This is a genomic window from Thalassotalea sp. G2M2-11, assembly GCF_017168195.1.
Classification (GTDB): domain Bacteria; phylum Pseudomonadota; class Gammaproteobacteria; order Enterobacterales; family Alteromonadaceae; genus Thalassotalea_E.
The window spans coordinates 1,095,754-1,140,508 of the sequence record NZ_JADNYL010000002.1 but is presented as its reverse complement, the minus strand read 5'-3'; the positions used below and the strand labels follow the sequence as shown (position 1 = coordinate 1,140,508).

Here is a 44,755-nt window from a genome sequence, read left to right as displayed (position 1 = left end):
AGTCTCTGACTGGGCTTTTTACTATCTGTGTTTTAATCGTCAATATTAACCCTCTTCATTGACGCTTCTTAGTTAAAGATAATTCAATACATTTACTATATCGTTATCGAAAATAACCATTATTAAAGCCGTTCATCTAACCTAGTTGGTCGACTAACGGGGTTAGATTAAACTAGGATTTCAACATATGATTTTGCTGGGCGATGAATTGACAAGTTTAGGTAATGTTGTAAAGAATATCAGCCACTATTAGATGATGTGCGAGGCAGAGATACTAAAGTTTCAAAGTAATCGTCAGAAAGATGTGTAAGTGTTAATTGTGCATTTTCATCATAAAGCTTTTTGAGTCGTTCTTTGGTGTTGGTAATGCCAATACCGAAGCCTTTATGCTTATCTTTATGGGTAAATTTATTAATTAACCTGATCAAAATATGCTGCTCGTCACACTCAATAATCAATTTGACAGCGTTATGATCTGTTTCCAGCTGTGAGCTATGTTGTACTGCATTTTCAACTAAGGGCTGTAATAACATAAATGGGATCAGATCTTCAGTGCATTTATCATTGACGTTTATTTCTAATGATAATTTTTCCTCAAAGCGCATTTTCTGAATACTAAGGTAGCTGTGGATAAACTCTAATTCGTCCCTAATTGGAATAAGCTGGGTTTGTTGGTTTTCTAACACTTTTCTCAGCATAGCGCTTAATTCACTTAATGCTTTTACCGCCGTATTCTTCTCATCTAGGCTGATCAAGCTTGATATTGTATTAAGAGTGTTGAATAGGAAATGCGGGTTGAGCTGTGAGCGTAGTGAGTTTAATTCTACTTCGACTAATTGCTTAGCCAGTTGTTGATTGGCATCCGCTTGCTTTTTGGCATTGTTGTAATATGAAATAGCGTAACCAACACCAAAAACTGATAAATAGACGAGAAAATCAATATGAAGCAAACTGTAAGCAACGTCATTAAATGATGCGAGCCAGCCTTGCCAATCGAATAGATCATGCTTTTTTATATGCACTTCAATAGCGGTTAATAACCAGTAAAAACCAAGAAAGAAGCACGTAGTCGCAATGTTTTTAGTGATAAATGCTTTAAGATTACTGTTTTCAAGCTTGATAGTTGCGGTTGAGGCGATAATAAATGGCGCTACCAGTATCCAGTTCCCCCAAAAAGGTAAAAATTGTAACCATAGTTCCGCAAAATCGGCATTTTTTCCATAAACCTCGGTGCGTACACGATAAGCATTACTTGCTGCTAGAGTATTGAGAATGAGCCAGAATAAAGTATTGGCAAGCCAAAAGAAACGGTTAGGAAGGTTTTGAATGAGTGCTCTAAAATAGCTTACCACGATAGCTTTACCCTACAGATTACTTTATACGTATCACTATTAGTTAATCATATGGGTGTTTTAGCAGGTTTACCAAGTGACTCGTCCTAAATATGTTGGTGTTAATCGATAAAGCAATTGTATATTGTGCTTTAAGGTTAAAAAAGATTTCCGCTATAAAGCTAAAGATTTGTGTCGATCTAAGATAAAATAGTGCTATTGGCATTTTGGCGGATATTGTTGTGAGTTCTACAGGAAAGCGATTAAATAAATTTATTAGTGAGTCAGGTTATTGCTCTAGACGAGAAGCAGATAAGCTGATTGATAATGGCCGTGTCACAATTAATGGTAAACATCCTGAGTTAGGCACTAAAGTGCAGCCTGGTGATAAGGTATTGGTCGATGGTAAAGCAATTGGTGCTATGCCAGATAATAAATCAGATCGCATTTATATCGCTTATAACAAGCCTGTTGGGATCACTTGTACGACAGAGCGTCATGTTAAAGGCAATATTATTGATGCTATCAATCACAAAGAGCGAATATTTCCAATTGGACGGCTTGATAAGCCATCTGAAGGATTGATATTTCTGACAAGTGATGGAGATATTGTTAATAAAATTCTACGTGCGGAAAATGCTCATGATAAAGAATATGTGGTGACCGTAGATAAGCCAATCAGTGAACGTTTTATTGAACGTATGTCACGTGGTGTGCCTATTCTTGGTACGATCACTAAGCCTTGTATTGTTCAAGCACAAAGCAAATTTGTCTTTCGTATTATTTTAACGCAAGGATTGAATCGTCAGATACGTCGTATGTGTGAGTACTTAGGATATGAAGTGAAAAAACTTAAGCGTACGCGTATTATGTCAGTGAGCCTTGAAAAACTGAAACCAGGGCAGTGGCGTGATTTAACAAACACTGAAATGAAAGCAATTAATGATGCTGTAGCAAACTCGTCAAAAACAGCAATAAAGGTAGATAGCGCCTCTACTAGCGAGACAGCAAAGCAATCAAGAGTAGATGTAACAGCCAAACCGCAGTTAAAACGTATTAAAAATGTAAAAAACAGTACGCTTTCATTAAAAAGCAGGCACAAAAAAAGGAGTTAACATACTCCTTTTGATCTTCAGTGTAAGATAAATTAATTTTCTCTTAATGCTCTAAAGCCAACATAGTTTGAACGAAAACCAGGTGATAACTCCAATCGAACGGAAGTTCTAGCAAGTTTTGGCGCAAAGTTCCATGAACCGCCACGAGCTACTACCTTATTGCCATTGGTGAGCTCCCAGACATTCCCTACAATATCGAACAAGCCAAGTTTATTCGCTCTAAAAGATTTTATTGGAGATGTACTGATATTGGACCATTTGCTGCCGCAATAAGCACAGTTTGCTTTACCATTGCCTATATCATTGCCCCACCAATAGTTACTTACACTGCCAGCTCTGGCAACATATTCCCATTCTTTTTCATTGGGTAATCGGTAAATACGCTCGGTTTGTTGTGACAACCAGCTTAAGTAAGCTTTACTGTCTTTATCGCTGACACAAACAACAGGGTGGTCATCTGTTTGTTTAAAACCTGGATTACGCCAGTTTAGTACACTGTTGTATTCCGGTTGACCATTCACAAATGCGGCGCAGCCATTCTCACTTTCAGCTTCAGTAACATAGTTAGTCGCTTTAACAAAACGCTTAAAGTCACCAACAGTGATAGGGTTTTGAGCGATGGCAAAAGATTTAAGAATTTGCTCACCACGAGCAGGCTTTTCATTGCTTAAACCTGCACCTTTCATATCACCCATTTGAAAACGACCAGCGGGTACGCCGATTAACTCTGGCCCTAATTCGTCGCCAGGTAAAATGTCTTGAATTTTCTCACCATTAGCAAAGTTAATCGATGCTTTCACTAATTCAGCTTTGACTAGTTTATTTTTATCTAAGCGAATATTTTCTTGATAATCTAAATAGCCAGGTTTTGTGATCACTACGTCATGAAAGCCAGAAGCAAGCATGACTGATAATTTTGTTGAACCGTAACTCACTCCGTCAATAAAAACCTCATCATCATATTGATCAGATCTAACGGTTAATTCATACATGACCGAATCATCATTAAAAGAGATTTCGTTGCCGGCATCAATATTTACAGCTGCAGTACTGGCATGTTCTTGTTTGTAGGTACAATAGCGAGCCGATAATTGCAATAATTTACAGGCTTCAGCATTTGGCAATGAGCCTTGCAATTCAACACTAATATTAGTGGTGTAATTACCTTGACCACTAAATTCGCCAGAGATCACTTTATGATTTAATAATCTGACTTGTGCAGCAGAATCTGTTTTATTTTCATTAATAATGTCGGATTCGGTGGCATTAGCAAACAAACTGTCAACAAACTGTTTAGAAGCTTTTTGTTTGGCTAAACGATTGCTGCGAGTTATACACTGTTTTAATGTTTCTTGGGCATCACAACTAACAACTTGTTTCGCATCTAACGTAGCTTGTTGTTCAAATTCTTTCTGTAAGCGTTTGACGCGCGCGATACGAATTTCTTCAATCAATGCTTCTCTGGCATTGGCGAGTGTAAAACGTTCAATATTGGCTTGGGCAAGTTGTTGCTTAAGCTCGGCTAGTAGCTTTACGCTAGCTTTAATATCTTCTTTATTTTGTTTTTGGTTTTGGATGGCTTGACGATAGGCGTTTTGTGCTTGGGCAATATCTTGGTCTGGGTTATCAACCATGGCTTCATATTGCTCATTCATATTAAGCAGTGCTTGCGCTCTTGCTTCTTGAAGCTCTGAGCCTTGGCTGCGTAATAAGCCTAACTTATCTGTTTCATTAGCAACTTGTGTATTTAAAGAGCTTAATGAATTGATAAACGATTCATATTCTGTCTCTTTATTGCTTAACTGAATTTGTAAACTTTCAACTGATTTATCTTCTATAGGGGCTAGTTCATAAGCCTGTGAACCAATTGAAAGACAACTAACTGTCATTGCGAGTAAAGCCAAGCGCATTTTTATTATTCCCGAACCATGTAGAGTATGATACTGCAACCTTAAAAGTAACTGTGTCACAGATTAACTTCAACTTACTAATTGATATAATTTTAATAATCTCAATCATATTGGGTCGCTCGCAAAATCGCAAGAGATAATCGGAGAAACCTTTGATTTGTTAGAAGCTTGTCAATAAAATGATCATTTAACGCTATCTCTGACCATAGTGTTTAAGCTTCAAGCATCACTCTGTGGGGAAAATATTTATGGATGTACCCGATAAATGGAAATTTACCGATAAAGAGCAAATAATCACCTTTATAGAAAACAATGCATTTGCAACGCTAGTGTCGGCATCATTAGAAGCAAGTCGGTTACCACTGTATTATGATGCAGAAAAAAATCAGTTGTTAGGTCATTTTGCCCGTAATAATCGTCATTGGCAGGAAGTTGCAAATAATAGATGTTTAGCCATTTTTGATGGTGCACACCATTATATTTCACCGTCTTGGTATCAAAGTGTACCTGCAGTCCCCACATGGAATTACGCCAGTATCCATATTCAGGGGACTATTCACCTACTTGAGGTTGATGCGACCCAACAAGCGTTAAATTTACTATTACAAAAATATGAGCCGCGTTTATTGTGTGATCGCACCATTGTCAGCCAAGATTATCAAGAAAAGCTCGCGAAAGGTATTGTCGGTTTTGCCATGGATGTTGAACATATTGATGCCAAAGCTAAGCTGGGTCAACACCGTTCAATTGCCGATCAACAAGGCGTTGTTGCTGGTTTATCTCAGAACAATACACCAGCAAGCCAAGCGCTTTTAGGCTTAATGAAGCAGTTAAATCTAGGGCTTGGCAGTTGACTGGTTAACCATTAATAATTAAGTAAATTGGCAGGAGAAAACTGATCTGTTAGTACTTTAGTGTCAGCAGGCCAATCTTTGACGTCGTGCGTAGATGTCATATTAGTCGTTATGTCTACAATATTGATATTGAAAGGTTTAAGTTGCTGATTAAGTATTTGTGCCCGAGCAGTTATGTGTTTGCCATCGGGTAAACCTTGATTGGTCGTTAAAATAATCCGGTTACTATTTTGACGATTTCTGACATTAAAAAAATCACCAAATACTTCGTGATAAGTAGCCGACTCATGGGCATACAACTCACTAATTGAGAAAGTATTGGCCGATAAGACTCCTTGAGGAGTAAGTAGCTGTTTTGCTTCTTGTAAAAATTCCTTGGTCATTAAATGTTCGGGGATATAATCACCGTTGAATGCATCAAGAATTATCCAATCATATTGTTGTTTTTTGAGCGTGGCTCGTTTAATAAAAATACGGCCATCCTGCACTTTTGAAATGACATTGTTGTTTTCGAAAAAACCAAAATATTGTCGAGCCACTTTGATGACCGCAGGATCTATCTCGACATTGGTTATTTTAGCCGACGGATAGAGTTGGTTGAGGGTATTCGACATAGTACCGCCGCCAAGACCAATGATCAGAATATTCTCAGGGGCTTTTTCCATTACCAGTAAGCTTGCGAACAGCAATTTTGTGTAATTAAATACTAGCTTTTGAGGCTCATTCTTATACAGGCAACTTTGGTTGGTTTTACTGGTTTTTACGTTGAATCTTAAACAGCGAAGATTGAAAGTATCTTCTACTAATATATTACGGTATAACGAGCGTTCTTGATGTATCACCTTGGCATAACTGCTGAGGGAAAAACAAACTAATATCAGGATGAAAACAATTTTATTCATGATGCGGCTCTGTTAATTGGCTTGCTTGTGCTCTACTAAGCTGATTGACTGTGATAGCAACTGCGCCTAAACAAATTAAGATAAAACAGAAGGTGAAAATGATTGCATTCACTTCAAACCATAATACCAGATAGAAGGAAGTCATAATGGTGCCTAGAGCACTACCTAAAGTAGAAACAAAATACAACTTACCAGCGACATGGCCGCTATCCATACTGTCTCTAACGAGTAATCGCACAGAATAAGGTGAAATCATCCCTAAAATAATGGTTGGAATAAAAAATAATGCAGTGGAGGCAAGCAATGAACCATAACGTGTATCTTCAATCGTCATGAAAATAGTTTCCATTATGTTGGGAGCCCAAAGCGCTACAGGCAATACCATGATGCCTGCTAGTAAAAATATCACGCCATAGCGAGTTAAATTAGCGTGTTTAATTGAGTACTTGCCACCGAGCAAATATCCGAATGATAAACTCAACATAAATACGGTGATAATACTGCCCCAAATGTGGACACTACTACCAAAAAATGGGGCGAGGATGCGACCGCCCAGTAGCTCAATGCCCATAATGCAGAAGCCACTAGAAAATGCCATTAAGTAAATTAGCCAGTGTTGGTAGCAAGAAGTTTGATGATTAATTGTCATAATGCAACTGAATAAAGAATATACATCAGTATCTTAACCTTATCAGGTAGCTTCTCGCTAGTTTCTTTTCAATATGAAAGCGAATATTGATGACATCGGTCTTGTAAACATTAAAACATTATTGAAGAAGAATCACTAAACCGCAAGAGTTGTGATTTTTAACATCAATATCAGTTGTCGAGGGATAAATGAAACAACAATTTGCCCAGACAAAGAAAAATGCAGGATGGACTTTATGAAGCTAATTAATTACCAAAGTATGATCAAAACATGGAGTGTTCTGTGTTGTTTTTTCTTTGCTGTTAGTACTAGTACCCATGTCAGAGCCAATGACGCGGCTATTGATTCAACATATTTAGGTGAAGATTGGACTTTAACTAATTTAAACAACCAAGCCGTGACATTATCTGATTATCAAGGACAGCCCGTTATTTTGGTCTTTTGGGCAACTTGGTGTCCGTATTGTAAAAAGCTCCTGCCAGGTATTACTCTATTGAATGACAAATATCAACAGCAAGGTTTAAAGGTGATTGCGGTCAATATTAAAGAAGATTGGAAACCGCACCTATATTGGCGTAATCATGGTTATACATTCGATGCGGTGCTTGAAGGTGATGCAATTGCACAAATGTATGGCATTAAAGGGACACCCGGTATTGTTTTTATTGCCCCTAGTGGCAAAGTGTTAAAGGTGACTCACTTTTCAGACCCTGAGCATCCTTCGTTGGAGAAATTTGCTCAGCATTTTCTTGCTCAATCACCATCAAAACGGGTTAAAAACCCGCTTTAATGGTGTTAATGACTTTTATCAATCTTACTGTTGAACCAATAAGGGCTTTAAAAAGTGCGCGGTATGTGAACGCTCATTTTGTACAATATGCTCTGGTGTGCCTTCAACTAAAATTTCGCCTCCGCCTGAGCCACCTTCTGGTCCTAGATCAACAATCCAGTCTGCCGTTTTGATCACGTCAAGGTTATGTTCAATAACGACAATAGTATTGCCATGATCACGTAATCGATGGATAACATGTAATAACTGTTTGATATCATGAAAATGTAAACCAGTCGTTGGTTCATCAAGAATGTATAAGGTTTTGCCAGTATCGCGTTTTGATAACTCTTTTGACAGTTTAACGCGTTGTGCTTCACCACCAGACAAGGTTGTGGCCGATTGTCCTAGTTTGATATAACTGAGCCCAACATCCATTAAGGTTTGTAACTTACGTTTAACTGCTGGAATCGCAGAGAAGAAATCAAAAGCGTCTTCGATGGTTAATTCTAATACTTGATGAATATTAAGCCCTTTATATTTCACTTCTAAGGTTTCACGGTTGTATCGTTTACCTTTACAGACATCACAAGGCACATAGACATCTGGTAGAAAGTGCATTTCAACCTTGATCACTCCATCACCTTGGCAGGCTTCACAACGACCGCCTTTAACATTAAAACTAAAGCGCCCTGGTTTATAACCACGTGAACGAGCCTCTTGAGTACCGGCAAAAATATCGCGAACATTAGTAAATATGCCGGTGTAAGTGGCAGGATTCGAACGCGGTGTACGACCAATAGGGCTTTGATCGATGTCGATTACTTTATCAAGTTGTTCTAACCCTTCAATACTCTTGTATGGTGCAGGCTCTGAGGTGGTGGCATTATTTAATTGCGTATGTGCCAGTTTGTATAAGGTGTCATTAATGAGAGTCGATTTTCCTGAACCCGATACGCCCGTGATACAGGTCATCAAGCCATTTGGAATGATCAGATCAACATTTTTTAAATTGTTGCCTGTGGCGCCCTTTAATTGAATAACGTTCTGCTTATCCATCGGGGTACGAGATTTAGGTAGTTCAATCTCTTCTTTACCAGAAAGGTATTTCCCTGTAAGTGAGTGTTCACATGCTAAAATATCGTCAACGACACCTTGCGCAATAATTTCGCCACCATGAACCCCTGCACCGGGGCCTATATCAATGACAAAATCGGCAGCGCGAATGGCATCTTCATCATGTTCTACAACAATGACTGTGTTGCCCAAATCACGTAAATGAATCAGTGTTTTTAACAACCGTTCGTTATCTCTTTGGTGTAAACCGATAGAAGGTTCATCCAGTACATACATGACACCAACCAAGCCTGCACCAATTTGACTAGCTAAACGGATCCGCTGTGCTTCGCCGCCTGATAGTGTATCAGCGCTTCGTGATAGGTTGAGATAATTAAGACCAACATTCACTAAAAAGCCTAATCTATCGTTAATTTCTTTTAATATTTTCTCGGCTATTTGCCCTTTCTGCCCAGTTAACTTGAGGTTTTGAAAAAAGGCTAAGGCATCGGCGATGGCAAGCTCTGCGATATTTTGCAGCGGGGTATTATCGATAAAAACATTTCTTGCTTCTAATCGTAAACGTGAACCATCGCATTCAGGGCAGTGCTGACTATTTAAATATTTAGCTAATTCTTCACGTACCGCGTTTGATTCCGTTTCGCGGTAGCGCCTATCCATATTATTTAAAATACCTTCAAACGGGTGCTTGCGAATGACTATATCGCCACGATCATTCATGTATTTGAATTCAATTTCTTCGCTGCCACTACCGTGGAGTACCACTTTTTGTTGAGCTTGGCTAAGTTCATTAAATGGCTTATCAACGGCAAAATCAAAATGTTCCGCTAGCGCTTGTAGCATCTGAAAATAATAAAAATTGCGTTTATCCCATCCACGAATAGCACCGCCGGAAAGGCTTAACTCTGGATTCGCTATTACACGGGTAGGATCAAAAAATTGCTGTGTGCCTAAGCCATCACAGGTTTTACAAGCGCCGGCAGGGTTGTTAAAAGAAAACAGACGCGGCTCTAGCTCTTGCATGCTGTAACCACAATGTGGGCAGGCAAAGTTGGCTGAAAATAACAATTCTTCTTTGTCTGGTTCATCCATAAACGCGACTTTTGCTGTGCCTGCGGTTAACCCTAACGCTGTTTCAAATGATTCTGATAAACGTAATTGAATATCCTCGCGCACTTTCAAGCGATCGACTACTACTTCAATGGTGTGTTTTTTATGAAGTTCTAAGGTAGGTGGATCGGATAAATCACACACTTCCCCATCAATTCGAGCACGAATATAGCCTTGCGCGGCAAGGTTATCGAGCAACTTGATGTGCTCCCCTTTACGGTTTTGTAACACTGGCGCTAAAACCATTACTTTAGTGCCTTCGTCTAGGGTTAAGACTTTGTCTACCATTTGTGAGACGGTTTGCGCTGCCAAAGGTTGTTGATGAGTTGGACAACGTGGTTCACCAACTCTGGCATACAGTAAACGTAAATAATCGTAAATTTCAGTAATGGTACCGACAGTTGAGCGAGGATTATGAGAAGTAGATTTTTGCTCGATAGAAATCGCCGGCGATAGCCCCTCAATGTGGTCAACGTCAGGTTTTTCCATTAACGACAAAAATTGTCTGGCGTAAGCCGACAAAGATTCTACGTAACGACGTTGCCCTTCAGCATACAAGGTATCAAATGCTAATGAAGATTTTCCTGAACCGGATAAGCCTGTGATCACGACCAGTTTATCGCGAGGAATGTCTAAATTGATATTTTTAAGGTTATGGGTTCTAGCGCCTCGTACTTCGATATTTCTCATAATGTGTCCATGGTAAATCGCAGCCGCACATTATTGCATAATTGTTAGGCAAACTTAATCAATAATCTCTATTTTTGTTCAGTGGGATGTCGTGGTAAACTAGCGCGGATTTTTTTGCCACCTCCATAGGTTTGAGTAGTTTGTCATGAGTGACTCAGGTTTAAATAGTATTGAAAAAAAAGCGGCTTTTTCATTAGCAATGGTATTTGGTTTGCGAATGTTAGGCTTGTTTATGATTTTGCCGGTTTTTGCTATTTATGGTGAAACGTTAATTGGCTTTAGTCCTATTTGGATAGGTTTAGCGATTGGTGCTTATGGACTAACCCAAGCATTATTGCAGATCCCTATGGGGATCTTGTCAGATAAATACGGCCGAAAACCTATTATTCTCATCGGGTTATTGATCTTTTTACTGGGTAGCATTGTTGCGGCAATGTCAGAGACTATTTACGGTGTAGTTATTGGTCGAGCCTTGCAAGGGATGGGCGCCATTGCCAGTGCCATTCTTGCATTAGCCGCTGATTTAAGTAGAGAAGAGCAGCGTCCGAAAGTGATGGCGACCATCGGCATGTTTATTGGTTTATCTTTTACTTTCGCCATGGTGTTAGGTCCTATCGTAGCGGAATCTTTTGGTTTAAGTGGCTTGTTTTGGGTGACGGCGATCTTAACGGTTGGCGCTATGCTGATGATCCAATTTATGGTGCCTTACTCAGTCAATAAAGCCCCAGGAGGTGATAATATCGCTCTTCCCGAGAAAATCGGGCAATTGATCATCCATCCACAATTATTCCGCCTCAATATTGGTGTTTTTATTTTACATATGGCATTAACGGCTTGTTTTGTTACTTTGCCTAAGCAGTTTGTTGTTGCTGGTCTTGCGTTAGAGCAACATTGGCAATTGTATTTACCTACGTTAATTGGTTCTTTCTTTTTAATGGTGCCATTGATGATTTGGGGCATTAAAAAGCAAAAAGAAAAGCAAATGTTTGCTGCCATTGTTTTCCTCTTTTCAATGACTTTGCTGTTGCTTTGGTATTTGCCAATATCGCTGGCGTCTTTGGTTATTTCTGTGGTGTTGTTTTTCACCGCGTTTAATTATTTGGAAGCAACCATGCCATCAATTTTATCGCGTATCGCTCCGGCTGGTATGAAAGGCAGTGTTATGGGCGTGTATTCGAGTAGCCAATTTATGGGAGCATTTACTGGTGGGTTACTCGGCGGTGCGATTGCGGCCCAATTTGGCGAACACATGATCTTTTTGGTGATGGCATGTTTTGGTTTAGTGTGGTTTGCTGCCGCAATGGGTATGAAACAGATGAAAAAATCAAAAAGCTACAGTTTTCGTACCACCATCACTTGTGAACAGCAAGCTGAAGATGTTGCAGATGAATTAATCAACTTACCTGGAGTGATTGAGGCGACATTAGTGCATACTGAGTCAGTTGCCTATTTAAAAATAGACGACAAAGTTGCTGATTTTAAACAAATAAAGTTGTTACTAAAACCTGCCAGTCAATCATAGCGACTGAATGTATTAGCGTAGTGTGATGATCTCATCTTCGAGTGATTGCTGGGCGATTTTAAGTGTCACTTCATCACCGAGCGCTTTACCCATTAAGGCTTTAGCCATCGGGGCGCTTGGGGTGATCACTGTGATTGTTTCTCCGTTAATTTGACAATTAAATCCTGCGGCAGCTGGCGCGATAAATAACCATTGATGATTTGCTTGGTGTTGAGACAGTTGTACCAATGCCCCTAATTCTACCTTAAAACTTTCCATTAACGGCAAAGCCTTAATTGCTGCAATAGCTTTAGCGAGTGCTTCGGCGCGTAGTGATTGTCCTTGTGCCAGATAACCTGCCTCAATCGCTAGCGTGTCGTATTGCGTTTCGGCAATGGATTGTTCGTCTATCGCCGCTGAATGAGCTGCTTGCGCCGCATTTGTCAGCTGAGCAAGTTCATGTTCAAGATATTTTAAAATTTGTTCAATAACAGCTTTTTTCATAAAAGTAATTGTTTTCTAGAGGCTTAGCGCACTGTATTTTACTTATTTCACTGATGGTATCATAATTTAATCTGACAGGTGTCAAAATAAAGCTTGTGTTTTATTATTGATGCGATTATTTTATTTAGCATTGGTAAGACCTCGATATTAAATCGAGCAACTGGAAAAGATAAATGACTATGACAACAACTTCAGCATACCCACATTTACTCAAACCATTAGATCTCGGATTCACTACGCTTGCTAACCGTACTTTAATGGGCTCAATGCATACTGGACTTGAAGAAGAAAAAGGTGGTTTTGACAAATTAGCCGCTTTTTATCAAGAGCGGGCAAAAGGTGGTGTTGGCTTGATTGTCACTGGTGGTATTAGTCCAAATATTCGAGGTCGATTAGCGCCATTTGGTGGACAGCTCAGTCATTTCTGGCAAGTTGGCAAACACAAGAAAGTTACCGAAGCCGTGCATCAGTACCCAACTAAAATTTGTTTGCAGTTGTTACATGCTGGCCGTTATTCCTACCATCCGTTTAGTGTTTCATCGAGTAAAAAGAAATCGCCTATTAATCCTTTTACGCCAAGCGCTATGTCAGTGCGTCAAATTAAATCTACCATTAAAGATTTTGCACATTCATCTAAACTTGCTGCAAAAGCAGGTTACGATGGCGTGGAAATTATGGGCTCTGAAGGATACCTCATTAATCAGTTTAGTTGTGTAAGAGTTAACCAACGGACCGACGAGTGGGGCGGCTGTATTGAAAATAGAATGCGCCTTGCCTGTGAAATTGTTAAAGCGGTACGCGAAAAAGTAGGTAAAGAGTTTATTATCATCTTCCGTTTGTCGATGCTTGATTTGGTTGAAGGTGGTAACAGTTGGCAAGATGTGGTGACCATGGCAAAAGGCATAGAAGCGGCTGGCGCCACCATTATTAATACTGGAATTGGCTGGCATGAAGCGCGCATTCCTACCATTTCAACATCGGTACCACGGGCTGCATTTACTTGGATCACAGAGCGGATGAAAAAAGAAGTTTCTGTGCCTTTAGTGACTACTAACCGTATTAACACCCCAGAGGTTGCTGAGCAAGTGTTGGCGGATGGTCATGCCGATATGGTGTCTATGGCGCGTCCATTTTTAGCCGATGCAGAATTTGTTAAAAAGGCAATTGAAAATAAGAGCGAAGAAATTAATACCTGTATTGGTTGTAACCAAGCATGTTTAGATCATGTTTTTAAACAGCAACGAGCCTCTTGTTTGGTCAATCCACAAGCTTGTTATGAAACAGAGTTGGTGCTTACTAACTCTACTAAAGCTAAAAAACTAGCCGTTATTGGTGCTGGTCCTGCTGGTTTGGCTTTTAGTTGTTATGCCGCAAGAAAAGGGCATAAAGTGACGCTATTTGATCGAGCAAGTGAGATCGGCGGACAGTTTAATATTGCAAAACAAATACCCGGTAAAGAAGAGTTTTATGAAACGCTACGCTACTTTGATGTGCAGTTGAAAAAACTCAATGTTGATGTGCAGCTTAATAGTGAACAGAGCTCACAAGGCTTAATTGAGCAGGGTTTTGATGAGGTGATTCTGGCAACAGGTATTGCACCGCGTCAGTTAGATATTCCGGGTTTCGATCACCCGAAAGTGAAAAGCTATTTGCAAGTATTACGCGACAAAGAGCCTGTAGGTGATAAAGTTGCCATCATTGGAGCTGGTGGTATTGGTTTTGATGTTGCGTGTTATTTAGTGGAAGAAAAATCGTTAACCAATGAGCCAGAAAAATGGATGAAAGATTGGGGAGTGGATAAATCTTATCAACATAATGCGGCATTATTGCCACGCGCTGAGCATGAAAAAACGAACAAGGAAATATATTTATTACAACGTAAAACTTCAAAAGTTGGTGCTGGTTTAGGTAAAACAACCGGTTGGATCCACCGCGCCACCTTGAAGAAAAATGACGTGAACATGCTTAATGGTGTGAGTTATCAAAAAATTGATGATCAAGGCTTACATATCGAAGTAGACGGACAAGCCAAATTATTAGCGGTAGATTCAGTGATTATTTGTGCAGGCCAAGAGCCGGAACGTTCACTTTATAACACGTTACAAGATGCTAATGTAACCACGCACTTAATTGGCGGCGCAAATGTGGCGGCTGAATTAGATGCTAAGCGAGCAATCCGCCAAGCACTCGAGCTAGCGATCACTATTTAATCGTACTTTGTATCGAATATAAAGGAGCCATTATGGCTCCTTTTATCTTTTTAACTTCGCTTTATCTGTACCAAGATCAGCAGACTTAACTGCTCATTTTCAAATGTAGTCTCTAAGCTTAATTTCTATTGCGCGTGTTAATGTTGTATATTCCGTTATTCGCTGTCTATCTGGCTCACAACTAGCAACAACTTTACTGATGTACGGTGACAGAGAACATGGGGGAGTAGCAGGCAAGTGCGTAGCTCAATAATAAAAAAGCCCCTGTAATGACATAAACTAACGCGTAGAAAATAAAAAGGAAGGCTATGACGGATTTTAATATCAATATTGCCCGACAAGATATTGAAGTTTTACCCTCTGCTAAATCCTATAGCGAGCGCTTACTTAGCTTAATTTCACAAGCGAAACAGCGAATTTATATTACCGCGCTTTATTTAGAAAATGATGAGGCAGGACGAGAGGTACTTGATGCCTTATATCAAGCAAAGCAACAAGCTCCACAACTGGATATTTGTCTGTTTGTTGATGCACATCGAGCACAACGTGGGCTTATTGGTCAGGCGGTATCATTAGGCAACCGTCAAATGTATATTGATCTGGCGGCGAAACATCAACAGCAAATCAGTATTTATGGCGTGGCGGTAAAGCGTAAAGAGCTACTTGGCGTACTTCACTTAAAGGGCATGGTATTTGATGATCATGTGCTCTATACCGGCGCGAGTATCAATAATATTTATATGCACCACAAGGATAAGTATCGTCTTGACCGTTACTATCAGATACATTCTGCACCATTGGCTGACACCATGGTGCAATATTTAACGGATAGCTTTGTAAAAAGTGGCTTAGCTATGGTGTTAAATACGCCTGAGTCATTGAGTATTAAACAACAAAAACGTATAGGCCGTAGTACTACTATTCAGGTAAAAAAGGCTCGCTATATCGTAGATAAAGCATCTGCTAATCAAGGAATGCAAATACTGCCATTAATTGGTTGTGGTAAACGCAACAATCAACTTAACCAGACAATTTGCCAATTACTTAAGCAAAGTCAGCATCAGGTGATTATTTTTACTCCTTATTTCAATTTGCCGCGAGGGCTGATTAAGCAAGTGATTGCCGCATTGAAGCGCGGTGTAAAAATTACCTTGGTTGTTGGTGATAAAACGGCAAGCGATTTTTTTATCAAACCGGATGATACATTCAGTTTCATTGGCGTTATCCCGTATATTTATGAGCAAATTTTAAGGCGTTTTGTTAAACGTTGGCAAAGCTACATCAACCAAGGCCAGCTTAGCGTCAAGCTGTGGCATGATGGTGACAATAGTTACCATGCCAAAGGGGTGATTGTTGATGAGCGTTATCATTTAATTACCGGCAGTAATTTAAACCCGCGTGCCTGGTCATTAGATTTAGAGAATGGCTTATTAATTGATGATCCTGAGCAGTCATTATTAACGACATTTAATGATGAATACCAAGCGATATTGGCTAACACTAAGCCACTAATGCATTATAGCCAGCTAGAGTCACTGAAAGACTATCCCATACAACCTCGAAAACAGTTACGGCGACTAAGCTTAGCGAAAATAGATCGTTTGTTAAAACGTTTCTTGTAATGTTATACCGATTGAAATAACTCTCGGTGAATGATCAAATACTTAATTCACTTGGTATTAAGCCCTCCTGACGAGGGCTGATTAACTGATCAGGTTGGCGTATAAATTTGTTGAGCCGGGTTATATGAAACCCAGGAAGTTAATACGTATTTATCATTCGAGCGCGGAATATTACCTCTGTGGGTGTGGGTAAAACCACAAGGGGCAATGATCATTGAGCCTGCTTTTGGTTTAATGCTTTTATTCTGATAATAAAAGTCGGTTTCTCCTCCTTGTTCAACATCGTTCAAATAAATTAAAAACAGTAATACTCGGTGTAAGGCATCATTATGACCCATTTGAGGGAAAATTTCTGAATGCCAATATTGGTAATTGCCTTTACCTTGTTGATACTTCTGCGCGTTGATTGGTGCAATACGAAACAAGTATTTAATTAAGTTAAAGATATTTGGTTTTCCTACTTCCTCAAAATTATCTTGAGTGAGCAAGACAGGCTCTTGCGTTTTGGGATGCTTGAGTGTTAAAGAGATCGAACTGATCACACTAAAATAATATTTAGTCATATAATCGACAATATTAGCGGTACATGCTTGTGTGATGGTATTTAGCGCTTGTTGAAATTCTTTGTGTTCATTTAAGTAAATATCTTGGCTCAGTTTTTTATTGGTATCGACACCACCACCTGTGCGTCCTTCATTTTTATGTGGGCTTTGCTCAAAGGCGGTAATAAATTGTTGGCAAAATTCAGCCGAAAGTGCGTTGGGATATATTTCAATAAAGTCGGTCATAAATAATTATTTTTAGTGATTTACTGCTAAAGAATACACTACAATGCCTGGGTTTTATAGCGATGAATATATGAGAAAACCGATGTCAGATAGATACTTTTCAGAAACATTTAAGCCACGTTTTAGCGATACAGACGGCTTAGGTCATATTAATAATACTATGGTGCCTGTTTGGTTTGAAGGAGCAAGGGATGAAGTTTTTAAGTGGTTTACCCCTGATCTAGATTTACAGCAATGGAAATTGATATTGGCAAAAATCGATGTCACTTTTCATGGGCAAATGTATTATCAACAACCGATGGAAGTGCGCACCTATATCGGCCGTATTGGTAGTTCATCATTTGATGTTTATCAAGAGCTTTGGCAGCAAGACAAATGTTGTGCGTCGGGTACGGCGGTGATGGTACACTTTGATTATCAAACACAAAAAACAGTGAAAATTCCACCATCTATTGTCGAGAAAATGACAGATTATTTAAAGAAATAAAATTGGCTCTATCGTATTAGAAAGAGCAGTGTTAGAATGGATCTCTTAACTGTTAAAATTGGGTAAGTGTTAATCAAGGTGATTTAATTAATGCTTATCAGTCAATGGTTTATTAACTATTGTCAACCGAAGTAGGAAAAACTCATGGCCAGTCGTGGTGTAAATAAAGTCATTATTGTTGGAAATTTAGGGCAAGATCCAGAAGTGCGTTTTATGCCTAATGGTAGCGCGGTTGCAAACTTTACCGTGGCAACTTCTGAAACATGGAAAGATAAGCAAACGGGTGAACAGAAAGAGAAAACGGAATGGCACCGAATTGTTATTTATCAACGTTTAGCTGAAATAGCGGGCGAGTACTTAAAAAAAGGTTCGAAAGTTTATTTAGAAGGACGTTTACAAACGCGTAAATGGCAAAATCAGCAAGGTGTTGATCAATATACCACCGAAATTGTTGCCAATGAAATGCAAATGTTAGATTCTCGTGGACAAAGTGGCGGTTTCCAACAGTCAGCTCCACAACAACCGAGTGGCTTTCAGCAGCCTGTGGCACAGCAGCAAGGTGGCTTCCAACAAGCAGCACCTCAGCAACAAGCGGCTTATCAGCAGGCGCCAGCACCGCAGCAACAATATAATAAACCGCAACAATCGCAAGGTGGCTATCAACAAGGTGGTCAACAGCAAAGTGGTTATCAGCAGTCAGGTCAACAACAAGCGCCTAAAGTAAATCCACAAGAGCCAACGATTGACTTTGATGACGATATTCCGTTCTAACCAAAGACAAAAAGATAAATGTTGAAAAATTCACTAGAAAGCCGCTATTAAGCGGCTTTTTTAGTTTATTCTAAAGACCAATAAGGTGATTTACCAAAGTATTGACTTAGATAGTCGACTAAACTTCTGACGCGTTGTGATAAGTGCCTGGTTTGTGGGTAGATAGCGTAGCCATCAATGGTATTGTTACACCAATAATCACGTAGTAGCGGTATAAGCTGTTTTTGGCGAAGTGCTTTATAGCAAATAAAATCAGGGGAATAGAGTAAGCCTTTGCCATCAATGGCTGATTGACATAAAAAATCGCCATTGTTGGCGTTGATTACGCTAGGTAACTCGCAAGTCATTTGTTTTCCTGTGCTTGATAGAAACGACCAAGTATTTTTACCGCCAGTATAATGTACTCGCACATGCCCTGTTAGTAAGTCCTCAGGCTTTTCTGGTGTACCGTACTGTTTTAAGTAACTCGGGCTTGCACATAATATTGCTTGCGATTGAAAAAGCGGTTTCGCAATTAAGCTGGAATCTTGTAATTTGGCAATGCGGATCGCCATATCAAAACCTTCTTGGATCAAATCCACTTTTCGATCGTTAAAGTCAATATCAAATGATACGTCTGGGTGAATATCGTTAAAGGTTCTCAATGCTTGGCTCAAGTGGCGTATGCCAAAGGTTAAAGGGGCTGCAATTTTTATTCTGCCTGATAGTGCGCGGTGTTCACTGCGAATGTTGGCTTCAATTTCTAATAAATCATCCGTCAGTCGTAAACATTGTTGATAGTAACTTTGGCCTGATGCCGTTAAGGTTTGGCTACGGGTAGTACGAGTAATTAATGATACGCCTAACCGTTTTTCAAGCTCTGTCAGTCGCCTGCTAATCGCAGATTTCACGGTATTCATTTGCTCTGCCGCTTTGGTGATACTGCCAGCTTCAACAATGCGAATAAATGTCTGCATATCTTCGTAGGGATTCATAGAACCTTCTTTTGTTCTTGTAAAGAGAACAATGTGTTTATTTTTTTACTGTTTATTGTTTTTTTTATAACGATAAACTGGAGGTATGTAAACAACATTCATTTATTTATTTGGAGATAAACATGAAAACTATTGAAAACTACGGCAACTTAGTTGGTCGGATCTTAATTAGTGTAATGTTCCTAATGGCAGGTATCAGTAAAATATCAAGTTACCAAGGTACTGCTGGTTATATGGAAGCAATGGGCGTACCTGGACAACTATTGCCTTTGGTTATTTTACTAGAAATAGCAGGTGCAATCGCCATTATTATCGGTTTCAAGACACGTATTACGGCATTTCTATTAGCTGGCTTTAGCATTGTCTCAGCGTTGATTTTTCATTTCGACTTTACAGACCAAATGCAGTCTATTCTTTTTATGAAAAATATTGCCATTGCGGGCGGCTTTATCTTTCTAGTCGCCAACGGTGCAGGCTATGTGTCAGTTGACAATGGTATGCCACAAGATAAGTCATCGTTATAGAGGAGGAAACCTGATGAAAAATCCAACAGTATTACATATTAATTCTAGTAGTCGCCAACAAGAGTCAATTACACGCAAAGTTTCGGCATATGTCGTTGATAAGCTTGTGCAACAAGAAGCTTCGATTGATGTTGTGGAACGTGATTTGGCCAGCGGTTTACCATTTATTGATGAGCAATGGGTGAATGCCAATTTTACCGCCCCTGAAGAACGAGAAGTTCATCATAAAGAAACATTGGCATTCTCAGACAAGTTAGTGGGGGAGTTACAACAAGCTAAACATATTGTGATTGCTTCACCGATTTATAATTTCAGTATTCCTGCGGTACTTAAAGCCTGGGTTGATTTGATTGCTCGCGCCAAGTTGACATTTAAATATACTGACCAAGGCCCTGTAGGCTTACTAGCAGACAAAAAAGTATATCTGGTAATGGCTTCAGGCGGTGTACCTATTGGCAGTGAGCTTGATTTTGCGACCAACTACCTGAAACAAGTGATGGGTTTTATTGGGATCACGGATGTTACCGTGGTAGATGCAGCTACAATTAATTTAGCTGATGCATCAGATACCGAACTAGATGATGTATTAGCACTTTCATTATAGTGGGAGAACAACATGGCTCAAATAAGAGAAGTCAAACAAGTCATTAATGGTTTAGCTGTTTCAGATGGTGATGGTGTGCAATTAAAGCGTTTGATCGGTACACCCTATTTAGAAATGTTAGATCCATTTTTAATGCTGGATGCTTTTAGCTCAGATCAGCCACAAGATTATATCGGTGGCTTCCCTGAGCACCCACATCGCGGTTTTGAAACAGTCACTTATATGCTTGCTGGTAAAATGCGTCATCGAGATAACCTTGGCAATGAAGGGGTGATTGAAAGCGGTGATATACAGTGGATGAGCGCTGGAAAAGGAGTGATTCACTCAGAAATGCCTGAGCAAGAAAATGGCTTGCTGGCAGGTTTTCAATTATGGGTTAACTTACCCGCCAGTGAAAAAATGACGCCACCTAAATATCAAGAACTTAAAAATGAACAGATACCGGTTGAGCAACACCAAGATGGCGTGAAAATTAAAGTGATTGCGGGGCAGACTCAGCAAGGAACAACAGGTGTTATTGCTAATAAATTTGTCTTGCCAACATACTGGGATGTGCAGTTACCACAACACAGTTGCTTAGATGAACAATTGAGTGATAACCATAATGCATTTATTTATTTGATTGAAGGTAAGATCGCCATTGGTGAGCAAATCGAATCGCAAGCTGTATCGGGCGAACCGGGGCAGCTGATAGTGTTAACTAATGGTGAGCATGTCAAAGTAAAGGCGCTACAACCAAGCCGTTTCTTGTTGATCGCAGGTCAGCCATTAAATGAAGCTGTAGCACGCGGTGGACCTTTTGTGATGAACACTCGAGAACAAATTAATCAAGCATTTGCTGATTATCAATCGGGGCGATTTTAATTGTTCGATATCTCAGGTGATTTTGCATTAACCATCTTATCTTGCCATTGCGATAATGTTTGTTGATAAAAGCCATCATTATGAACACTTTGTAATGATTTTTTTAGGGTGTTTACCACTGATGACTCAGTCTGTTTATTACAGGCTAGATAGAAATTCAATGGCAAGTCTTTCATTTCATAGACACGCTCAAGAGCATCTATATCGACGCCTGCCAGCTTTGCTCGATAGCCTATGGTAATATCATCCGCGACAATAAAGTCAATTTCAGGGCGGGTTGACAGTAAATTAATCAATGATTTGGTGTGCTCAAGCACGTACAGGTGTTTGTTTTCCATAAAACCATGTTTGAGTAAACCTAGATGGGTCACATCATTTTTATTGACCGCTGTAATGTAGTTTTTTGCTTGGTTAATATCGGTAATTTTAGGGGCGTTTGGTTTTTTTAACCCCCAAAGAACCGCGTTATTGGTTTCTGTTATCTGTCCTATCCACTTAAAGTGCTCTTCTCTAATTGGGATGCGTGCGATAGAGAAAATACAATGATTAGGCTTTTGTAGGGTTAAATTATACGAGCGTAACCAAGAGTAAGCATGAAGTTGATACTCATAGCCCGTTCTGTTAATGACTTCGCGCACGATATCAACGGCAAAGCCTGATATTTGGTGGTTCTCATTTACTACTTGGTATGGTGGTAAATGCTCAGTTACCAGAAATAGCTCCGTGTGGGTGTTTGCTAATGCTTGGTGTGATAAAAGTGTGGCAAGCAAGCAGCCTGATCTTAGCCAGTGGTAAACTGTTTTAAACATTGTGATATGACTACATAGCATAAGAAGTAGTACCGTGAGCCGCTATTGTTCTGAAACTATATAAAGTAATTATAACCTATCGTAGGTGATATGTAATAAAAAGCCCCTCACGGATAAAGGAGAGGGGCTGGTGGGGTATTACTATGATCTTAGGCGTTAATAGTATGTGTCTTCTCTATTATGAACTTGAGGATCTTCAATAATTTCTTCAAAGTTAACTTCAAAACAATTATTGTTGGTTGAATTTGACATATAGATTGTGCGAGTTGACCCATCAACCCATGTCACAGTGCCACTGCCTTTTTTGCTGCCGCACTTCATACCAATATGAATATCATTAAATTCCATAATTCCTCCTCACAATGCCAAATGTTGAAACATACAGCACAGGTGTTAGATGTTTTATTATTCGAATAGTTCAATATCTAGTCTGTTGATGTCTATTATTTGAACGCGAACATGATATTATAAAGAGCCGTCTCGGTAGATCTATAGCCTGTTAGGGATTAAATGCGACCCCTAAGATTGTTTCACACTGAGCCCCCGTCACAGTTGGGATGTTGCCATAGATTTTTTTGTCATATGCGAATGCTAGCCAAGCAAACGCCATTGCTTCAAAGGCGTTATTATTCAGATTTAACGTATTAATTGTTTGTACAGAGTGTTCACTAAGGTATTGTTTTATTTGCTTATAACAATGTTTATTGTGTATTCCACCACCGCATAAATATACGAAACTTTTCGGGGATAATTGTTTGATCGCCATCGACAAAGATTGTGCGGTTAGGGCACTTAATGTTGCTTGGACATCTACGGCACTAATATCGTAATGGCTCAGATATTGCTCGAGCCATTGATAAGTAAAATACTCTCTGCCGGTACTTTTAGGTGGAGCGAGGGCGAAGTAAGGATCGCTCAATAAATCATCCAATAAGGCGTTGCTAACCTGTCCTTGTGCGGCCCAATCGCCATTATTGTCTACTCGATTACCGGTATGTTTTAAGCACCATAAATCGAGTAAAGCATTGGCAGGACCTGTATCAAAGCCAATTACTGCTTGGTCTCTATCTTGCGGTAAAAAGGTAATATTAGCGATACCACCCAAGTTGGCGATAAAGACATCTTGCTGTTGCTTTGCAAATAAATAACGATGAAATGCTGGTACCAAGGGGGCACCTTGACCACCTAAGGCAATGTCTTTTGTTCTAAAATCTCCGATAGTACGGATCCCTGTTAAACAGGCAAGTGTTTGATGACAGGCAATCTGTAAGGTGAAAGGGTATTGCTTGTCTGCCTGTGGTGGCCGATGGCGAATTGTTTGTCCGTGATTACCAATGGCAATGATATCGCTTGAAGTTAAATGATTGTTTGTCAGTAATTGATTTACTGCTTGAGAAAAAAACAGCGCTAATTCGACTGATAAAGCACCCATACGCTCAATTTCATTATCACCTGTTGAATACAGTGAAGTAATATCATGGGCTAATTCATCGTGATAAGCCTGATAGTGATGATCAATGAGCGAAACTTCATGGTTAGAAAAGTCAACCAGTGCCAAATCTACCCCATCAGCACTGGTGCCGGACATGATGCCAATATAATATTTTGCCGGGTTCATTAGGGGGCTTGAATGTTGTCTTGTTGCAACGAATTTAATGCTAAGCGCGAGCCTGCTAAATCACCTAATCGTTGCTCAGCAATTTTTGCAAATGCTTGTCGGTATTTTTTAGCAATTGGTTTAGCATCAGGGAGTTTCACCGTTCTTGGGTTTCTATGTACCCCATTAAGCAAAAACTCGTAATGTAAATGTGGCGCTTGAGATAAGCCTGTTGAGCCGACATAACCAATCACTTGGCCCTGTTTTACTCGCTGCCCTTTTTTAACGGCACGCTTTGAAAAGTGTAAATACTTAGTCACGATACCATTACCGTGCTGAATAAAGACATAGTTGCCGTTGTATTTATTATAGGTTGAATGTGTGACTCTACCATTACCTGATGCCACCACTGGCGTGCCTTTGCTAGCGCGATAGTCGGTACCTCGGTGAGCTTTCCAACGTTTTTGTATTGGGTGAAAACGTTTCGGCTTAAAATTAGAGCTGATATACCTAAAGTTCACTGGTGCACGTAAAAAAGCCTTTCTCATACTTTTACCGTCGGGCGTATAATATTCACCGTCAGAAAAGCGAATAGCTTGGAATGGCTCGTCTTGGTTAATAAATTCAGCTGCCAGTATTTTACCTGTACCGATAAATTCACCATCGACATATTTATTTTCATAAACCACATGAAAACTGTCACCTTTGCGTATGTCGAGGGCAAAGTCGATATCCCAGCCAAAAATGTTAGCGAGGTTGATGATTTGACCATCGTCTAAACCGGCACTAATACCCGCATGCCAGAAGTTTGACTTGATCACCCCATGAGCAATTGTTTCACGCACTTCTACGTTTTTTGTTTCTTTTTTAGATTGGTATTTGTCACCATCTAAGCTGACATATAAGGTCTCAATTTTGGAAAGCGGATATTCAAGCGTGGCTAATTGTCCTTGTGAGTTTTTGGCAATACGTAGGGTGTCACCCACATTTAACTTTTTAAGTAATTGGCTATGCTCACCTTCTGCTTTACTGACTTTATAGGTTGTTTGAGCGCTGTAGCCCAAACGTTTAAAAATTTTTGCTAAAGAGTCACCTTTTTTAACTTTTGCTGTTTGCCAAGTTAGTTGAGGTTTAGCGGGCTCATCAGCTTCGCCGCTTGATTGTGATGTTGATACAGGTGTTGTTTCAGGTACAGATAATTGATAACGCTTGCCTACTTCAAGCGAAGATTGTTCGGTTTGGCGGCTAGCCGTTGCTTTTTCTGAGGGTAATAAAAGCAGTAACAGTAATGTTAAGCCAAGAACTGAGATAAATATTCTATGCTGTTTCGGTAATTCGTGATAGAAATTTTTAATGCTTTTCAAAGAATTAGTACCTGTGAGCCTGTTTTTAATACGACAATTATCGTCCACTATAACAAAATAATATGCAAGTAAACAATCTTTGGCTTTCCCCTAGGTCGAAAATTGCAGTAGAATTCGCCACTTAAATTGTAAATATTAATGATGAAGTTGGAGCCAAACCGATGTCAGATGTCAGCCAAGCGTTTGCCGAATTAAAACGCGGTAGTGATGAAATCTTGCTGGAAGATGAATTATTAGAAAAGTTAAAGCAAGGTAAACCTCTCAAAATAAAAGCAGGCTTTGATCCAACAGCACCAGATTTACATCTTGGTCATACGGTATTGATTAATAAATTACGCCAGTTTCAACAACTTGGCCATGAAGTGATTTTCCTTATTGGCGACTTTACCGGCATGATTGGTGATCCAACGGGTAAGAATGTTACGCGCAAACCGTTAACGCAAGAAGATGTGCTGGCGAATGCGCAAACTTATAAAGAGCAAGTGTTCAAAATATTAGATCCAGAGAAAACCCGGGTTGAATTTAATTCTACCTGGATGGATAAGTTAGGCGCGGCCGGTATGTTAAAGCTAGCCTCTCGTCAAACTGTGGCTCGAATGATGGAACGAGACGACTTTAAGAAGCGTTATGCAAGTGGTCAATCTATTGCCATTCATGAGTTTATGTATCCGCTGGTACAAGGCTGGGACTCTGTTGCTTTAGAATCAGATGTTGAGTTAGGTGGAACGGATCAAAAGTTCAACTTGCTCATGGGACGTGAATTACAAAAGTCTGAAGGTCAGCGTCCTCAAACGGTTTTGATGATGCCATTACTTGAAGGTTTAGACGGTGTACAAAAAATGTCGAAATCTTTAAATAACTACATTGGGATCACAGACTCACCTAATGAGATGTTCGGTAAAATAATGTCAATTTCTGATGATTTGATGTGGCGTTATTTTGAATTATTGAGCTTTAAACCGCTTAGTGAAATTCAAGCGTATAAAGATCGGGTCACTCAAGGGGCAAATCCGCGTGATATTAAAATTGATTTAGCAAAAGAATTAATTGCTCGTTTTCATGATGAAAATGCAGCAGAGGCTGCCCATCAGGAGTTTGTTAATCGCTTTCAAAAAGGTGCCGTACCTGATGATATGCCGGAATTAACTATTGAAACTGATACGGGTGAAATTGCCATTGCTAATTTGTTGAAAGAAGCCGGGCTAGTGGCAAGTACATCTGAAGCGATGCGCATGATCAAACAAGGCGCAGCAAAGATAGACGGTGAAAAAGTAACGGATAATAAGTTGATTATCAGCAAAGATAGTGAAGCGGTTTATCAAGTAGGTAAACGAAAGTTTGCTAAAGTGCTTGTTAAGTAATAAGAAATTTTAGCAATGTAAGCCAATCCATAGTGATTGGCTTTTTTTTGTCATAAAGAGACCTCAGTTTGTATTATCGTTAGTTTTTGTCAGTATTTTTTACACTTTAATTATTTGATTATTAAAACAATGCATTAACAATTTGATTCTTAATTTAATAAAATAAGTGGAATGTTATATGCTTGGCTTTTATGTTGATTATTTACGGTGAATTAATTATTGGAGCAAGTTGATGGAGTCTAAACAAAGTAGAGATCCACTGATTGAAAGGCGGAGTATACAAGCCGACTATCAAGCCTTGTGGTCTGAATTAACGTTAGCGCAAAAGTTTTCTGCGAGCAGCTTGTCTAAGTATGGTTATGAATTAGCATTTATTCGCCATTATGCTGCGGGAAATTTAGCTATTATGATGCAAGATGACAGCATTACCGCGATTAGTGCCGATGGTGTTATTGACTCTTCTCCTGATATCACCATTCGCTAAATTGCCTTATAAATCCATATAAACTATAAGGTTAAATTGATTAGTTTGATCTAAATCGTCTCACTATAACTCCCCAAATCCTATCTGCAATTCTTTTGATCTGGATCATTTCGCCTTCGCTATTCAAGCGTAGTATGTGCGACATATTGTCGCAGTTTTATCTGTTTTGTATGCGAAGGACAGTCATCAAGAATATGAATAGAAAATTGTTAAAAAGCCAACATCTGATCGTACGCAGCTTAGTTGTGTTAGGTCTTTTGCTGTCTGTGTTATTACCAGCACATGCACTATTCGTTAGTCCACCTAAAGATCCTATCCCACTGATCCATGAAATATTTCCAGAGCTGACAAAAATAAGTGAAAAACAAGGAGATCCATTAACTTGGACCATTTATAAAGGTGATGAAATCATTGGTTATGCCTTTGAAACAAATGACATTGCCAAAATCCCCGCCTACTCGGGTGAGCCCGTTAATATGTTGGTGGCGATTGATCCAAAGGGTGTTTATCTGGGAGCGAAAGTATTAGAGCACCATGAGCCAATTATACTGGCAGGTATACCAGAAACGAAATTGTATGATTTTGCTGATCAGTACCCAGGGTTATCAGTTAAAGATCGTTTGAAGGTGGGGGGTAACACTCAAGGTGGTACAATCCATATCGACGGTTTATCAGGTGCAACAGTTACCGTAATGGTGATGAATGTCGCTATTGTGAAGTCTGCGACCAAAGTGGCTCGCTCACTCGGTATTATTAGTGCCAAACAAGAAATCATTCAGCCAATGGCAACAATCTACCCAGATGTTTTTCAAAAAGCTGACTGGCAAACGTTAGTGGGTGATGGCTCTATTCGTAAACTGTATTTAGATCGAAAAGCCGTCGATGACGCCTTTATCGGTACTGAAGCTGAGCATATTGATCAAGCGGCACCTGAACAGAAAAAAGACATGTTTGCTGACATCTATTATACCCAACTTAATTTACCTAATGTAGGCAAAAATTTATTAGGTGAAGCTGAATACCAATGGTTGCTCAATACATTAAAACCTGGAGAGCATGCGATAGGTTTAATGGGCAATGGTTATTCCTATAAAGGTTCGGGCTATGTTCGAGGTGGAATATTTGATCGAGTTCAAATTCTCCAAAAAGATGAAGCAATTTCATTTAGAGACTTAGATCATCACAGAATCACAGATATATACATTGATGGTGCGCCTGAATTTAAAGAAATGTCAATTTTTATTATTCGGGAGCATCATGAGTTTAACCCTGGTGTCGATTGGCAACTGGAATTATTAGTGCGCCGTCAAATTGGTGCGGTTGATAGTATTTTTACTAGTTTTAAAGGGGATTATCATACGTTAGAACAATACGTTGATCGTCCGCCAGTGATTATGCCAGAGCCTGAATTAACCTTGGTTCAACAAGTATGGCAAGAGAAAAATATTGAAGTGATGGTACTTATTGCCTTAATGGTAATTTTATTAGCAACCCTGTTCTTCCAAGATATTTTAGTTAAGCATCCAACCTTTTTACATAATTTCCGTCATGGCTTTTTGATTGTTACCGTCGTATTCATCGGCTGGGTCTGGGGCGGTCAGCTATCTGTGGTAAATGTTTTCACCTTTTTGCAGGCGTTTATGTCTGAATTCTCATGGGATTTGTTTTTATTAGATCCGGTGATCTTTATGCTTTGGTGTGCTGCAGCGGTGACGATTATTCTATGGGGTCGTGCTGTTTACTGCGGTTGGCTTTGTCCATTTGGCGCATTGCAAGAGCTACTTAATGTCTTTGCTCGTTATATCAAGTTACCGCAGATAGAGCCGCCATTTGCTGTGCATGAGCGTTTATGGGCACTTAAATATTTAATTTTACTTGGTTTATTTGGGCTGTCGTTAGACTCATTAGCGACCGCAGAACAGTTTGCTGAAATAGAGCCGTTTAAAACTACCTTTTTATTGAAGTTTGATCGTGAATGGCCATTTGTTCTTTGGGCCTTGTTATTACTCTTTATTAATTTGTTTAACCGTAAGTTCTTTTGTCGCTATTTGTGTCCGCTCGGAGCAGCACTTTCTACTGGCAACAATGTGCGTTTATTTAATTGGCTTAAGCGTCGTCCAGAATGTGGTCAGCCTTGTAAAACCTGTGCAAAAGAATGTGAAATTCAAGCCATTCACCCCGATGGCACGATCAATATGCGAGAGTGTCATTACTGTTTAGATTGTCAAATCACCTATTTCAATGACGAAAAATGTCCGCCATTGAAAAAGTTAGCGCGTAAGAAAAATCGATTTGCTGAGCAAAATAAAGAAAATGAGATCCCTGCAGTCAATGTTGGCTAGTAGATAAAGTTTATTAATAGAGAAAAGAATGTACAAAAGTGGAGAAGAGTATGAGTAACGACAAAAACGGCTCTAATAACGTAGAGCTAGAAAATGAAGATAGACGTAAATTTTTTGGTAAAACCGCGTTATTAGGTGCAGGTGCAGTTGCTGCTCCTATGACTGCCGCAATGTTCTCTTCAATGGCACAAGCACGTGCTAAAGAAGCGGGTAATAGTCCATTTGTTCATCCAGGCGACTTGGATGAATATTATGGTTTTTGGAGTGGCGGTCACTCGGGTGAAGTTCGTATTATGGGTATCCCATCGATGCGTGAATTAATGCGTATTCCTGTATTTAATACTGATAGTGCGACAGGTTGGGGCTTAACAGAAGAAAGTAAACGTATCAAAGGTGACAGCGCTCACTTGTTAGCAGGTGACTCACATCATCCGCATATGAGTATGACTGATGGTAGCTATAATGGTAAATACGTTTTTATCAACGATAAAGCCAATACTCGTGTTGCACGTATTCGTTGTGACGTGATGAAGTGTGACAAAATGCTAACCGTGCCTAACGTACAAGCGATCCATGGTTTACGTGTACAAAAAGTACCATACACTAAGTATGTGATTTGTAACGGTGAATTTGAAATTCCGATGAACAACGATGGTAAGGCGAGTTTAGAAGATGTCAGCACTTATCGTTCATTGTTTAATGTCATTGACGCTGAAACGATGGAAGTTGCTTTCCAAGTCATGGTTGATGGTAACTTAGATAATACTGATGCTGATTATGACGGTAAGTATTTTGCTTCTACTTGTTATAACTCTGAAATGGGTATGAATTTAGGGGAGATGATTGCCTCTGAACGTGACCACGTGGTTGTTTTCAGTTTAGCAGCGTGTGAAGCCGCAGTAAAAGCTGGCAAATTCAAAACATACAATGGTAATGATATTCCTGTACTTGATGGTCGTAAGGGCTCTGACTTAACGCGTTATATTCCTGTACCTAAGTCACCGCATGGTATGAACACTTCACCTAATGGTAAGTACTTTGTTGCTAACGGTAAGTTATCACCAACAGTATCTGTTATTGCGATTGATAAACTAGATGCATTATTTGCGAACAAAATTAAGCCGCGTGATGCGATTGTTGCAGAACCTGAATTAGGTTTAGGTCCACTTCATACTGCATTTGATAACAAGGGTAATGCTTATACGACGTTATTCCTTGATAGCCAAATTGCTAAGTGGAATGTCGAAGATGCAATTGCTGCGCATAACGGCAAGAAAGTGAATTATATTCGCCAAAAACTTGATGTTCATTATCAACCAGGTCATAACCATACATCACAAGGTGAAACCCGTGATGCAGATGGTAAATGGTTAATTTCTTTATGTAAATTCTCTAAAGATAGATTCTTGCCAGTTGGTCCATTACGCCCTGAAAATGATCAGTTGATTGATATTTCTGGTGATGAAATGAAACTTGTTCATGATGGTCCAACTTATGCGGAACCACATGACTGTATGATCGTACATCGCAGCAAAATGAAGCCTAACAAGCTGTGGACACGTGATGATCCTATTTTTGCGGAAACATTAGCACAGGCAAAACGTGATGGTGTTAATCCAATGACGGATAACAAGGTCATTCGTGACGGTAACAAAGTGCGTGTTTATATGACATCGGTAGCTCCTAATTACGGAATGAATGAGTTCAAGGTGAAATTAGGTAACGAAGTAACAGTTATTGTCACCAACTTAGACCAAGTTGAAGACGTAACTCATGGTTTCTGTATGACTAATCATGGTGTTCAAATGGAGATTGGTCCACAAGCGACTGCATCTATCACCTTTACTGCAGATAAACCAGGGGTACAATGGTACTACTGTAACTGGTTCTGTCATGCGCTACACATGGAAATGCGTGGTCGTATGCTGGTTGAAGCATAAGTTTCAATACTGACACTGAATAAATAGGGGCTGTAATAGCCCCTTTTTTATGTTTGAATCGTATTGAACTCTTTAATACTAGGGCGAGTTTAACTCTCGCTGAATGATCAAATACTAAATTCACTTGGTATTAGTCCTAATAGGCGAAAATTATTTTTTTAGTCATGATTATTTAACCAAGATCAAATGCTACCCTAGCATGCTCTGATATGATTTATGTCACATTTTTAAGAAGGAATGTTTTTGTGACTGTTGCGACAAAAATTCAACATTACTGTTTAATAAGTTTGTTCGTACTTTTGGTTAATTCACTTTGTGCCAATGCCGCGCAAGTGAATGTTTTGCCAACAGAAAATTTACAGCAAGTGCTTGATAACGCGAGTAATGGCGATGAAATCGTGCTTAACAAAGGGACTTATCGTGGCAACTTTGTGATTAAACATAGCATTCAGTTAACGGGGAAAGCTGGCGCAGTGATCGATGCGCAGGGGCAGGGACATGCGCTGCTATTACAAAACTCTGATATTACGATTAAAAATTTACGTATTATTAATTGGGGAGATGACCTGACCGAGCAGAACGCGGGAATTTATTCAGATAATCAGGCCAGCAATATTGTGATTTCTCACAATCAACTTAAAGGTGATGGCTTTGGCATCTGGTTACAAAAAGCAACACGGGCAAAAGTGATTGGTAATACCATTCAAGGTAACACCGCGTTGCGTTCTGCAGACAGAGGCAATGGTATTCAATTGGCTAGTGTGAAAGAAAGTATCATCGCTGAAAATGAAACCAGTAAAGTAAGGGATGGTATTTATGTGCAGGCCAGTCAAAACAATACCATTGAAAAAAACACCATGCACGACCTTCGTTATGGCATTCACTACATGTATTCTTATGACAACTCAATCCTCAATAACTTGGCGTATAACACCCGCGCTGGTTATGCCATGATGAGTTCTCGCCGATTAAAAATAGCACATAACAAGTCATTTCAAAGTGAAGACTATGGCTTTTTACTTAACTATATTACGCAATCCACTATCTCGCACAACTATGTGAAAGATGTCTGGACCAAACCAGAGCACAAGGTATTAGGACGAGATGGTAAAGGGTTGTTTGTCTATAACTCAGGTTACAACACCATTAGCCATAACTTAGTGGATACGGCAGAGATAGGTATTCATCTGACTGCGGGTTCTGAAAAAGTGAAAATTTTTGGCAATAGTTTTATTAATAACCCACTACAAGTGAAGTATGTTTCCAATAAGAAGCAAGAGTGGAGTTATCAGCAGCAAGGCAATTTTTGGAGTAATTACCTTGGTTGGGATATGAATAGTGATGATATCGGTGATGTTATCTTTGAACCCAATGATGGTATTGACAAATTAGTGTGGCAATACCCAGAAATGAAAATGTTGATGGATAGCCCCGCAGTGATTATTTTGCGTTGGGTGCAACGTCAATTTCCCGTGTTAAAGCCGCCTGGCGTGAAAGACAGCTTTCCTTTGATGCGTTCACCTCACCAAAAAATGAATATCAATGAGGTGATAAATAACACATCAAAGGATGAGACTTTAGTTGGCGCCATACAAAAGATTGAGCATTGAGGTAAAAATATGTCAGATCCTGTGAAAACCGCTCCGCTTGTTCAATTAACGGATGTTGGAAAGCATTACCCTAAATTAACGGCATTGAATACCTTATCAATGCATTTAAATGAAGGCGAAGTACTTGGCTTGTTTGGTCATAATGGCGCAGGCAAAACCACTATGATGAAGCTGATTTTGGGGGTGATATCACCGAGTCATGGCCAAGTCCAAGTGATGGGCTGTCGTCCTGATTCTAAAGCCGCTTGGCACATGCGAGCACAAGTGGGTTATTTACCTGAAAATGTCAGTTTTTATGAACAACTCACCGGTCTAGAAGTACTGACTTACTTCGCTCGTCTAAAGGGCTTTGATAAAAAGCATGCCATAGGCTTACTTGAGCAAGTAGGAGTTGCACATGCGATGAAACGCCAAGTGAAGACATATTCAAAAGGTATGCGTCAGCGCTTAGGTTTAGCACAAGCTTTTATTGGTCAACCTAAACTGTTATTACTCGATGAACCTACCGTTGGCTTAGATCCGATTGCCACGGCGGAGTTTTATCAAACCGTTGATCAATTGAAAAGTCAGGGAACCAGTGTCATTTTATGTTCTCATGTGTTACCTGGAGTTGAGCAACATATTGATCGTGCAATGATTTTATCGTCTGGTAATATGTTGGCATCAGGTTCGTTAGCGCAACTTAGAAAGCAAGCGAATTTACCTACCCGTATTACGCCATATGGTTTAAATGGTGCATTGCGCCAAGATAGTCATTTATTGCAATATCTTAATCATCACCCAGACAGTGATACGTTATTTGTCCCTGAAGCCAATAAACTGACAACACTACGCCAGTTGCTTGCTTACGAAGCTTTACTGAATGTCGATGTTGAACCGGCAAACCTTGAACAAGTTTATCAATACTATTTAACACAACATCAGGCTGAGCAAGGCCAACAGTTACAGCTCGAAGAGGGTCAGTCATGAAAGCAATATTAGCGGTAGCAAGCAAAGAATTTCACGATGGACTCCGTAATAGTTGGTTGCTTTCAATCACCTTGATTTTTGCTGTGTTATCCATTGGTTTAACTTACTTTGGCGCGGCAGCATCAGGCGTGGTAGGGGTGGCCTCACTCTCTACCACTGTTGCGAGTTTAGCGAGTTTGGCGGTATTTTTAATCCCTCTTATTGCTTTATTACTTAGTTATGACAGCTTTGTTGGCGAGCAAGAAAGTGGCACCTTGTTACTATTGTTAACCTATCCCTTAAGTAAAACACAACTGTTACTGGGCAAGTTTGTCGGTCAAGGGGGCATTATTGCACTGGCAACGCTAGTTGGTTTTGGCAGCTCAGCGGTTGTCTTGTATTGGCAAATGGATGATAGCGCGGTATTTAGTATTTTTTCTACCTTTATCTTAAGCGCTGTGATGTTAGGATTAAGCTTTACCGCGATTGCCTATCTCATTAGTTTATCGGTGACCGAAAAATCTAAAGCGGCAGGTTTAGCGCTGATCACTTGGTTTTTATTTGCCTTAGTGTTTGATTTAGCACTACTGGCATTGTTGGTGGGCGTTGAACAAGGAGTGAGCCAACAAGGGTTAACCCAATTGATGATGCTAAATCCTTCCGATATTTTTCGCTTAGTTAATTTGGCTGGCCTTGATAGCAGTGATGTTAATGGTGCATTAGCGATTGCCATTCAATCAAGCTTGTCACAAGGGCAATTATTTTCACTACTATTGACCTGGGTTATTCTACCATTGGTTGGTGCTACTTTTATTTTTAAGAAGAAAAAACTCTAATGAAACAATTATCTATACTACTCGCCATTACGTTACTGTTTATTTCAGCCTGTTCAAAGCAAGAAGAGAATCATCAAACTGTGCTGCCTGCCGTGGCAATTGAAACATCTGATGAGTGTCATTTATGCGGTATGTTGGTGGCGAATTTTTCAGGTCCAAAAGCCGAGCTTTACAAAAACGGTGTCAATCAACAAGAAAGTAGCAAAGTCCACAAGTTCTGTTCGACACGAGATATGTTCAGCTTCTACCTTGATCCGGAAAATAAACGCAATGTCACAACAATCTACGTTCACGATATGAGTAAGTCTCCTTGGGATGAGCCTAATGATAGTTATTTTATTGATGCGAGAACGGCTTGGTTTGTCGCAGGTTCAAATAAAACGGGCGCGATGGGGGCTACCTTAGCGAGCTTTGCCAAAAAAGTGGATGCTCAGCAATTTGCGCAAGAATTTGGTGGTCAGGTACTAAGTTTTGAGCAAGTTGATTTATCGGTATTGATGTAACCTTGAGTTTCGCTTGATATTTTAACGCTCTGCGGTAGGCTAATAACTCAGTAGCTAAAATATTAAGTGTCTATGTCTCTATTAAAAGTCTTTGTTTTTACATCGCTCTGTTTGACTATGATTGCCTGCTCATCACAGCGGGCGACACACGCTAAGTTCAGTGCCTATTATGACTTTTCGACGGTAGCAAGTTATAGCACTTTCGCGCGTAATTCTCATTTTTCTGACTATCAAAATATCAGCGACACGACCCGTAATAGTATTGAACTGGCCATTGAACAAGTATTAGATGCGCAGGGACTTCAATATCAAAGTAGTGCGCAGGCAGATGTATTGATCAGTTACCATTTAATCAACCGGATGAGTGAACTAAATCGTTACAATAAAGGTGTGCAATATTGCCGACCTTGCTTAAGCCAAAATACTGCTGAGCAGGGCAAGGTTACCTTTGCCATGCGTCCGGGGAGCTTATTATTAGATATAGTCAATAAAGAAAATCACCGCGCGATTTGGCGAAGTGTTTATCCGCTGAACTTTTCTGAAGACGATAATAGCTTTGAGCAACAGGAAAAAATTTATCGAGCGATTGAAGTGATGTTAAGTACGTTACCTAAAACAACGTCGTTGTGAGTATGCAATGTATAGTGTTATTAAGTGGTTAATCATCTCGGTATTAGTACTGTTTAGCTTTACCATTATTTTGTTAGGGCTAGGCAGTTTGTTGCATGAAAATGAGCAGCGAGTGACGGCCATTAAAGCCGGAACATCACTTTCAGAGCCTCAGGAGCCTGTAACTCAAATGGCCTCATCGCACCTTACTTTACCAATCAAGGTTCAATCGACGTTGAAACCGATCATTAAGCAAAACTTAACGTGTGTGATGGATGAGCAATGTGTGATGGTTGAGGCAAAATTTGCTGATTTGAGCTGCCTTATTGCCATCAATACTATTGGTGCTGCAAAACTTGCCCGAGCAGAGCCAGATAAAACTCGGGCGATTGATTGTCCACCCACTTTCGACAGTGCAATCGCAAGGTGTCATGACAATTTGTGTACACTGGCCGATAGGCATATTGAATAAAAAAGCGATTACTTTTATTAAGAAAATATCGTTATAATATCAATGACACTAATCAATTGGACACTTATGAGTTTTCCCAACGATGATACAGGCCAAGTATTGGCTGAAATGCAAGCTGCTGGTATCGATTTAACCGTGCCGCATAAAGTTGTATTTTTTCAATTATTCGAACAACAGGCTCAGGCTCAGGCTATGGCCGATTATTTAAGAGATAAAGCCCCAGAGATCATGGTTGAGGTTCACCCTGACGAAATTCCAAATGTTTGGGATTTAGATTGTACTGTCACTATTATTCCTGACTATGATGCCATTATTGCTCAAGAAGCGCAGTTTGAACAAATTGCTGCGAAATTTGATGGTTACAATGACGGTTGGGGGATAGAAGCGTAAGCGGTCACTTTTCTTTGTCAACGATATGAAAAGCGGGCAGCGATACTCGCCAATATATTGCTGCTAGCCTTAGAGCTAACGCCCCTGAAATTGCGCAGATAATGGCGCTATTTTCACTAAAGCCAAACCAACTAAAGCTAACAAATAGGCAGCCACCTAACATGGCTGCCAAAGCGTAGATTTCTTGCCTGAGGATCATCGGGATCACATTACATAACACATCGCGAATCATTCCTCCTGCAACGCCAGATATGGTGCCCATGACGATCGCTACAGACGTTGTTGCCCCTAAACTTAACGATTTATGTGTGCCTAATACGGCAAATAAGGCTAATCCAAAAGCATCGGCAATTAATAAAAACCGTTTGGGGATACGCTTGGGACGGCGGATAAAGATGATTGTTAACATAGCCGTTAGCAATATCACGTACAAATAGGTAGGGTTTGCAACCCAGAATACCTGAGTATCTAACACTACATCTCGTATGGTACCACCACCTATTGCAGTGACCGCCGCAAGCACTACTACACCAAAGGGATCGAGTTGATAACGGCCTGCCATTAATGCACCCGATAAGGCAAAGACAATCACCCCGAATAAATCGAGCCAATACAGTAGTTCAAACATGAAACTAAGCTATTTTCTTCGTTATTTAACTAATGGTAAGTCCGCAGCGACCCAGCCGTTGTAATCACCCGTTAAATGGTGCAGCTTTGAAAAACCATTAGCTAATAACACCGACTCTGCTACTTGAGCTCTACGTCCTGATCGGCAATGTACAACGACTATAGTATCTTTATATTGCTCCAATTGATTTAACTGTTGCGCTATTTGATCATGACTAATGTTAAGGGCACCTTTAATATGTCCTTGAGCAAACTCTTCAGGGCTACGAACATCTAAAATCACAAAAGGCTCTGCTTTTGGCGCATTTAGTAGGCTTAATACTTGTGTTTGTGAAAGTTGTTTAACTTCTTGTCCTGCATTGCAAAGCATTGTAATACATAGCGCAGAAACTAAGATAACGAATTGTAATGATTTCATAACCTATCCTTAATTGTTAATAATAAGTGCCTGTATTGTTTTTTATTTTGAGAGCCCAGAACTTTAAACAGGCAGTTCAACTGGCCCTAGTATAGCAATTATAATAAACACACTTAGTACTACACCGAGTATGAGTGTCATCAATAAGTTTAATTGTTTAATGGCATATATTATGTGTTTGGCTTCTGGTTGTCTTGCTTGAGTATTAAAGTTAATGCGCCTAAGTTTTTCTTGGTCATATATTGCCACACCGCCCAATTGCACACCTAAACAATAAGCAAAATATCCGATGACAATATTGTTGTTTAGACGGAAAAAGTGCTGCTTAACCAAGCGCCAGTGCAGCATGGTTGAACGGTTGATTGAGGTGAGGATCAGGGCAAATAAAAATATTCGATTGGGTAGCCATAGCAACACAGCGATCAACTGATTAACGAAGCGACCAAATGAGGTATAAGTGGTGCGTTTAATATTCCAGCTATAGTGCATTTCTAATAGCATGCGATAGCTCAATGCCATTAATGGTCCAAGCAATAAGAAGAAAAAACCAACAATTAATTGTTGCTGAAATTTACGTAATAATAGCATTTCAATCGTCGCTTTGGTTAAACCTAGCGGTGACATTTGCTCTGTCTCTCTTAACACGTAAGGGGCGAGTAGTTGTTTTGCCTGATATTTATTTTGCTGTGATAAATATTCTGCCTCTTTTTTTGCTACTGAGTTAAGCATCAGTGGCCCAAAAGCAAAAAATAATAACACACCATCCCAAAGCAAAGGTACGGCAATAAAAGCTTCGAATAGCCAAACTATTGCCACAATTGGTAATAAGGTGATCAAAGTAGCAATTGCTCCAGCTACTTTTTTATGATTAATGCTATGGCTGTCTTTGTTTACTTTTTTGGCAAGTTGCTGACAATAAAAATAGAAAAAGTGCTTACTGGTATATTGGGAATGATGACTCACTAATAACTTGATCACAACTACCACAAACAACACGACAATGTGCTGCGCGCTATCGGGTAGTTGCAACAAATAATCCATCAGCGATTCAAACTAACTGAGCGATGAAGTGTTTTTCAGAGCATCAAGCATGTTTAACACTAGCTGGGAAGAATTAACCGAGGCTGTTTCCAAGTATGCCTCAAATGAGGTTGGTGATTCTTTTCCTGCAATATCAGACATTGAACGGATGACGACAAATGGTACTTTCAGCTGGTGACAGGTTTGTGCAATGGCGGCTCCTTCCATTTCAACGGCTGCCATCGTTGGGAAGTTAGCCCGAGCTTTGGCAATATCTTCTTCTTTGGTCATAAAGGTGTCACCTGTGGTAATGAGTCCCACTAAGGTCTGAATGCCTTCTAATTGGGCAATACCTGCTTGTGCCGCTTTAACAAGCTCAGGGTGAGGCATGTACGCCGCTGGGTTTGCGGGGAGTTGGCCAATTTCATAACCAAAGGCAGTGACATCGACATCGTGATAACGTACTTCTGAGCTGATCACTATATCTCCAACTTTTAGCGACTGCTCAAAACCGCCGGCGGAGCCAGTATTAACAACATAATCAGGTTGAAATTCTTTAATCAGAAAAGCGGTTGCTAAAGCTGCCGCTACTTTGCCTATGCCTGATTGTACAATCACGACATCAACCTCTGCTAACTTACCTTGGTAAAAGGTATAGCCGCCGACTTCTGATACTGATAAGTCACTAAGCTGTTTTTTTAAAATCGCTACTTCTGGCTCCATTGCGCCAATAATGCCTGCTTTCATAATCTACTGTTCTATCATTGTGAATAGGGGAAATTATAACGTGATAACTTGCAGTTGTTGAAATTATTTCTTTCTGACTGTGATAATAATGAGTGTCAATCTTAGGCAAAAACAACGCATTGAAAATAATGTTGTTCTATAAACAATAAAAAGGGCTTTTATCAGCCCTTTCTCTGGATGTAAGATTTTGCTTTAGTGAGGTAAAGCATGAGGTTGCTGGTGCGGAATTTGCCTTGCTGCCACCTTAGTATTTGGTAATGCTTTGGCTGCTGCACTACTGATCACACCTGCCGGTTGATTTTTACTTTTTGGTCTGGCTTTCACTAAGGGTGCTGGTATTACTCGTCCTTTAATTTTAGGCTCTGCTTTGGTGTTATTGCCGATAATTCGATTTTTAATACATGCTCTTATTTCTTCTATGCTGTAGTTGTTTTTAACTTTTATCCGTAGGTGAGGAATACCTGCAGCCTCCATTGCGCCACTGACAAACCAATCTTTTTTCACTTTGTAGCCTTTACCGTTGGTGTCGACTAGGTCAATTCCCCCTAGTAACTTCATGTTTTGTTTCTCGCAAATGACAAAATCTAGATATTTATTATCTGCATTATTGACGGCGGTTTGACTTGCTCGTGTTGAAACTCCATTACGAACGGTGACAATGTCAGACAGTTTCACTCGATTAATGATGCGATAGTTTTCTCCAACTGCTTGTTCAAGTAGATTTTGAAAGTTTTTCTCCGCAGGAGTGAATACCATCGCTTTTTTGTCGAATGGAAAAGGAAAGCTATTATCATTTAATCGACTGGCTAGCAAAGCAACAATCACAACTAGGCTGATCATAGCAAATAGTATAAGTTCCATAGATATCTCCAGCAGTTCAAATTTTTGACAGAAAGAATGTTACTAGTGTTAAGCAGTAATTGTGCCATAGCGAAATTTTTATTTTCTATATTATTTATTGCTAATTTATGTTTTGTTAATATAATGAGGTGGCTTATAAAATAAGGGCTATTGAAGGAGAACTCATGCCAAGCTCGCTATTAAATCAATTAGAAATGACGAATGTGATGCTACCTAATGAACACTTGATTGTTGGCAGTCAACCCAGTATTGCAGATTTAAAACTTTTGAAGGAAAAAGGGGTTAAAACCGTCGTTAATTTGCGTCCGCATACTGAAGCTAATGATTTCAATGAACAAGAAGTTGTCGAGCAATTGTCGCTCAGTTATTGTCACATTCCTGTCGCTGGCCTTAATGATTGTACTTTGGATGCTTGTCAGTCACTTCAACAAATATTACTGGCAAATGAGCCTTGTTTGATCCATTGCGCGACAGGGAACCGAGTCGGCGCACTTATTGCGCTGAAATCATTCTGGTTAGAGCAATTACCAGTGGAACAATCTATTGAATATGGGAAGCAAGCAGGCTTAACTATATTAGAGGCTGGAGTGCGGGAAATTATTTCAGCTTAGTAACTTTGTCGCTGTGCAGCTAGTTGCAACAGCGACAATGGTTGTGCTCTTTTTATGAGGTCATTTTATTAATGGTTTGGTCTTTTTTAACAAAGTGATGGAACAGGGCACCAAGTACATGCAGCGTAATGAGCAAGTAAAGTATTTTTCCAATAGTTTCATGAGTTTCTTCAAATAACTCTGCCAATGACTCATTTGGGTTGATCAACGCAGGCAACTCTAGCCCTAAAAAGACTAAATCTTTACCTTCAGCATTTAGGGTTAACCAACCCAAAATCGGCATCAGTAAAAATAGACCATAAAAAGCCAGGTGAATATATGCTGCTACTTTAGGGTGTACGGTAGATATTGCTTTTTTGTTTGTGCTTTGTGAGCGCACGATAAAACGAACCAGCATTAAGATGAATACGCTAAATCCTAGGGTAAAATGAATAAGTTTCATCAGTTCACGTTCATCGGTACCTTTATCAAATAAACTACGAAATTCAATAAAAATGAAAGTGAGTGCAATGAGTACGAACATTAGCCAGTGTAATGTGCGTAAGGAAGGGCTATATTTATGTAATTGATTATCTGAAGACATCAGAGTCACTCCTTATATCGATGTGATGCAATTGTTATAGCACTGATGAGCTAATATTCACATCGGACATTTGTCTATAGCATAAAAAAACACAGTAAATTCAAATTGTTAAAATTGACTTATTTGAGAGTTTAATTGAGGAAGTCTTCAAAAAACCAGGCAGAAAATTCGTGTCGGCCTTCAACATTTGCTTTGCTATAAATATTAGAAGCTTGCTGACGTACCGTTTTTTCCTTTGTTTCTCGTACCGTACTGATTTCTTTAAAGTTAAGCCCTTTAAGCATTAGTAGAGCGATTTCTTGTTCGCTTTTCGTTAGCTGCCATTGATTAAATTGCTGATGGATAGATGCACTGTAGTTATGACGCGCGGTTACCATTTCAGCTGAGAGATTGGAGAAATTTTGGTTGGCTTCAAGCAATTGCTTTTTCGTACTCGCTAAAGACTTTGCTTGAGCATTAAGTTTTCTTATCAAAGATATTGCCGCGGCAGCGGTGGCGATCACTAATAGCGCTTCTACACTAATATGCCAAGTTGATGTGCCATGTAAGAGATCACTATACAGATCAAACAGGTTAAGCGACATGATCAGCAATAATAGCAAAATGAGCAGTAGGTCACGCATGATTCAAATGTCCCGATAGATTAGGCAACATAATCACTGTGTATTATGTTGCCATGTTAATTAACCTCAGCTTCGCATAATTCATGCGCTTCTAGCAGCTATTTTTACTGACTTCTGCGTTATTTTGAAGCGAAATAACTAGTTGTTTCTGCTCCAAAAAGCCTTGAATTCAGACAAAAATATCAAGCTAGCAATATAGGGTACTATTAAGTTATTGTTTGATTAAACTTAGCACTATTTCTTATACAAACCTGAGCTTGATTAGTTTGGATAGTGTGCCTTGAGTGCGTCATACAATTGCTGCTGAAAATCATTAGCACTGGCATCTAATTTTTTGACTAATTTAGCAAGCACTTCATTATCTTCTTCACCTTGCCAAACTTTAATATAGCTGCCTTCTTTATAGCCGTGATCTTGACGGAAAAAGTTTAAGGTGTTTTTACCCACGTACTGGCGGAAAAGCTCATCTAAGTCCATCGACATCAAGTGCATGCAATCGGCTAATGCTTGGGCATTAAAGGCTTTATCTGTCACGGCCGAGGAAGCGAGTTGCTCTAATGCTAATTTAAAATCTGTTTCTTGGGGAGTTTGAGTTAACTCTACTGCAAGCTCATTAGTGATACTTTCGACATTGTCACCTGTCATTAATCGTAAACTTAAACCAAAATGAAAGATGTCGACTAATTCAAGCTGCACTTGCGCTACGTCAATCTCTTGATGTTTCCACCACTTCCAGCCGTGATGATCTAACATTTCAGCACATTCTACCCAAATAGCGCGGTACCATTCGTAGCCGTTATCACGCCATGTTTCGCTCACACGTGAGTTCATTGCATCTTGCATGGTCAACATTTGACTGATTTGATTTTTTGCCGTTAATAAATCGCTCATTTAATACTCTGTTATTTTATTGGTTCAACACGGTTAACACCGAACACTGTTATAAGGTGTTAGCTGGCTTGATGACTTGTTATCATGCGCTTAGCTTATAACAAGTCATTCATAGAACCCAGTGTTTTTCTGCTATTTTTGTCCCTGATCGGCCACCGATTTTATTCCCAACTTTTTAAAGAAGATTGCCGCAGGACAAAAGCCAGTAAAAGATGACTGGAGCAAGTTAGCGCCGATAAAAACAGTGAGCCAGATAAAATTAGCGTGTACATAAACGGTCAAGGCGACAGAAAGCAGCACCATAACCCCGGCAAATCTTAATACAGCGTTTTCTAATGTCATGAGAACTCCTTAACGATTAAATTAATTTTTTGATTAAAACTGCGCGGTGATACGCAACCACGCATTGGTGTTTTGTTCGTGTTGAGCAAAAAATGTATGTGCCTGTTCACCATAAAAAATATTGCTACCTAAAGCGACTGACCAGCGATCACTGTAACGATAATCAACAGATGCCTTAAGATAACCGTCTTCATCTGTCGGCGAGTAAAAATTAAATAGCGACCACTGCAGGCGTTGCTGCATCGCTCGATATGTGAAGCGTAGCGTGACTACCTGACGGTTCTGTTCGACTGCTAATTCCATCATTGGCAGGCTATTTACATAGGCTTGATGATCTTGCGTGTGTTCAAGGTAAAACTGGCCACTGGCGGTAAAATTTTTGAATAACTCTGTCTCATACCCCAGTAAAAATCTGTGTTGGCTATTGGCAATTAATGGATTGCTTCCATTGCTATCCTCGAGGCTAAGGTAATTGGCATACTCTACATTGAATAAGCCGTTTGCCAATGGCATACGGGCACTGGCTCCCCATGAATTTAGTTTAGGAAAATAGGGGAGTAAACTTGTATTGTCAGCCATTTTCATTCCTTGCGGCGTTGGCCAGTAACCACGATACCCGTAAATGGCATATTCAACTGAGTTTATGGTCGTAGCTATTCGGCTTGACCACTGTGAGCCTGTTGTTTGATCTACTTGAAAATATTGAGCGGGCGCTACTTGAGCGAGATCATTGAGTGAATAAAAAGAGAAACGCTCGCCAGTGATAAAGTTATCGGGAGTAAAATCGGGAGTCCAGACCAGGGCGATTGACAGGTTTTGACCATACCAAGTTGCTTTTATGCTGTCAGATGGCGCTTTTAAGTATTGATCATCACGACCTGAAAAAAATGACTGCCAATCTTTAGCAAACAAATCATTAAGAAAAACATAATCTCCTGTGCCCCAAGTCAACACTTGGCGGCCCGCTTTAATATCAAGATTGTTTACTGGGCTAAAAGCAATGTTGAGCTCACGAGTTTGCCATTGATTATCATTAATGACGTTATCAAACAACACGTCTCCTTTCGCGGTTAATTGAAATACTGAATGACTGTAATCGACATTGATACGGCCACGTAATTCTGTCAATGATTGCGTTGAGCTGACGATATTATCTTGTAAAAACTGTCCGTAGGCGGCTTCAATAAATCCGGTGACTTGCCAAGGGGAGTGTTGTTCTTCTCCCCAGTTGTCATCATCCCAGCTTTCTTCACTCCAGTCATCAACAGCCGCAGCGCTTTGCCATGTGGGAGTTTCGGCTTGTGCTGATGACGGTATAATTAGGCAGTTGAGAAAGATAGCAATAGCAATAACGATTGGACGCAACATGGCTTACCTCTACTTTATTATTTCAACCAGGCTTTAGGTGGCGTGCGTAAGCTTCGCTCGGAGAAAATACTGTCGGGTAAACCGATGTTGTATTTTACGCCTCTGAACTGCATTTCTGTATAGCTACCATCGGTTAAACGGGT

The 44,755-nt window shown here is 39.8% G+C and carries 46 protein-coding genes (1 of these 46 cut by a window edge); 23 read left to right on the top strand and 23 right to left on the bottom strand.

What is annotated here, in order from left to right; all coding sequences use genetic code 11:
* Window positions 1–239: 239 nt before the first annotated feature.
* Window positions 240–1,352: a histidine kinase gene (locus tag IV514_RS17705; RefSeq protein ID WP_206485258.1), complete on the bottom strand. Its 1,113-nt coding sequence runs from the start codon at window positions 1,350–1,352 to the stop codon at window positions 240–242.
* A 221-nt stretch (window positions 1,353–1,573) separates the two neighbouring features.
* Here IV514_RS17705 and rluF point away from each other — a divergent pair, with 221 nt between their 5' ends.
* Window positions 1,574–2,446, top strand: a complete 873-nt coding sequence (gene rluF, locus IV514_RS10985; protein WP_346776917.1) for a 23S rRNA pseudouridine(2604) synthase RluF — start codon at window positions 1,574–1,576, stop codon at window positions 2,444–2,446.
* A gap of 32 nt (window positions 2,447–2,478) precedes the next feature.
* Here the strand turns inward: rluF and IV514_RS10980 are convergent, their stop codons facing one another.
* Window positions 2,479–4,356: a formylglycine-generating enzyme family protein gene (locus tag IV514_RS10980; RefSeq protein WP_206485257.1), complete on the bottom strand. Its 1,878-nt coding sequence runs from the start codon at window positions 4,354–4,356 to the stop codon at window positions 2,479–2,481.
* Window positions 4,357–4,604: 248 nt separating this feature from the next.
* Between IV514_RS10980 and IV514_RS10975 the strand changes: the two genes are divergently transcribed.
* Window positions 4,605–5,210 carry an FMN-binding negative transcriptional regulator gene (locus tag IV514_RS10975; protein WP_206485256.1) on the top strand — a complete coding sequence of 202 codons (606 nt, stop codon included), beginning with the start codon at window positions 4,605–4,607 and terminating at the stop codon, window positions 5,208–5,210.
* A gap of 11 nt (window positions 5,211–5,221) precedes the next feature.
* On the opposite strand, the gene IV514_RS10970 is transcribed toward IV514_RS10975, so the two are convergent.
* Entirely contained in the window at window positions 5,222–6,112 is an 891-nt protein-coding gene (locus IV514_RS10970) for a fused MFS/spermidine synthase (protein ID WP_206485255.1), read from the bottom strand.
* The gene (locus IV514_RS10965; protein ID WP_206485254.1) at window positions 6,105–6,761 is read right to left on the bottom strand and encodes a fused MFS/spermidine synthase; all 657 of its coding nucleotides are present in this window, start codon (window positions 6,759–6,761) and stop codon (window positions 6,105–6,107) included. Before IV514_RS10965 ends, IV514_RS10970 begins: the two co-directional genes overlap by 8 nt.
* A 235-nt stretch (window positions 6,762–6,996) precedes the next feature.
* Here IV514_RS10965 and IV514_RS10960 point away from each other — a divergent pair, with 235 nt between their 5' ends.
* Window positions 6,997–7,551, top strand: a complete 555-nt coding sequence (locus IV514_RS10960) for a TlpA disulfide reductase family protein (protein WP_206485253.1) — start codon at window positions 6,997–6,999, stop codon at window positions 7,549–7,551.
* A 24-nt stretch (window positions 7,552–7,575) separates the two neighbouring features.
* On the opposite strand, the gene uvrA is transcribed toward IV514_RS10960, so the two are convergent.
* Window positions 7,576–10,407 (bottom strand): excinuclease ABC subunit UvrA, encoded by a 2,832-nt coding sequence (uvrA, locus tag IV514_RS10955; RefSeq protein ID WP_206485252.1) that lies wholly within the window; start codon window positions 10,405–10,407, stop codon window positions 7,576–7,578.
* A gap of 145 nt (window positions 10,408–10,552) precedes the next feature.
* On the opposite strand from uvrA, the gene IV514_RS10950 reads away from it, so the two are divergent.
* On the top strand, window positions 10,553–11,929 hold the full coding sequence (locus tag IV514_RS10950) for an MFS transporter (protein ID WP_206485251.1): 1,377 nt from the start codon (window positions 10,553–10,555) through the stop codon (window positions 11,927–11,929).
* 12 nt (window positions 11,930–11,941) lie between these two features.
* Here the strand turns inward: IV514_RS10950 and IV514_RS10945 are convergent, their stop codons facing one another.
* Window positions 11,942–12,412: a GreA/GreB family elongation factor gene (locus IV514_RS10945; RefSeq protein ID WP_206485250.1), complete on the bottom strand. Its 471-nt coding sequence runs from the start codon at window positions 12,410–12,412 to the stop codon at window positions 11,942–11,944.
* Window positions 12,413–12,591: 179 nt separating this feature from the next.
* On the opposite strand from IV514_RS10945, the gene IV514_RS10940 reads away from it, so the two are divergent.
* Both IV514_RS10940 and pssA read left to right on the top strand, forming a co-directional pair.
* On the top strand, window positions 12,592–14,622 hold the full coding sequence (locus tag IV514_RS10940) for an NADPH-dependent 2,4-dienoyl-CoA reductase (protein ID WP_206485249.1): 2,031 nt from the start codon (window positions 12,592–12,594) through the stop codon (window positions 14,620–14,622).
* Between the two features lie 308 nt (window positions 14,623–14,930).
* Window positions 14,931–16,244 (top strand): CDP-diacylglycerol--serine O-phosphatidyltransferase, encoded by a 1,314-nt coding sequence (gene pssA / locus IV514_RS10935; protein WP_206485248.1) that lies wholly within the window; start codon window positions 14,931–14,933, stop codon window positions 16,242–16,244.
* 89 nt (window positions 16,245–16,333) lie between these two features.
* On the opposite strand, the gene IV514_RS10930 is transcribed toward pssA, so the two are convergent.
* Window positions 16,334–17,032, bottom strand: a complete 699-nt coding sequence (locus tag IV514_RS10930) for a 2OG-Fe(II) oxygenase (protein ID WP_206485247.1) — start codon at window positions 17,030–17,032, stop codon at window positions 16,334–16,336.
* 82 nt (window positions 17,033–17,114) lie between these two features.
* Between IV514_RS10930 and IV514_RS10925 the strand changes: the two genes are divergently transcribed.
* Both IV514_RS10925 and ssb read left to right on the top strand, forming a co-directional pair.
* Window positions 17,115–17,519, top strand: a complete 405-nt coding sequence (locus IV514_RS10925; protein ID WP_206485246.1) for a thioesterase family protein — start codon at window positions 17,115–17,117, stop codon at window positions 17,517–17,519.
* A 144-nt stretch (window positions 17,520–17,663) separates the two neighbouring features.
* A complete protein-coding gene (gene ssb, locus IV514_RS10920; protein ID WP_206485245.1) occupies window positions 17,664–18,290 on the top strand; it encodes a single-stranded DNA-binding protein in 627 nt (208 codons plus the stop codon).
* Window positions 18,291–18,355: 65 nt separating this feature from the next.
* Here the strand turns inward: ssb and IV514_RS10915 are convergent, their stop codons facing one another.
* A complete protein-coding gene (locus IV514_RS10915; protein ID WP_206485244.1) occupies window positions 18,356–19,264 on the bottom strand; it encodes a LysR family transcriptional regulator in 909 nt (302 codons plus the stop codon).
* Window positions 19,265–19,386: 122 nt separating this feature from the next.
* Here IV514_RS10915 and IV514_RS10910 point away from each other — a divergent pair, with 122 nt between their 5' ends.
* The 3 genes from IV514_RS10910 to IV514_RS10900 are packed head-to-tail and all read left to right on the top strand — an operon-like array spanning window position 19,387 to window position 21,256.
* A complete protein-coding gene (locus IV514_RS10910; RefSeq protein WP_206485243.1) occupies window positions 19,387–19,788 on the top strand; it encodes a DoxX family protein in 402 nt (133 codons plus the stop codon).
* Between the two features lie 13 nt (window positions 19,789–19,801).
* Window positions 19,802–20,392 carry an NAD(P)H-dependent oxidoreductase gene (locus IV514_RS10905; protein ID WP_206485242.1) on the top strand — a complete coding sequence of 197 codons (591 nt, stop codon included), beginning with the start codon at window positions 19,802–19,804 and terminating at the stop codon, window positions 20,390–20,392.
* Between the two features lie 12 nt (window positions 20,393–20,404).
* On the top strand, window positions 20,405–21,256 hold the full coding sequence (locus IV514_RS10900; RefSeq protein WP_206485241.1) for a pirin family protein: 852 nt from the start codon (window positions 20,405–20,407) through the stop codon (window positions 21,254–21,256).
* Here IV514_RS10900 and IV514_RS10895 read toward each other — a convergent pair.
* The 4 genes from IV514_RS10895 to IV514_RS10880 form a co-directional block, all read right to left on the bottom strand.
* The gene (locus tag IV514_RS10895) at window positions 21,253–22,065 is read right to left on the bottom strand and encodes a transporter substrate-binding domain-containing protein (RefSeq protein ID WP_206485240.1); all 813 of its coding nucleotides are present in this window, start codon (window positions 22,063–22,065) and stop codon (window positions 21,253–21,255) included. The two genes, IV514_RS10900 and IV514_RS10895, sit on opposite strands and share 4 nt — an antisense overlap.
* 156 nt (window positions 22,066–22,221) lie before the next feature.
* Window positions 22,222–22,413 carry a hypothetical protein gene (locus IV514_RS10890; protein WP_206485239.1) on the bottom strand — a complete coding sequence of 64 codons (192 nt, stop codon included), beginning with the start codon at window positions 22,411–22,413 and terminating at the stop codon, window positions 22,222–22,224.
* A 151-nt stretch (window positions 22,414–22,564) separates the two neighbouring features.
* Window positions 22,565–23,683 carry an anhydro-N-acetylmuramic acid kinase gene (locus tag IV514_RS10885; protein WP_206485238.1) on the bottom strand — a complete coding sequence of 373 codons (1,119 nt, stop codon included), beginning with the start codon at window positions 23,681–23,683 and terminating at the stop codon, window positions 22,565–22,567.
* Window positions 23,683–25,026: a peptidoglycan DD-metalloendopeptidase family protein gene (locus tag IV514_RS10880; protein WP_241242287.1), complete on the bottom strand. Its 1,344-nt coding sequence runs from the start codon at window positions 25,024–25,026 to the stop codon at window positions 23,683–23,685. The genes IV514_RS10885 and IV514_RS10880 overlap by 1 nt, the downstream gene beginning before the upstream one ends.
* A 161-nt stretch (window positions 25,027–25,187) precedes the next feature.
* Here IV514_RS10880 and tyrS point away from each other — a divergent pair, with 161 nt between their 5' ends.
* The 11 genes from tyrS (at window position 25,188) to IV514_RS10825 (ending at window position 36,521) form a co-directional block, all read left to right on the top strand.
* Entirely contained in the window at window positions 25,188–26,387 is a 1,200-nt protein-coding gene (tyrS, locus tag IV514_RS10875; protein WP_206485237.1) for a tyrosine--tRNA ligase, read from the top strand.
* Between the two features lie 232 nt (window positions 26,388–26,619).
* Window positions 26,620–26,871 carry a hypothetical protein gene (locus IV514_RS10870; protein WP_241242286.1) on the top strand — a complete coding sequence of 84 codons (252 nt, stop codon included), beginning with the start codon at window positions 26,620–26,622 and terminating at the stop codon, window positions 26,869–26,871.
* A gap of 194 nt (window positions 26,872–27,065) precedes the next feature.
* Window positions 27,066–29,213: a NosR/NirI family protein gene (locus tag IV514_RS10865; RefSeq protein WP_206485236.1), complete on the top strand. Its 2,148-nt coding sequence runs from the start codon at window positions 27,066–27,068 to the stop codon at window positions 29,211–29,213.
* A 50-nt stretch (window positions 29,214–29,263) separates the two neighbouring features.
* Entirely contained in the window at window positions 29,264–31,153 is a 1,890-nt protein-coding gene (gene nosZ, locus IV514_RS10860; RefSeq protein ID WP_206485235.1) for a TAT-dependent nitrous-oxide reductase, read from the top strand.
* A gap of 287 nt (window positions 31,154–31,440) precedes the next feature.
* On the top strand, window positions 31,441–32,763 hold the full coding sequence (locus IV514_RS10855) for a nitrous oxide reductase family maturation protein NosD (protein WP_241242337.1): 1,323 nt from the start codon (window positions 31,441–31,443) through the stop codon (window positions 32,761–32,763).
* Between the two features lie 9 nt (window positions 32,764–32,772).
* Window positions 32,773–33,732 carry an ABC transporter ATP-binding protein gene (locus tag IV514_RS10850; protein ID WP_206485233.1) on the top strand — a complete coding sequence of 320 codons (960 nt, stop codon included), beginning with the start codon at window positions 32,773–32,775 and terminating at the stop codon, window positions 33,730–33,732.
* A complete protein-coding gene (locus tag IV514_RS10845; RefSeq protein WP_206485232.1) occupies window positions 33,729–34,547 on the top strand; it encodes an ABC transporter permease subunit in 819 nt (272 codons plus the stop codon). Before IV514_RS10850 ends, IV514_RS10845 begins: the two co-directional genes overlap by 4 nt.
* A complete protein-coding gene (locus tag IV514_RS10840; protein WP_206485231.1) occupies window positions 34,547–35,050 on the top strand; it encodes a nitrous oxide reductase accessory protein NosL in 504 nt (167 codons plus the stop codon). Before IV514_RS10845 ends, IV514_RS10840 begins: the two co-directional genes overlap by 1 nt.
* 72 nt (window positions 35,051–35,122) lie before the next feature.
* Complete coding sequence (locus IV514_RS10835; protein ID WP_206485230.1) at window positions 35,123–35,680, top strand: DUF4136 domain-containing protein; 558 nt, start codon at window positions 35,123–35,125, stop codon at window positions 35,678–35,680.
* Window positions 35,681–35,687: 7 nt separating this feature from the next.
* Window positions 35,688–36,131: a hypothetical protein gene (locus tag IV514_RS10830; protein WP_206485229.1), complete on the top strand. Its 444-nt coding sequence runs from the start codon at window positions 35,688–35,690 to the stop codon at window positions 36,129–36,131.
* A gap of 66 nt (window positions 36,132–36,197) precedes the next feature.
* The gene (locus IV514_RS10825; protein WP_206485228.1) at window positions 36,198–36,521 is read left to right on the top strand and encodes a ribonuclease E inhibitor RraB; all 324 of its coding nucleotides are present in this window, start codon (window positions 36,198–36,200) and stop codon (window positions 36,519–36,521) included.
* A gap of 4 nt (window positions 36,522–36,525) precedes the next feature.
* Here the strand turns inward: IV514_RS10825 and IV514_RS10820 are convergent, their stop codons facing one another.
* The 5 genes from IV514_RS10820 to IV514_RS10800 all read right to left on the bottom strand — a co-directional run bounded on the left by IV514_RS10820 (window position 36,526) and on the right by IV514_RS10800 (window position 40,194).
* On the bottom strand, window positions 36,526–37,149 hold the full coding sequence (locus IV514_RS10820; protein WP_206485227.1) for a trimeric intracellular cation channel family protein: 624 nt from the start codon (window positions 37,147–37,149) through the stop codon (window positions 36,526–36,528).
* 21 nt (window positions 37,150–37,170) lie between these two features.
* A complete protein-coding gene (locus IV514_RS10815) occupies window positions 37,171–37,566 on the bottom strand; it encodes a rhodanese-like domain-containing protein (RefSeq protein ID WP_206485226.1) in 396 nt (131 codons plus the stop codon).
* 63 nt (window positions 37,567–37,629) lie between these two features.
* Window positions 37,630–38,607 carry a cobalamin biosynthesis protein gene (locus IV514_RS10810; RefSeq protein WP_206485225.1) on the bottom strand — a complete coding sequence of 326 codons (978 nt, stop codon included), beginning with the start codon at window positions 38,605–38,607 and terminating at the stop codon, window positions 37,630–37,632.
* Between the two features lie 12 nt (window positions 38,608–38,619).
* On the bottom strand, window positions 38,620–39,333 hold the full coding sequence (gene mtnN, locus IV514_RS10805) for a 5'-methylthioadenosine/S-adenosylhomocysteine nucleosidase (protein WP_206485224.1): 714 nt from the start codon (window positions 39,331–39,333) through the stop codon (window positions 38,620–38,622).
* A gap of 192 nt (window positions 39,334–39,525) precedes the next feature.
* Window positions 39,526–40,194 (bottom strand): DUF2726 domain-containing protein, encoded by a 669-nt coding sequence (locus IV514_RS10800; protein WP_206485223.1) that lies wholly within the window; start codon window positions 40,192–40,194, stop codon window positions 39,526–39,528.
* Between the two features lie 164 nt (window positions 40,195–40,358).
* On the opposite strand from IV514_RS10800, the gene IV514_RS10795 reads away from it, so the two are divergent.
* On the top strand, window positions 40,359–40,805 hold the full coding sequence (locus IV514_RS10795) for a sulfur transferase domain-containing protein (RefSeq protein ID WP_206485222.1): 447 nt from the start codon (window positions 40,359–40,361) through the stop codon (window positions 40,803–40,805).
* Window positions 40,806–40,857: 52 nt separating this feature from the next.
* On the opposite strand, the gene IV514_RS10790 is transcribed toward IV514_RS10795, so the two are convergent.
* The 6 genes from IV514_RS10790 to IV514_RS10765 all read right to left on the bottom strand — a co-directional run.
* Complete coding sequence (locus IV514_RS10790) at window positions 40,858–41,388, bottom strand: cytochrome b (RefSeq protein WP_206485221.1); 531 nt, start codon at window positions 41,386–41,388, stop codon at window positions 40,858–40,860.
* Window positions 41,389–41,519: 131 nt separating this feature from the next.
* Window positions 41,520–42,011, bottom strand: coding sequence for a LuxR C-terminal-related transcriptional regulator (locus tag IV514_RS10785; RefSeq protein WP_206485220.1), 492 nt, complete (start codon window positions 42,009–42,011; stop codon window positions 41,520–41,522).
* 261 nt (window positions 42,012–42,272) lie between these two features.
* Entirely contained in the window at window positions 42,273–42,902 is a 630-nt protein-coding gene (locus IV514_RS10780; protein ID WP_206485219.1) for a dUTP diphosphatase, read from the bottom strand.
* 132 nt (window positions 42,903–43,034) lie between these two features.
* Window positions 43,035–43,244: a DUF2892 domain-containing protein gene (locus IV514_RS10775; protein ID WP_206485218.1), complete on the bottom strand. Its 210-nt coding sequence runs from the start codon at window positions 43,242–43,244 to the stop codon at window positions 43,035–43,037.
* Window positions 43,245–43,277: 33 nt separating this feature from the next.
* Entirely contained in the window at window positions 43,278–44,612 is a 1,335-nt protein-coding gene (locus IV514_RS10770; RefSeq protein ID WP_206485217.1) for a hypothetical protein, read from the bottom strand.
* Window positions 44,613–44,629: 17 nt separating this feature from the next.
* On the bottom strand, window positions 44,630–44,755 hold the final stretch of the coding sequence (locus tag IV514_RS10765) for an outer membrane lipoprotein-sorting protein (protein ID WP_206485216.1). Its footprint extends 663 nt past the window's final position; only the last 126 of its 789 coding nucleotides appear in the window; its start codon lies beyond the right edge, outside the window; the stop codon is at window positions 44,630–44,632.

Coding starts and splice junctions, on each gene's coding strand:
- IV514_RS10980 (WP_206485257.1), bottom strand. CDS start 4,356: ATGCGCTTGGCTTTACTCGCAATGACAGTTAGTTGTCTTTCAATTGGT.
- IV514_RS10885 (WP_206485238.1), bottom strand. CDS start 23,683: ATGAACCCGGCAAAATATTATATTGGCATCATGTCCGGCACCAGTGCT.
- IV514_RS10845 (WP_206485232.1), top strand. CDS start 33,729: ATGAAAGCAATATTAGCGGTAGCAAGCAAAGAATTTCACGATGGACTC.
- uvrA (WP_206485252.1), bottom strand. CDS start 10,407: ATGAGAAATATCGAAGTACGAGGCGCTAGAACCCATAACCTTAAAAAT.
- IV514_RS10910 (WP_206485243.1), top strand. CDS start 19,387: ATGAAAACTATTGAAAACTACGGCAACTTAGTTGGTCGGATCTTAATT.
- IV514_RS10900 (WP_206485241.1), top strand. CDS start 20,405: ATGGCTCAAATAAGAGAAGTCAAACAAGTCATTAATGGTTTAGCTGTT.
- IV514_RS10965 (WP_206485254.1), bottom strand. CDS start 6,761: ATGACAATTAATCATCAAACTTCTTGCTACCAACACTGGCTAATTTAC.
- IV514_RS10785 (WP_206485220.1), bottom strand. CDS start 42,011: ATGCGTGACCTACTGCTCATTTTGCTATTATTGCTGATCATGTCGCTT.
- IV514_RS10970 (WP_206485255.1), bottom strand. CDS start 6,112: ATGAATAAAATTGTTTTCATCCTGATATTAGTTTGTTTTTCCCTCAGC.
- IV514_RS10895 (WP_206485240.1), bottom strand. CDS start 22,065: ATGTTTAAAACAGTTTACCACTGGCTAAGATCAGGCTGCTTGCTTGCC.
- IV514_RS10905 (WP_206485242.1), top strand. CDS start 19,802: ATGAAAAATCCAACAGTATTACATATTAATTCTAGTAGTCGCCAACAA.
- IV514_RS10945 (WP_206485250.1), bottom strand. CDS start 12,412: ATGAAAAAAGCTGTTATTGAACAAATTTTAAAATATCTTGAACATGAA.
- IV514_RS10770 (WP_206485217.1), bottom strand. CDS start 44,612: ATGTTGCGTCCAATCGTTATTGCTATTGCTATCTTTCTCAACTGCCTA.
- IV514_RS10810 (WP_206485225.1), bottom strand. CDS start 38,607: ATGGATTATTTGTTGCAACTACCCGATAGCGCGCAGCACATTGTCGTG.
- IV514_RS10850 (WP_206485233.1), top strand. CDS start 32,773: ATGTCAGATCCTGTGAAAACCGCTCCGCTTGTTCAATTAACGGATGTT.
- IV514_RS10795 (WP_206485222.1), top strand. CDS start 40,359: ATGCCAAGCTCGCTATTAAATCAATTAGAAATGACGAATGTGATGCTA.
- IV514_RS10790 (WP_206485221.1), bottom strand. CDS start 41,388: ATGTCTTCAGATAATCAATTACATAAATATAGCCCTTCCTTACGCACA.
- IV514_RS10830 (WP_206485229.1), top strand. CDS start 35,688: ATGTATAGTGTTATTAAGTGGTTAATCATCTCGGTATTAGTACTGTTT.
- pssA (WP_206485248.1), top strand. CDS start 14,931: ATGACGGATTTTAATATCAATATTGCCCGACAAGATATTGAAGTTTTA.
- IV514_RS10815 (WP_206485226.1), bottom strand. CDS start 37,566: ATGAAATCATTACAATTCGTTATCTTAGTTTCTGCGCTATGTATTACA.
- IV514_RS10925 (WP_206485246.1), top strand. CDS start 17,115: ATGTCAGATAGATACTTTTCAGAAACATTTAAGCCACGTTTTAGCGAT.
- IV514_RS10950 (WP_206485251.1), top strand. CDS start 10,553: ATGAGTGACTCAGGTTTAAATAGTATTGAAAAAAAAGCGGCTTTTTCA.
- tyrS (WP_206485237.1), top strand. CDS start 25,188: ATGTCAGATGTCAGCCAAGCGTTTGCCGAATTAAAACGCGGTAGTGAT.
- IV514_RS10780 (WP_206485219.1), bottom strand. CDS start 42,902: ATGAGCGATTTATTAACGGCAAAAAATCAAATCAGTCAAATGTTGACC.
- mtnN (WP_206485224.1), bottom strand. CDS start 39,333: ATGAAAGCAGGCATTATTGGCGCAATGGAGCCAGAAGTAGCGATTTTA.
- IV514_RS10865 (WP_206485236.1), top strand. CDS start 27,066: ATGAATAGAAAATTGTTAAAAAGCCAACATCTGATCGTACGCAGCTTA.
- nosZ (WP_206485235.1), top strand. CDS start 29,264: ATGAGTAACGACAAAAACGGCTCTAATAACGTAGAGCTAGAAAATGAA.
- IV514_RS10870 (WP_241242286.1), top strand. CDS start 26,620: ATGGAGTCTAAACAAAGTAGAGATCCACTGATTGAAAGGCGGAGTATA.
- IV514_RS10930 (WP_206485247.1), bottom strand. CDS start 17,032: ATGACCGACTTTATTGAAATATATCCCAACGCACTTTCGGCTGAATTT.
- IV514_RS10800 (WP_206485223.1), bottom strand. CDS start 40,194: ATGGAACTTATACTATTTGCTATGATCAGCCTAGTTGTGATTGTTGCT.
- IV514_RS10940 (WP_206485249.1), top strand. CDS start 12,592: ATGACAACAACTTCAGCATACCCACATTTACTCAAACCATTAGATCTC.
- IV514_RS10975 (WP_206485256.1), top strand. CDS start 4,605: ATGGATGTACCCGATAAATGGAAATTTACCGATAAAGAGCAAATAATC.
- ssb (WP_206485245.1), top strand. CDS start 17,664: ATGGCCAGTCGTGGTGTAAATAAAGTCATTATTGTTGGAAATTTAGGG.
- IV514_RS10820 (WP_206485227.1), bottom strand. CDS start 37,149: ATGTTTGAACTACTGTATTGGCTCGATTTATTCGGGGTGATTGTCTTT.
- IV514_RS10890 (WP_206485239.1), bottom strand. CDS start 22,413: ATGGAATTTAATGATATTCATATTGGTATGAAGTGCGGCAGCAAAAAA.
- IV514_RS10835 (WP_206485230.1), top strand. CDS start 35,123: ATGTCTCTATTAAAAGTCTTTGTTTTTACATCGCTCTGTTTGACTATG.
- IV514_RS10915 (WP_206485244.1), bottom strand. CDS start 19,264: ATGAATCCCTACGAAGATATGCAGACATTTATTCGCATTGTTGAAGCT.
- IV514_RS10775 (WP_206485218.1), bottom strand. CDS start 43,244: ATGACATTAGAAAACGCTGTATTAAGATTTGCCGGGGTTATGGTGCTG.
- IV514_RS10825 (WP_206485228.1), top strand. CDS start 36,198: ATGAGTTTTCCCAACGATGATACAGGCCAAGTATTGGCTGAAATGCAA.
- IV514_RS10960 (WP_206485253.1), top strand. CDS start 6,997: ATGAAGCTAATTAATTACCAAAGTATGATCAAAACATGGAGTGTTCTG.
- IV514_RS10840 (WP_206485231.1), top strand. CDS start 34,547: ATGAAACAATTATCTATACTACTCGCCATTACGTTACTGTTTATTTCA.